General features: G+C 75.5%; 58 protein-coding genes and 1 riboswitch. Of the genes, 27 read left to right on the top strand and 31 right to left on the bottom strand.

Annotated features, from left to right (window positions below):
- The first annotated feature begins 169 nt into the window (after nt 1-169).
- The 5 genes from garA (at nt 170) to gcvP (ending at nt 6190) form a co-directional block, all read left to right on the top strand.
- Nucleotides 170-631 carry a glycogen accumulation regulator GarA gene (gene garA, locus C8D89_RS25210; protein ID WP_116710891.1) on the top strand — a complete coding sequence of 154 codons (462 nt, stop codon included), beginning with the start codon at nt 170-172 and terminating at the stop codon, nt 629-631.
- Entirely contained in the window at nt 628-1506 is an 879-nt protein-coding gene (locus C8D89_RS25205; protein WP_207787413.1) for a MerR family transcriptional regulator, read from the top strand. The genes garA and C8D89_RS25205 overlap by 4 nt, the downstream gene beginning before the upstream one ends.
- 169 nt (nt 1507-1675) lie before the next feature.
- Nucleotides 1676-2149: a bifunctional nuclease family protein gene (locus tag C8D89_RS25200; RefSeq protein WP_116710890.1), complete on the top strand. Its 474-nt coding sequence runs from the start codon at nt 1676-1678 to the stop codon at nt 2147-2149.
- 119 nt (nt 2150-2268) lie between these two features.
- Nucleotides 2269-2886, top strand: coding sequence for a MerR family transcriptional regulator (locus C8D89_RS25195; protein WP_116710889.1), 618 nt, complete (start codon nt 2269-2271; stop codon nt 2884-2886).
- Between the two features lie 73 nt (nt 2887-2959).
- A riboswitch (glycine riboswitch) is annotated at nt 2960-3063 on the top strand.
- A gap of 193 nt (nt 3064-3256) precedes the next feature.
- A complete protein-coding gene (gene gcvP / locus C8D89_RS25190) occupies nt 3257-6190 on the top strand; it encodes an aminomethyl-transferring glycine dehydrogenase (RefSeq protein WP_116710888.1) in 2934 nt (977 codons plus the stop codon).
- Nucleotides 6191-6265: 75 nt separating this feature from the next.
- Here the strand turns inward: gcvP and C8D89_RS25185 are convergent, their stop codons facing one another.
- The 9 genes from C8D89_RS25185 to C8D89_RS25145 all read right to left on the bottom strand — a co-directional run bounded on the left by C8D89_RS25185 (nt 6266) and on the right by C8D89_RS25145 (nt 14608).
- Nucleotides 6266-6820 carry a Clp protease N-terminal domain-containing protein gene (locus C8D89_RS25185; protein WP_116710887.1) on the bottom strand — a complete coding sequence of 185 codons (555 nt, stop codon included), beginning with the start codon at nt 6818-6820 and terminating at the stop codon, nt 6266-6268.
- Nucleotides 6821-6845: 25 nt separating this feature from the next.
- Entirely contained in the window at nt 6846-7061 is a 216-nt protein-coding gene (locus C8D89_RS25180; protein WP_116710886.1) for a helix-turn-helix domain-containing protein, read from the bottom strand.
- Nucleotides 7062-7109: 48 nt separating this feature from the next.
- Nucleotides 7110-7892 carry a universal stress protein gene (locus C8D89_RS25175; protein ID WP_116710885.1) on the bottom strand — a complete coding sequence of 261 codons (783 nt, stop codon included), beginning with the start codon at nt 7890-7892 and terminating at the stop codon, nt 7110-7112.
- Entirely contained in the window at nt 7889-9331 is a 1443-nt protein-coding gene (locus tag C8D89_RS25170; RefSeq protein WP_341477333.1) for an APC family permease, read from the bottom strand. Before C8D89_RS25170 ends, C8D89_RS25175 begins: the two co-directional genes overlap by 4 nt.
- Before the next feature lie 83 nt (nt 9332-9414).
- Nucleotides 9415-10284, bottom strand: a complete 870-nt coding sequence (locus C8D89_RS25165) for a VldE C-terminal domain-containing protein (RefSeq protein WP_133252067.1) — start codon at nt 10282-10284, stop codon at nt 9415-9417.
- Nucleotides 10285-10559: 275 nt separating this feature from the next.
- Nucleotides 10560-11549 (bottom strand): NAD(P)/FAD-dependent oxidoreductase, encoded by a 990-nt coding sequence (locus C8D89_RS25160; RefSeq protein ID WP_243418368.1) that lies wholly within the window; start codon nt 11547-11549, stop codon nt 10560-10562.
- Nucleotides 11546-12715 (bottom strand): hemolysin family protein, encoded by a 1170-nt coding sequence (locus tag C8D89_RS25155; protein WP_116710882.1) that lies wholly within the window; start codon nt 12713-12715, stop codon nt 11546-11548. The genes C8D89_RS25160 and C8D89_RS25155 overlap by 4 nt, the downstream gene beginning before the upstream one ends.
- Nucleotides 12712-14124, bottom strand: a complete 1413-nt coding sequence (locus C8D89_RS25150) for a hemolysin family protein (RefSeq protein WP_116710881.1) — start codon at nt 14122-14124, stop codon at nt 12712-12714. Before C8D89_RS25150 ends, C8D89_RS25155 begins: the two co-directional genes overlap by 4 nt.
- A 19-nt stretch (nt 14125-14143) precedes the next feature.
- Nucleotides 14144-14608, bottom strand: a complete 465-nt coding sequence (locus tag C8D89_RS25145; RefSeq protein WP_116710880.1) for a PPOX class F420-dependent oxidoreductase — start codon at nt 14606-14608, stop codon at nt 14144-14146.
- A 49-nt stretch (nt 14609-14657) separates the two neighbouring features.
- Here C8D89_RS25145 and C8D89_RS25140 point away from each other — a divergent pair, with 49 nt between their 5' ends.
- From C8D89_RS25140 to C8D89_RS25125, 4 genes are all read left to right on the top strand, one after another.
- Nucleotides 14658-15398, top strand: a complete 741-nt coding sequence (locus C8D89_RS25140) for an SDR family oxidoreductase (RefSeq protein WP_165825936.1) — start codon at nt 14658-14660, stop codon at nt 15396-15398.
- Nucleotides 15399-15502: 104 nt separating this feature from the next.
- A complete protein-coding gene (gene coaA, locus C8D89_RS25135; protein ID WP_116710878.1) occupies nt 15503-16468 on the top strand; it encodes a type I pantothenate kinase in 966 nt (321 codons plus the stop codon).
- Nucleotides 16469-16516: 48 nt separating this feature from the next.
- A complete protein-coding gene (locus C8D89_RS25130; RefSeq protein WP_116710877.1) occupies nt 16517-16996 on the top strand; it encodes a MarR family transcriptional regulator in 480 nt (159 codons plus the stop codon).
- Nucleotides 16997-17102: 106 nt separating this feature from the next.
- On the top strand, nt 17103-17639 hold the full coding sequence (locus C8D89_RS25125; RefSeq protein WP_165825935.1) for a mycothiol transferase: 537 nt from the start codon (nt 17103-17105) through the stop codon (nt 17637-17639).
- On the opposite strand, the gene C8D89_RS25120 is transcribed toward C8D89_RS25125, so the two are convergent.
- A complete protein-coding gene (locus tag C8D89_RS25120; protein WP_116710875.1) occupies nt 17626-18426 on the bottom strand; it encodes a DUF427 domain-containing protein in 801 nt (266 codons plus the stop codon). The genes C8D89_RS25125 and C8D89_RS25120 overlap by 14 nt on opposite strands.
- A gap of 168 nt (nt 18427-18594) precedes the next feature.
- A complete protein-coding gene (locus C8D89_RS25115; RefSeq protein WP_165825934.1) occupies nt 18595-19257 on the bottom strand; it encodes a GOLPH3/VPS74 family protein in 663 nt (220 codons plus the stop codon).
- 91 nt (nt 19258-19348) lie between these two features.
- On the opposite strand from C8D89_RS25115, the gene C8D89_RS25110 reads away from it, so the two are divergent.
- Complete coding sequence (locus C8D89_RS25110) at nt 19349-20098, top strand: YqjF family protein (protein WP_243418367.1); 750 nt, start codon at nt 19349-19351, stop codon at nt 20096-20098.
- A 10-nt stretch (nt 20099-20108) separates the two neighbouring features.
- On the opposite strand, the gene C8D89_RS25105 is transcribed toward C8D89_RS25110, so the two are convergent.
- Entirely contained in the window at nt 20109-20525 is a 417-nt protein-coding gene (locus C8D89_RS25105; protein ID WP_116710873.1) for a hypothetical protein, read from the bottom strand.
- A gap of 120 nt (nt 20526-20645) precedes the next feature.
- Here C8D89_RS25105 and C8D89_RS25100 point away from each other — a divergent pair, with 120 nt between their 5' ends.
- The 4 genes from C8D89_RS25100 to C8D89_RS25085 all read left to right on the top strand — a co-directional run bounded on the left by C8D89_RS25100 (nt 20646) and on the right by C8D89_RS25085 (nt 24557).
- The gene (locus C8D89_RS25100; RefSeq protein ID WP_243418366.1) at nt 20646-21443 is read left to right on the top strand and encodes an MmyB family transcriptional regulator; all 798 of its coding nucleotides are present in this window, start codon (nt 20646-20648) and stop codon (nt 21441-21443) included.
- Between the two features lie 99 nt (nt 21444-21542).
- Nucleotides 21543-22409, top strand: coding sequence for an acyl-CoA thioesterase (locus tag C8D89_RS25095; protein WP_165825933.1), 867 nt, complete (start codon nt 21543-21545; stop codon nt 22407-22409).
- 52 nt (nt 22410-22461) lie between these two features.
- A complete protein-coding gene (locus C8D89_RS30560) occupies nt 22462-23154 on the top strand; it encodes a DUF998 domain-containing protein (protein ID WP_116710870.1) in 693 nt (230 codons plus the stop codon).
- Nucleotides 23155-23192: 38 nt separating this feature from the next.
- A complete protein-coding gene (locus C8D89_RS25085) occupies nt 23193-24557 on the top strand; it encodes a pyridoxal phosphate-dependent decarboxylase family protein (RefSeq protein WP_243418365.1) in 1365 nt (454 codons plus the stop codon).
- Here C8D89_RS25085 and C8D89_RS25080 read toward each other — a convergent pair whose 3' ends face one another.
- On the bottom strand, nt 24558-25274 hold the full coding sequence (locus tag C8D89_RS25080; RefSeq protein WP_116710868.1) for a class I SAM-dependent methyltransferase: 717 nt from the start codon (nt 25272-25274) through the stop codon (nt 24558-24560).
- 89 nt (nt 25275-25363) lie between these two features.
- Between C8D89_RS25080 and C8D89_RS25075 the strand changes: the two genes are divergently transcribed.
- The 4 genes from C8D89_RS25075 to C8D89_RS25060 all read left to right on the top strand — a co-directional run bounded on the left by C8D89_RS25075 (nt 25364) and on the right by C8D89_RS25060 (nt 28343).
- Nucleotides 25364-26257, top strand: a complete 894-nt coding sequence (locus tag C8D89_RS25075) for an AraC family transcriptional regulator (RefSeq protein WP_116710867.1) — start codon at nt 25364-25366, stop codon at nt 26255-26257.
- A gap of 62 nt (nt 26258-26319) precedes the next feature.
- Nucleotides 26320-27111, top strand: a complete 792-nt coding sequence (locus C8D89_RS25070) for a 5-formyltetrahydrofolate cyclo-ligase (protein WP_116710911.1) — start codon at nt 26320-26322, stop codon at nt 27109-27111.
- A gap of 84 nt (nt 27112-27195) precedes the next feature.
- Nucleotides 27196-27975, top strand: a complete 780-nt coding sequence (locus C8D89_RS25065) for a hypothetical protein (protein ID WP_133252066.1) — start codon at nt 27196-27198, stop codon at nt 27973-27975.
- A 122-nt stretch (nt 27976-28097) separates the two neighbouring features.
- Nucleotides 28098-28343 carry a Uma2 family endonuclease gene (locus C8D89_RS25060; protein WP_116710865.1) on the top strand — a complete coding sequence of 82 codons (246 nt, stop codon included), beginning with the start codon at nt 28098-28100 and terminating at the stop codon, nt 28341-28343.
- A gap of 79 nt (nt 28344-28422) precedes the next feature.
- Here the strand turns inward: C8D89_RS25060 and C8D89_RS25055 are convergent, their stop codons facing one another.
- Nucleotides 28423-28938 carry a hypothetical protein gene (locus C8D89_RS25055; RefSeq protein WP_116710864.1) on the bottom strand — a complete coding sequence of 172 codons (516 nt, stop codon included), beginning with the start codon at nt 28936-28938 and terminating at the stop codon, nt 28423-28425.
- Between the two features lie 71 nt (nt 28939-29009).
- Here C8D89_RS25055 and C8D89_RS25050 point away from each other — a divergent pair, with 71 nt between their 5' ends.
- Entirely contained in the window at nt 29010-29681 is a 672-nt protein-coding gene (locus tag C8D89_RS25050; protein WP_116710863.1) for a TetR/AcrR family transcriptional regulator, read from the top strand.
- Between the two features lie 352 nt (nt 29682-30033).
- Nucleotides 30034-30717, top strand: a complete 684-nt coding sequence (locus C8D89_RS25045; RefSeq protein ID WP_116710862.1) for a sigma-70 family RNA polymerase sigma factor — start codon at nt 30034-30036, stop codon at nt 30715-30717.
- Here the strand turns inward: C8D89_RS25045 and C8D89_RS25040 are convergent.
- From C8D89_RS25040 to C8D89_RS25020, 4 genes are all read right to left on the bottom strand, one after another.
- On the bottom strand, nt 30665-31903 hold the full coding sequence (locus tag C8D89_RS25040; RefSeq protein ID WP_116710861.1) for an SAM-dependent methyltransferase: 1239 nt from the start codon (nt 31901-31903) through the stop codon (nt 30665-30667). The two genes, C8D89_RS25045 and C8D89_RS25040, sit on opposite strands and share 53 nt — an antisense overlap.
- A gap of 11 nt (nt 31904-31914) precedes the next feature.
- On the bottom strand, nt 31915-33291 hold the full coding sequence (locus tag C8D89_RS25035; RefSeq protein WP_116710860.1) for an FAD-binding oxidoreductase: 1377 nt from the start codon (nt 33289-33291) through the stop codon (nt 31915-31917).
- Nucleotides 33292-33386: 95 nt separating this feature from the next.
- On the bottom strand, nt 33387-33917 hold the full coding sequence (locus tag C8D89_RS30885) for a UGSC family (seleno)protein (RefSeq protein WP_279323405.1): 531 nt from the start codon (nt 33915-33917) through the stop codon (nt 33387-33389).
- A 1-nt stretch (nt 33918) separates the two neighbouring features.
- Complete coding sequence (locus tag C8D89_RS25020) at nt 33919-35379, bottom strand: thioredoxin family protein (protein WP_116710910.1); 1461 nt, start codon at nt 35377-35379, stop codon at nt 33919-33921.
- A 66-nt stretch (nt 35380-35445) separates the two neighbouring features.
- Between C8D89_RS25020 and C8D89_RS25015 the strand changes: the two genes are divergently transcribed.
- Genes C8D89_RS25015 through ligD form a run of 3 tightly spaced genes read left to right on the top strand, consistent with a single transcriptional unit; the run spans nt 35446 to nt 38374 of the window.
- Nucleotides 35446-35862, top strand: coding sequence for a CopG family transcriptional regulator (locus C8D89_RS25015; protein ID WP_243418364.1), 417 nt, complete (start codon nt 35446-35448; stop codon nt 35860-35862).
- 15 nt (nt 35863-35877) lie between these two features.
- Complete coding sequence (locus tag C8D89_RS25010; RefSeq protein WP_207787411.1) at nt 35878-36945, top strand: extracellular catalytic domain type 1 short-chain-length polyhydroxyalkanoate depolymerase; 1068 nt, start codon at nt 35878-35880, stop codon at nt 36943-36945.
- Between the two features lie 10 nt (nt 36946-36955).
- Complete coding sequence (ligD, locus tag C8D89_RS29545; protein WP_116710856.1) at nt 36956-38374, top strand: non-homologous end-joining DNA ligase; 1419 nt, start codon at nt 36956-36958, stop codon at nt 38372-38374.
- A 5-nt stretch (nt 38375-38379) separates the two neighbouring features.
- Here the strand turns inward: ligD and C8D89_RS25000 are convergent, their stop codons facing one another.
- A complete protein-coding gene (locus C8D89_RS25000; protein WP_116710855.1) occupies nt 38380-39216 on the bottom strand; it encodes a hypothetical protein in 837 nt (278 codons plus the stop codon).
- Between the two features lie 165 nt (nt 39217-39381).
- Between C8D89_RS25000 and C8D89_RS24995 the strand changes: the two genes are divergently transcribed.
- Nucleotides 39382-40197, top strand: coding sequence for a glycerophosphodiester phosphodiesterase family protein (locus C8D89_RS24995; protein ID WP_116710854.1), 816 nt, complete (start codon nt 39382-39384; stop codon nt 40195-40197).
- Nucleotides 40198-40409: 212 nt separating this feature from the next.
- A complete protein-coding gene (locus C8D89_RS24990) occupies nt 40410-40754 on the top strand; it encodes an RNA polymerase-binding protein RbpA (RefSeq protein ID WP_116710853.1) in 345 nt (114 codons plus the stop codon).
- Nucleotides 40755-40862: 108 nt separating this feature from the next.
- On the opposite strand, the gene C8D89_RS24985 is transcribed toward C8D89_RS24990, so the two are convergent.
- From C8D89_RS24985 to C8D89_RS24975, 3 genes are read right to left on the bottom strand one after another with little or no spacing between them, the layout of a single operon-like run.
- On the bottom strand, nt 40863-41636 hold the full coding sequence (locus C8D89_RS24985) for a polyprenol monophosphomannose synthase (RefSeq protein ID WP_116710852.1): 774 nt from the start codon (nt 41634-41636) through the stop codon (nt 40863-40865).
- Nucleotides 41633-43216 (bottom strand): apolipoprotein N-acyltransferase, encoded by a 1584-nt coding sequence (lnt, locus tag C8D89_RS24980; protein WP_243418363.1) that lies wholly within the window; start codon nt 43214-43216, stop codon nt 41633-41635. Before lnt ends, C8D89_RS24985 begins: the two co-directional genes overlap by 4 nt.
- Nucleotides 43210-44325 (bottom strand): M24 family metallopeptidase, encoded by a 1116-nt coding sequence (locus tag C8D89_RS24975; RefSeq protein WP_116710851.1) that lies wholly within the window; start codon nt 44323-44325, stop codon nt 43210-43212. Before C8D89_RS24975 ends, lnt begins: the two co-directional genes overlap by 7 nt.
- Before the next feature lie 132 nt (nt 44326-44457).
- Between C8D89_RS24975 and C8D89_RS24970 the strand changes: the two genes are divergently transcribed.
- Complete coding sequence (locus C8D89_RS24970; protein ID WP_116710850.1) at nt 44458-46401, top strand: DUF2339 domain-containing protein; 1944 nt, start codon at nt 44458-44460, stop codon at nt 46399-46401.
- Here C8D89_RS24970 and C8D89_RS24965 read toward each other — a convergent pair.
- The gene (locus C8D89_RS24965; RefSeq protein ID WP_116710849.1) at nt 46296-47666 is read right to left on the bottom strand and encodes an FAD-dependent oxidoreductase; all 1371 of its coding nucleotides are present in this window, start codon (nt 47664-47666) and stop codon (nt 46296-46298) included. The genes C8D89_RS24970 and C8D89_RS24965 overlap by 106 nt on opposite strands.
- 138 nt (nt 47667-47804) lie before the next feature.
- Between C8D89_RS24965 and C8D89_RS24960 the strand changes: the two genes are divergently transcribed.
- Entirely contained in the window at nt 47805-48776 is a 972-nt protein-coding gene (locus C8D89_RS24960; protein WP_243418362.1) for a 5'-3' exonuclease, read from the top strand.
- Here C8D89_RS24960 and C8D89_RS24955 read toward each other — a convergent pair whose 3' ends face one another.
- From C8D89_RS24955 to C8D89_RS24925, 8 genes are all read right to left on the bottom strand, one after another.
- Nucleotides 48777-49178, bottom strand: coding sequence for an MmcQ/YjbR family DNA-binding protein (locus C8D89_RS24955; protein WP_116710848.1), 402 nt, complete (start codon nt 49176-49178; stop codon nt 48777-48779). It abuts the gene before it with no gap.
- The gene (locus C8D89_RS28860) at nt 49178-49786 is read right to left on the bottom strand and encodes a DUF4333 domain-containing protein (protein WP_133252065.1); all 609 of its coding nucleotides are present in this window, start codon (nt 49784-49786) and stop codon (nt 49178-49180) included. The genes C8D89_RS24955 and C8D89_RS28860 overlap by 1 nt, the downstream gene beginning before the upstream one ends.
- A gap of 2 nt (nt 49787-49788) precedes the next feature.
- Nucleotides 49789-52653 (bottom strand): DEAD/DEAH box helicase, encoded by a 2865-nt coding sequence (locus tag C8D89_RS24945; protein ID WP_116710846.1) that lies wholly within the window; start codon nt 52651-52653, stop codon nt 49789-49791.
- 78 nt (nt 52654-52731) lie between these two features.
- Complete coding sequence (gene tatC / locus C8D89_RS24940; RefSeq protein WP_116710845.1) at nt 52732-53679, bottom strand: twin-arginine translocase subunit TatC; 948 nt, start codon at nt 53677-53679, stop codon at nt 52732-52734.
- Nucleotides 53680-53794: 115 nt separating this feature from the next.
- Nucleotides 53795-54082 carry a Sec-independent protein translocase subunit TatA gene (gene tatA / locus C8D89_RS24935; RefSeq protein WP_116710844.1) on the bottom strand — a complete coding sequence of 96 codons (288 nt, stop codon included), beginning with the start codon at nt 54080-54082 and terminating at the stop codon, nt 53795-53797.
- A gap of 30 nt (nt 54083-54112) precedes the next feature.
- Nucleotides 54113-54310 (bottom strand): bacteriophage holin, encoded by a 198-nt coding sequence (locus C8D89_RS28855; RefSeq protein ID WP_133252064.1) that lies wholly within the window; start codon nt 54308-54310, stop codon nt 54113-54115.
- A 153-nt stretch (nt 54311-54463) separates the two neighbouring features.
- Nucleotides 54464-54943, bottom strand: a complete 480-nt coding sequence (locus C8D89_RS24930) for a hypothetical protein (protein WP_116710843.1) — start codon at nt 54941-54943, stop codon at nt 54464-54466.
- A gap of 119 nt (nt 54944-55062) precedes the next feature.
- On the bottom strand, nt 55063-55986 hold a 924-nt coding region (locus C8D89_RS24925; protein ID WP_133252063.1), incomplete at its 5' end, for a DUF222 domain-containing protein.

Here is a 55986-nt window from a genome sequence, read left to right as displayed (position 1 = left end):
GGGAGGGCCTCGACCCCGTGACGGGGACCGGTACCGTGACGGCCACCTCGCGACGATCCGTCACCGCGGTCGGCGAGCGGGGCCCGGGACCGGGCCCCGCGGGTCCGACGGGGCGGACGGGACGCCTCGACCGAGCACGAGACCGAGCACGACACGACGGAGGAGCACGGTGAGCACAGGCGGTCCCCCGGTCCCCCCCGAGCGTCAGGGCGAGACGACGTCGGTCTTCCGGGCCGACTTCCTGGCCGAGTCCGAGACGGAGTCGCGCGGCGCCCCGGTCTCCGGTGTCGACTCGCTGCCCGCCGGCTCGGCGCTGCTGGTGGTCAAGCGCGGCCCGAACGCGGGATCGCGCTTCCTGCTCGACCGCGACACCACGAGCGCCGGCCGGCACCCCGACTCGGACATCTTCCTCGACGACGTCACCGTCTCCCGCCGGCACGCGGAGTTCCGCCGTGACGGTGCGGAGTTCGTGGTCGTCGACGTCGGCAGCCTCAACGGCACCTACGTCAACCGCGAGCCCGTCGACACCGCGGTGCTCGCCAACGGCGACGAGGTGCAGATCGGCAAGTTCCGTCTCGTCTTCCTCACCGGCCCGCGCGAAGGCGGGTCCGCGGGGGCGGGGCTGGAGTGACCGCGGCCGGGCTGTCGGAGCCGGGGGGATCCCCCCTCTCGATCGGCTCGGTGCTCGACGCGCTGCGGGCCGACTTCCCGGAGATCACGATCTCCAAGATCCGGTTCCTCGAGTCCGAGGGCCTGATCCGGCCGGCCCGTACCCCGGCGGGCTACCGCCAGTTCTCCCACGCCGACGTCGCACGCCTGCGCTTCGTGCTCTCCGCGCAGCGCGACCACTACCTGCCGCTCAAGGTCATCCGGGCCAAGCTCGAGGAGTTCGACCGCGACCCCTCGGGCTCCGCGGGCGGTGCGCCGGCGCTGCCGGGGGAGGGGGCGGACGCCGTCCTCCCCGGCGGGCCCGCGGCCGACACCGGTGGCCCCGGGGGTCCGGGCGGGCCGTCGGGTCCCCGTCCGGGGGCCGGCGGGCCGTCGGCGGCGGCGACCGCGCGGGTGCGCAGCCTGGCCTCGGTGGCCGATCGCGTCGAGCCCGACGACGACCCCGACGGGGCGCGGGGCGACCGCGCCGACACGGTCGGGCGCGACGTGCTGCTCGCCGAGGACGGTGTGGACGCCGCGCTGCTCGACGGCCTCGAGCACCACGGCATCCTGCGCCCCGACGCCGACGGGCGCTTCGAGCCCGAGGACGTGCTCGTCGCCCGCACCGCGGCGTCCCTGGCGCGCCTCGGTGTCGAGCCGCGGCTGCTGCGCTCGGCCCGGGCCAGCGCGGACCGCGAGGTCGGGCTGCTCGCCCAGCTCGTCACCCCCGTCGCCCGCAGCCGCGGGCCGGAGGCGGCGCGCCGGGCCGAGGAGCTGTCCGCCGAGCTCGCCGCGCTCTCGGGGCGACTGCACGCCCTGCTCGTCGGCGCCGGGCTGCGCCACGGCCTGCGCCGCTGACGCGCCCGGAACACCGCCGACCCGGCCGCGTCACGCACCCTTCACGCACGCCCGCGGCCGCTGGGCGACGCGCCCGCGGGAGCCCTTTCGGCCGCGCGCACGGGGGGTGCCGAGCGTGTAGCGTCTCGATCCGTCGGCCGAGCTCGACCACACGAGGAGGGCGAGTCGCATGAGCGAGATGCGTGTCGTGGGTGTTCGGGTCGAGCTCCCCGCGAACCAGCCGATCCTCCTCCTGCGGGAGGCCGAGGGAGACCGCTACCTGCCGATCTGGATCGGCTCGGTCGAGGCCACCGCCATCGCCCTCGAGCAGCAGGGCGTCAAGCCGGCCCGTCCCCTGACGCACGACCTGCTCAAGGACGTGCTCGGCGCGCTCGACCGCCGTCTCGAGCAGGTCCGGATCATCGACCTGCAGGAGGGCACCTTCTACGCCGAGCTGGTGTTCGACGGCGACGTGCGCGTCTCCGCCCGCCCCAGCGACTCGGTGGCCCTCGCCCTGCGCGTCGGCGTGCCCATCCACGCCGAGGAGGGCGTGCTCTCCGAGGCCGGGCTCGTCATCCCCGACGAGCAGGAGGACGAGGTCGAGAAGTTCCGCGAGTTCCTCGACAGCGTCTCTCCCGAGGACTTCCGGGGTGCCGACACCTAGTCACGCAGCGTTCGCTAGTCTCAGCCTCAAGTTGAGGTCGAGAGTCGCCGCGCGTCGCGTTGACCCCCATCTCCGCCGCTCGTACCGTCGGCGTCACAACGGCACGAGGGAGGCAATCGGTGAGCGGTGGTCAGGACGGCGGTCCCCCCGGCCCCGAGCTCGACCCCCTCGGCCCCGAGGGTGAGCAGGGATCGCTGTTCGACGACCAGGTCTTCGGTGACGCGGTCCCGGGCATGGACGAGGTCGTCGGCTACCGCGGCCCGGCCGCCTGCCAGATCGTCGGCATCACCTACCGGCAGCTCGACTACTGGGCGCGCACGAAGCTCGTCGTCCCCAGCATCCGCACCGCCACCGGATCGGGCTCCCAGCGGCTGTACTCCTTCAAGGACCTCGCGGTGCTCAAGGTGGTCAAGAACCTCCTCGACACCGGCGTCTCGCTGAACAACATCCGCGTCGCCGTCGAGCAGCTGCGTCGCCACGGCGTGCGCGACCTCGCGCGCATCACCTTGTTCTCCGACGGCGTCACGGTCTACGAGTGCACCTCGCCCGAGGAGGTCGTCGACCTGCTCCAGGGCGGCCAGGGTGTGTTCGGCATCGCGGTCGGCGGCGCCATGCGCGAGATCTCCGGCACCATCTCCCGGTTCCCGGCCGAGCGGGCCGACGCCGCCGTGGTCGACCACGCGCCGGAGGACGAGCTCGCGTCCCGCCGTGCCCGGGGAGCCCGGTCCGCCGGCTGACGCGGGCGTGACCGGGGCCACTCAGGTCCTGGGGCCGGGCCGGTCGCTGCGCTATCCTCAGCGCGTCGTTCTTGGACACCGCGCGGGAGAGACCTGCACACAGAAGCCTCTGGGCGCAGGCGCCGAAGGAGCAACTCCTCCCCGGAACCTCTCAGGCAACCCGACCGCGCGGAGGAGACGACCTCTGGAAAGTGGTGGCCGCTCCCCGGAGTGACCACCCGCCGATGGTGCAAGCCGGTGGCGAGCCCGCCCAGCCGGCGAAGCTCTCAGGCGCTCGCACGGGCGGGCAGTGGCAGAGGGGGAGGCCGCGCGACGGACGGTGACGTCCGCAGCGCGTGAGGCCCCTGATCGCCCTGCTGCCGGAGGCGTCATGACCACACCGCACGGATCCCCGTCGTCGCGTTCCCCCTGGGATGCTGCCCCGCTCGCCGCGCTCGAGCACGGCGTGCCCTTCGCCGACCGTCACATCGGCCCCGACGCGCGCGGTCTCGCGCGTATGCTCTCCACGATCGGCGTCGGGTCGCTCGAGGAGCTCGCCGACACCGCGATGCCCTCGTCGATCCGCAGCGACCCGGCCGACTGGTCGGACGACGCCACCGGCGCCGCGCCGCCCCCGCCGGCCACCGAGGCGCAGGTCCTCGACGAGCTCCGCGCCCTGGCCGCCCGCAACACCACCCTCGAGCCGATGCTCGGCCTCGGCTACCACGGCACGATCACCCCGGCGGTCATCCGCCGCAACGTGCTGGAGGACCCGGCCTGGTACACGGCGTACACGCCCTACCAGCCCGAGATCAGCCAGGGTCGGCTCGAGGCGCTGCTGAACTTCCAGACGATGGTCTGCGACCTCACCGGCCTCGACGTCGCCGGCGCCTCGATGCTCGACGAGTCGACCGCGGCGGCCGAGGCCATGCTGTTGCTGCGCCGCGCCGACAGGACGAAGTCTTCGCGGTTCCTCGTCGACGCCGACACGTTGCCCCAGACGATCGCCGTGCTGCGCACACGCGCCGACGCGCTGGGCATCGAGCTGGCGATCGTCGACGCGAGCGCCGACCTGCCCACGGATGACTTCTTCGGCCTCCTGCTCGCCGCCCCCGGCGCCTCCGGGGCGCTGCGCGACCACCGCGCCGTCGTCGAGGCCGCGCACGCTCGCGGCGCCGCGGTCGTCGTGGCCTGCGACCTGCTCGCCGCCGCCCTGGTCACCCCGCCCGGCGAGATCGGCGCGGACGTCGCGGTCGGCTCCACCCAGCGCTTCGGGGTGCCGCTGGGCTTCGGCGGCCCGCACGCCGGGTTCCTCGCGGTGCGCCAGGGGCTCGCCCGCCAGCTGCCCGGACGGCTCGTCGGCACGTCGATCGACGCCGACGGCGACCCGGCCCACCGGCTGGCCCTGCAGACACGCGAGCAGCACATCCGCCGCGACAAGGCCACGAGCAACATCTGCACCGCGCAGGTCCTGCTCGCCGTGATGGCCGCGATGTACGCCGTGCACCACGGTCCGTCGGGGATCCACGCGATCGCGCGCCGCACCCACCGGATGGCCGCGGTGCTCGCCGCCGGGCTGGTCAAGGGCGGCGTCGAGGTCGTGCACCGCGAGTTCTTCGACACCGTGCTCGTACGCGTGCCCGGCGGCGCGGCCGGGGCGGTCGCGGCGTGTCGCGGCGAGGGCATCCTCGTGCGCGAGGTCGACGCGGACCACGTCGGCATCTCGTGCTCGGAGCGCACCACCCGCGAGCATCTGCGGGCGCTGTGGCGCGCGCTCGGCGCGGGGGAGGTGGACGCCGAGGACCTCGACGCCGGCACCGCCGACGCCGTGCCCGCGGCGCTCGGGCGCACGTCGGCGTACCTGACCCACCCGGTGTTCCACCGGTACCGCAGCGAGACCTCGCTGCTGCGGTACCTGCGGGAGCTGTCCGACAAGGACGTGGCGCTGGACCGCAGCATGATCCCGCTGGGCTCCTGCACGATGAAGCTCAACGCCACGGCGGAGATGGAGCCGATCACCGATCCCGGCTTCGGGAACCTGCACCCCTTCGCCCCGGAGTCCGACGCGCCGGGGATGCTGCAGGTGATCCGGGACCTCGAGGACTGGCTGGTGCACCTCACCGGCTACCACGCCGTCTCGCTGCAGCCCAACGCCGGCTCGCAGGGCGAGCTCGCGGGCCTGCTCGCGATCCGCGCCTACCACCGCAGCCGGGGCGACGAGCACCGCGACGTGTGCATCATCCCGTCCTCGGCGCACGGCACCAACGCGGCGTCGGCGATCTCGGCGGGCATGCGGGTCAAGGTCGTCAAGACCACGGAGCGCGGCGACGTGGACCTCGAGGACCTGGAGAAGGTGATCGGCGAGGTCGGCGAGGCGCTGTCCGCGATCATGATCACCTACCCGTCGACCCACGGGGTGTACGAGCCGCGGGTGCGCAAGGTCTGCCGGCTGGTGCACGAGGCCGGCGGGCAGGTCTACGTCGACGGTGCCAACCTCAACGCGCTGGTCGGGCTCGCCCGGCCCGGCCGGTTCGGCGCCGACGTCAGCCACCTGAACCTGCACAAGACCTTCTGCATCCCGCACGGCGGCGGCGGGCCGGGCGTCGGCCCGATCGGCGTCGCCGAGCACCTCGCGCCGTTCCTGCCCAACCACCCCGCCCAGCCGTCGGCCGGCCCGGACGCCGGCGTCGGGCCGGTCGCCGGGGCGCCGTGGGGGTCGGCGTCGATCCTGCCGATCTCCTGGGCCTACGTGCGGCTCATGGGCGTCGACGGGCTCCGTCGAGCGACCCTGACCGCGGTCGCGGCGGCCAACTACGTGGCGAAGCGGCTCGACGAGCACTTCCCGGTGCTCTACACCGGGCCGGGCGGCTACGTCGCCCACGAGTGCATCCTCGACCTGCGTCCGCTCACCAAGGCCTCGGGCATCACCGTCGACGACGTCGCCAAGCGTCTCTCCGACTACGGCTTCCACGCCCCGACGATGTCGTTCCCGGTCGCCGGGACGCTCATGGTCGAGCCCACGGAGTCCGAGGACCTCGACGAGATCGACCGCTTCTGCGACGCGATGATCGCCATCCGGCGCGAGGTGGCCCGCGTGGAGTCGGGGGAGTGGCCGGCGGACGACAACCCGCTGGTGCACGCGCCCTTCACCGCGAAGTCGGTGCTCACCGACGCGTGGGAGCACGCCTACACCCGCGAGGAGGCGGCGTTCCCCGCCGGCGGCCGCCCGGTGAAGATCTGGCCGCCGGTGCGGCGCATCGACGCCGCCCACGGCGATCGCCACCTCGTCTGCTCCTGCCCCCCGCTGGAGGAGCTCGCCGACTGAGGTGCGCTTCGCGCACGTGAGCGGTTCGGAGTGCTCTGACACTCCGCACTGCTCACGTGGCCGGAGACCACACGGTCACCCGCTCGCGGCCCCCGGCGCGCCGTCGTCGAGGGCGGCGCGCAGGTCGCGCAGCGCGAGGCCGCGGGCGTGCAGGATCGTCGCCGCGCGCCCGGTCTCGCGGTGCAGCATGCCGAGCAGGACGTGCTCGGTCCCGAGTGCCCGGTCGCCGCGGTGGATCGCCTCGCGCAGCGCGAGCTCGAGCACCTTCTTCGCGCCTCGGTCGAAGGGGATGTGCCCGAAGCGCCGACGACGCCGCATCCCCGCCGCGCGTGTGTTCTCCAGCGCGCCGGGACCGAAGGCGTCCTCGACGCGGCCACGGACCTCGTCGAGGTCGATGCCGACGCTGGCGAGGGCGTCGCGGTCGGGGACCGTGGGGGTGCGGAGATCGTCCTCGACGACCTGCCGGGTCACCCCGCGCTCCGCCAGCAGCGCCGCGCCGCGGGTGTCCCCGGCCCGGCACATCGCAAGCAGCAGGTGCTCGCTGCGGATCCGGTCGTCCGCGCGCTCGCGCGCGTCCTCCTGGGCCATCACCACGACCCGGCGCGCCGGGTCGGTGAACCGTTCGAACACGTCGGCCTCCCGCCGTCGGTGGAGATCAGGACACGTGGCGGCGGTACTTCTTGTGCACCGCCTGCCGGCTGACCGACAGCCCGTCGGCGATCTGCTGCCAGGACCAGCCCTGGTCCCGCGCGTTGCGCACCTGCAGTTCCTCGAGGGACTCGAGCAGGTTGCGCAGCGACGCCACCGCCGCGAGCCCCGTCGCCGGGTCGCGCGAGGACGCCGCTGCCGCCACCGCCGTCGCATCAGCCATGTGTCAACTTACGTTGACGCACGGGCCCGTGTCAACGAGCGTTGACGGTCACGAGTGGTGGCTCGGCGCCAGGATCACCGGCACCGGAGCGGCGCGCAGCACCGCGGCGCCCGGGTCGCCCAGCAGCAGCCGCGCGGCGGCGCTGGCCGCGGCGGTGCCGACGACGAGGACGTCACCGTCGTCCCACCCGATGCTCGCCACGGCGTCCTCGACCGTCGTGTCGGCCGCGGCGAGGGTCTCGGCCTCCAGCTCCTGCGCGGCGAGTACCTCGCGCTGGGCGGCGAGTACCTGCTCCCGCCACTGCTCGACCACCACGCGCTCGGCGTGCAGCCCCGCTTCGGGCGGGACGGTCGGCCCGCGCTGGGGGCCGAAGGACGCGACGCGCAGGGACGCCCCGGTGCGCCGGGCCAGTGAGGCGGCGGCCGCCAACACACCCCCGGCGTCCCGGCCGGCACCGAAAGCACAGGTCACGCGGGTGATCGGGCCGTCGGCCCCCGAGGTGCCGGCCAGGGCGACCGCGACGTCCGCGGCCCGGGCCAGGCGGGCGCCGACCGTGCCGGCGACGGGCGGGCCGTCACCGAGGACGATCACCTCGGCCTGGTGGGTGTGCGCGGCGCGGGCGAGGCCGCCGGGCACCGAACGGTCGACGACGTGCACGACCTCCACCGGCACGCCGTCGATCACGGGGGGCAGCTCGACGGGGGCGTCCTCGCCCGGCGGCGAGACGGTGCAGAGCACCACCCGGGCACCCAGCGCGCGGGCCAGGCGCGTTCCGAACCGCTCGGCGCCGTCGGCGACCTCGCGGGGTCGGCGGCCGACCACGACCGTCACGACACCTCCCCGGCGGTGCGCGCGAGGCGCGAGTGCCGGGCGCCGTAGAACGCCCAGAACAGCAGGACCACGGCCACCCACGCCACGAAGACGATCCAGGTGATCCAGGACAGGCCCGACACGAGGTAGAGGCACGCCACGATCGAGAGGATCGGCGTCACGGGATAGCCGGGGACGCGGAAGCCGCGCGGGAGGTCGGGAGCGGTCCGGCGCAGGACGATCACGCCGATCGAGACGACCGTGAACGCCACGAGCGTGCCGATGCTGACCAGGTCGGCGAGCACGTCGAGCGGCACGAGGCCGGCGAGCACCGCGACCCCCGTCCCGACGATGAGCGTCGTGGGCACCGGCGTCAGTGTCCGGGGACTCACCCGGGACAGCACCGGGGGCAGCATCCCGTCACGGCTCATCGAGAACAGGATGCGGGTCTGCGCGTACATCGTCACCAGCGTGACGCTGAAGATCGAGATCACGGCGCCGGCGGCGATGACGATCGCGGGCCAGGCCGAGCCCGTCACCTCGGTCATGATCGCCGCCAGGCCCGCCTCCTGGCCCTCGAACTCCGGCCACGGCTGCGCGCCGAGCGCGGACACGGCCACCAGCAGGTAGACCGCGGTCACGACGACGAGCGCGAGCACGAGGGCCCGGGGCAGCGTGCGGCGCGGGTCGTACACCTCCTCGCCCGCGGTGGACACGGCGTCGAGACCGATGAACGAGAAGAACACCGTGCCCGCGGCGGCACCGACGCCCCCGACGCCCAGCGGGGCGAAATCCGCGAAGTTGTCGACCGAGAACGCCGTGAAGGCGAGGCCGACGAACAGCAGCAGCACCGCGAGCTTGATCACGACCATGATCGCGTTGGCGGTCGCGGACTCGCGGACCCCGCGCACCAGCAGCACCGTGCACAGCAGCACCAGGACGACGGCCGGGAGGTTGAACACCCCACCCGCGCCCGGCGCGCCGGACAGCGCCTCGGGGAACCGGATTCCGACGGTGCTCTCGAGCAGGGCGTTGAGGTACTCCGACCAGCCCACCGACACCGCCGCCGAGGACACGAGGTATTCGAGGATGAGGCACGCGGCCACGCCCATGGCCGCGGCCTCGCCGAGGGTCGCGTAGGCGTAGGAGTACGACGAGCCGGAGACCGGCACCGCCGACGCGAGCTCGGCGTAGCACAGAGCCGTGAGCCCTGCCGTGATCGCGGCGAGCACGAACGACACGACGACGGCCGGGCCGGCCTCGGGCGTCGCCTCGGAGAGCACGAAGAAGATGCCGGTGCCCACCGTGGCGCCGATGCCGATCGCCGCGAGCTGGCCGAGGCCGATCGACCGCTGGAGCTCGCCCCCCTCGTGGCCGGGTGTGGCGTCGGCGCCGGTCTCCGCGGCCATCGCGGTCACGGGCTTGCGCCGCAGCCATGCGGCGGGTCCGGGTGCGCCCACTCGTGCCTCTCCTCGCTCGCCGGGGCTGGCCCCTCGTCGTCGAGCGGGTGACGGGGGAGCCTAGCCCGCGGCGGCGGAAGACGTCAGCCGCAGCTCCGCAGCGCCGAGACGTCGGGGGAGCCGCTGCGCTCGAAGGAGATGTGGACGTGGTCCTCGTGGTTGGCCGTGGCGCCGCCGCGGTCCTCCATGCCCTCCCAGCCGGAGCCGGTGTTGATGCGCTGGTCCCAGATGACGTACGAGACCCCGAGGGCGTCCTTGTTCTCGACCACGCAGTCGGCGATGGCGTCGCCGCTGGTCGTCATGAAGTCCAGTGCGTAGCCGTCGGGGTGGTCGGACTGCCCGCCGCGGCTGCCGACGCCGAGCACGTCGTGGCCGGGGAAGACGCACTCCATCGCGTTGCCGACCTCCTGCACCGCGTCGGCGACGCCGCCGTAGGAGCCCGAGGCGCCGCAGTCGAGGGACGAGGACCGTTCCTCCTCCTCGGCGGCCTGCTCCGAACGCCGCTGCTCGGCGGCCTCCTCCTCGGCCTGGCGCGTCGCCGCGGCAGCGGCCGCGTCGGCGGCGCGGTCGCGCTCGGCGGCCTTGATCAGGTCGGCCGAGGCGGCGCCGCCACCGGCGCTGGCCACCGGGCTGACCGCGCCGGCGGAGCCCACGGCGTTGCCCGAGGGCGCGGCGGCGGTGTCGGCCAGGGCGGCACCCTGGGCCGAGAGCTCGAGGGTGGTCGCGGCGTCCTGCTCGGGCAGGGCGATGACCGCCGGTCCCACGAGCGCCAGGGCGCTGCCGGTCAGCCCGGCGGCCACCGCGCCGTGCCGCGCCGCGGCGCGACCGGGGGAGCGGTGCCGCGCGGCGCCGCGTGGGGCGCCCTCGGGCAGGACGAAGGGGACGGTGCGGGGCTCGCGTCGGCGCGTTCCTGCGTGCGCGTCACGGCCCCAGGGGGAGCGTTGCCGTGTCACGTTCTGCCTTCCACTCACGTGGAACGGCCTGGCGACGCCGTCGGGGTCGGTCGTCGCCGGTCGGGGTGAGCAAGGTCGGAGGTGGGGAGCCGTGACCTGCTCGTGACCGTTCCGTGAGCGACAGTAGACGAGCCGGACGCCGGGACCAGGCCGGGTTGCTCCCGTGACGGCGGGCGGGAGGCCGGACGCGGTCGACGGTCACCGGCCGCGACGACCCGCCGGCGGACCGCAGCGGCGGTGGGACGAGCGGTGGGGAGGAGCCGCCGGGCAGACGCTCAGCAGCTGACGCGCGCGGCGATCGCCCGGCCGAGCAGGGTGCCCGAGCGCCATGCCGTCTCGACCTTCGGGCTGCCCCAGCCGTCGCCGCACAGCCCGATCAGGTCGTCGTCGAGCCGGAACTCCTCGTCGCGGGGCTGCGCGGGGCTCGCGTACGACCACCGGTGGGCGTGCGTCCACGCCGGCGCGTCGGGCAGGCCCAGCAGCTCGCCGACCGCGGCGGCCACCGGCGCGATCGCCCCGTCGGGGTCGTCGAGGTGTTTCCGCGCCCGCTCCGCGGTGGTGTGCGCGACCAGCACGGGGGCGAGGTCGCCGCGGCGATCGCCGTCGTCGGCGACGAGGTCGACGTCGGGGTGGCCGTTGACGAAGGCCGCCGACAGGGGCCCCCAGCTCCTGTGCGCGTAGGCCAGCACCACCGTGATCACCGGGTGCCACTCCCGATCGGCGACGACCGGCCCGGCGCGCAGCGCGGGGTGCAGCAGGCGCGCGGCCTGCGGGTCGGGCATCGCGAGCGCGACCGCGCACGCCGGCAGCCCGTCGACCGCGGGGCCGGGCTCGACGGCCGACACCGCGTGCCCGAACCGGATCGGCAGACCCACGGCGAGGTCGGCCACGAGCGAGCGCAGGCCCGAGGGCGCGCACCACCGGTCCGGGCCCTGCGTGGACCTCCACGAGCCGTCGGGCTCGCGGCTGGCCAGCGTGTCGGTCCACGGCATGGCCAGACCCCGCTCCAGCCAGCCCTGCGCCACGGCGGCGAACTCCTCGTCGCGCACCGTGAAGTAGGCCGCGCCGAGGTCGACGACGTGGGCCTGGTTCCCTGCGCCCTCGGGCATCGGGCGGCTGGCCATCCGCCCGCCGACGTGCCGCGAGCGCTCGAGCACCCTCACCGGCGTGCCGGCGTCGGCCAGGGCACGGGCGCAGGCGATGCCGCTCATGCCGCCGCCGACGACCAGCACCTCCCGGCGCAGGGCGGGCCCTCGCGAGCTCACGTGCGCGCTACCGGCCGCGTCACGTGGGTGCTGTCCCGCACGGTGCCGACGTACTCCTCCACGAGGTCCTCCATGGCCACCAGGCCGACGGTCGCGCCCTGGTCGTCGACGGCGCGGGCCAGGTGCGAGCCCTCGCGGCGCAGGGCGGCCAGCGCCTCGTCCACCGGCGCGGTGAGCGCCAGCTCGGGCAGCGCGCGCACCCGGTCGGCGGGCACCGCGTGGTCCCCGTCGTCGCCGTCGTCCCCGTCGTCGCCCAGGTCCAGGACGTCCTTGACGTGCAGGTACCCGTCGAGCGCGACCACCGGCGCGTGGTCGGGGGCGTCGTCCGACGGCGTGATCGGGGTGGTGCCCGGCTCCGTGGCGTGGGTGTCGAGGCGCGGGTGGGCGTCGGGCGCCTCGGGGGCCTGCACCGGGAACCGCGAGAACCCCGTGCGGGCGACGGCTTCCTCCACCGCGCCGACCGTGGGGTTCGGCGGCAGCACCGTGACCCGCTCGAGCGGGATCATCACGTCGGCCACGGTGTGCTCCGCCGAGCTGAGCGCCTGGGTCAGCCGCCGGGTCTGCGACGCGTCGAGCAGCCCCTCGCGGCGCGACTCCGAGAGCATCTCGGCGATCTCCTGCGGGGTGTAGGCCGACTCGCGCTCGTCGACCGGCGTCACGCCGAACAGGCGCAGGAAGTGGTTGGCGACCCAGTTCAGGACCGTGATGACCGGCCGCGTCACCTTGAGGAACGCGACGAGCGGCGGCACCAGCCACAGCGACGTGCGCTCGGGCCCGGCGATCGCGATGTTCTTGGGCACCATCTCGCCGATGACGATGTGCAGGATGGTCACGATGATCAGCGCGATGACGAAGGAGATCGTGCGTGTCAGCACCGTCGGCACGCCGAGGGGCTCGAGGACGGCCTCGAGCTGGTGCGCGACGGCCGGCTCGCCGAGCGAGCCGAGTGCCAGCGAGCAGATCGTGATCCCGAGCTGGGCGGCGGCGAGCATCATCGACAGGTGCTCGGAGGCCCGCAGCACGGTGCCCGCCCCGGCGGTGCCCTCGGCCAGCAGCGCCTCGAGACGGTCGCGGCGCGCGGAGATCAGGGAGAACTCGGCGCCGACGAAGAACGCGTTGGCCAGCAGCAGCGCGATCATCAACAGCAGGGCGACGTAGTCGTTCACGAGCCCACCCCCGTCCGCTGCTCACGGCGGGCGTCCCTGTCGCGCACGGTGAGGTCCCGCCCGGCGGCGTCGTGGTCCGCCTCGTCCGGACCGGAGCCCGCGGGCCGGTCGATGCGCACGTCGGCGACACGGCGGCGCACCATGCGGGTGACCACCAGCGTGGTGCCGTCGTCGGTGGTGACCGTGTCACCGACCGAGGGGATGCGGCCGAGCTCGGCGAGCAGGAAGCCGGCCAACGTCTCGTAGACCTCGCTCTCCGGGAACGACCAGCCCACGACCTCCTCGAGCTCGTCGGGGCGCAGCATCCCCGACACGATCCAGGTGTTCTCCCCGGCGCCGCGCACGCGGGCGGCCTCGCCGCGGTCGTGCTCGTCGCGGACGTCGCCGACGATCTCCTCGACGAGGTCCTCGAGCGTGACGATGCCCGCGGTGCCGCCGTACTCGTCGACCACCAGCGCCATCTGCAGCCCGGCGCCGCGCAGGCGGTCGAGCAGCTCGTCGCCGTCGAGGGAGTCGGGCACGGTGGTGGCGGTGCGCATGAGGTTGCGCAGCTTGGTGGTCGCGCGACGGGCCCGCGGCTCGGAGAACGCCTGCTTGACGTGCACGACGCCGCGGATGTCGTCGAGGTCGCGGTCGACGACGGGGAAGCGCGAGAAGCCGGTGCGCACCGTGGCGGCCAGCAGGTCGTCGATGGTGTCGTCCTGGGAGAGCGACTCGACCCGCACCCGCGGGGTCATCAGCTCGTCGGCGCGGCGCTCGGCGACCCGCAGCGAGCGCGCCATCACCTCGGCGGTGCCCTCGTCCAGGGTGCCCTGCTGGGCGCTGGTGGTGACCAGCGAACCGAGCTCCTGGGGCGAGCGCGCCGAACGCAGCTCCTCGGCGGGCTCGACGCCGAGGCGGCGCACGATCCAGTTGGCCGAGCCGTTGAGCCCGGTGATGAAGAACGACAGGACCCGCGAGAACCCGGCCTGGAGGCCGGCCACCATCCGGGCGGTGCCCAGGGGCCGGGCGATGGCCAGGTTCTTCGGCACCAGCTCGCCGAAGGTCATGGACAACGCGGTGGCGACGACCAGGGCGATGATCGCCGCGGTGCCGCCCGCGGCGCCCGCGGGCAGGCCCAGGTCCTCGAGCAGCGGCGAGATCAGCGTCGCGATCGCCGGCTCGGAGAGGTAACCGGTGATCAGCGTGGTGATCGTGATGCCCAGCTGCGCGCCCGACAGCTCGAACGACAGGTTCCGGTGGGCGCGCTGCACGATCTTCGAGCGCCGGTCGTCGGCCTCGGCGACGTGGTTCTCGATCTGGCTGCGCTCGAGGCTGGTCAGGGAGAACTCCGCGGCCACGAAGATGGCCGTGGTGCAGGTGACGGCCACGAACCCCACGAGGCCGAGCACCGACAGGAGGACGTCCACGATCGTTCGAGTCCCCGCCTCAGCTGCCGGCCAACCGGGCCGGGAACCCGCCCGTGGCGATCGGTCCCCAGCGCTGCACCTCCAGGCGGATCAGGCACTTGCCCTGGCGGCCCATCGCCTCGCGGTACTCCTCCCAGTTGGGGTGCTCCCCGGAGATCGAGCGGAAGTACTCGCACAGCGGCTCGAGCGCGTCGGGCAGGTCGAGCACCTCGGCGTCGCCCTCGACGTGCACCCAGGGGCCGTCGAAGTCGTCGGAGAGCACGCACATCGCGACCCGGGGATCGCGGCGCACGTTGGTCACCTTCGCCCGCTCGGGGTAGGTCGAGACGAGCAGCCGGCCCTCCGCGTCGATGCCCAGGGTGACCGGTGAGGTCTGATCACCCCCGTCGGAGCGCCGCGTCACCACGACCGCCCTGTGCCTGGTCCGCAGGAACGCGTCGAGCTCCTCGCGTCCCACCCGGTCGTTCGTCGCCACGGTCGCCACGCGGACGAGCGTAGCGACGCGCCACGACGCCGCCCCTACGGTGATCGTCGTGGGAACACGGGACGGGCTGGACGGACGGCGGGTCGTGGTCACCGGGGCGTCCTCGGGGATCGGGGAGGCGGTGGCCCGGGCCGCCGCGGCGGAGGGTGCCCGGGTGGGCGTGCTGGCGCGGCGGGCCGACCGTCTGGACGCATTGGCCGGCGAGATCGGCGGGCACGCGGCGGCCGCCGACGTCACCGACGTGGCGGCGGTCGGTGACGCCGTCGACCGGCTGGCCGGAGCACTCGGCGGCCTCGACGCCGTGGTCGCCGCGGCGGGCACGATGCACCTCGGCGCGGTGGGGGAGACCGACCCGCAGCGGTGGCGCGAGGTGTTCGACGTCAACGTCCACGGGCTGCTCGCCACCGCCCGGGCGGCGCTGCCCCACCTCGGGGAGGGCGGCAGCTGGGTGACGATCTCCTCGATGTCCGGACGCCGGGTGCCCTCGGCCGCCGGCGGGGTCTACGCCGCGAGCAAGCACGCCGCGCACGCCGTCGACGAGACGCTGCGTCGCGAGGCCGGCTCCCGCGGGGTGCGGGTCACCACGGTCGCGCCGGGGTTCGTGGCCACCGACCTCATGGCCGCCGACGTCGCCGAGGACGACGTCGCGGCGTTCCGCGAGCGCATGCACGCCCAGGGCCTCGCCCCCGAGCACGTCGCCGCCGCCGTGGTGCACGTGCTCGCCCTGCCGCCCGAGGTGTGCGTGGTGGAGTACGCGCTGACGTCGGTCGCGCAGCTACGCGGCAGCTGAATCGCTCCCGGTGACGTGCGCCCCACGCGGTGGCGCTGTGCGCGCGGAGCGCGAGAATGGCCCGCCATGAGCGCAGGGCCGGTGCGGGCCGGGCGGATCGTGTCGTGAGCGGTGCGACGCGCAACGGAGCCGGAGCAGTCAACGGCAGCCCGTTCGTCGACTTCGACCGGGAGTCCTGGGCGCAGCTCAGCGACACCAGCGCGGTGCCGCTGACCGCCGAGGAGCTCGAGGAGCTGCGCTCGCTGGGCGATCCCGTCGACCTCGACGAGGTCCGCGACGTCTATCTGCCGGTGTCCCGGCTGCTCGACCTGCACGTGCGGGCGAACGCGGGCCTCCTCGAGGCCTACCGCACCTTCCTGCGCCAGGACGAGCAGGCGACGCCGTTCGTCGTCGGGATCGCGGGCTCGGTGTCGGTGGGCAAGTCGACCACCGCCCGCCTGCTGCGGCTGCTGCTCGCGCGCTGGTCCGACCACCCGAACGTCGCCCTGGTGACGACCGACGGGTTCCTGTACCCCAACGCCGAGCTGGAGCGGCGGGGGATCATGACGCGCAAGGGCTTCCCGGAGTCCTACGACCGGCGCGCGCTGCTGCGGTTCGTCGCCGACATCAAGGCCGGCAAGCCCGAGGTGCCGGTGCCGGTGTACTCGCACCTGGTCTACGACGTCCTCGACGAGCAGCGTGTGGTGTCGCGTCCCGACATCCTCGTCCTCGAGGGCCTCAACGTGCTCCAGCCGGCGCCGCAGACCGGCGAGCGGGCCAGCGCGCTGGCGGTGTCCGACCTCATCGACTTCTCGATCTACGTGGACGCGCACCCCACCGACGTCCGCCGCTGGTACGTCGAGCGCTTCCTCTCCCTGCGCGAGACGGCGTTCCGCGATCCGGCGTCGTACTTCCGGCGCTACGCGGAGATGGACGAGGCGGCGGCCCGGGAGCGGGCCGCGCAGATCTGGGACGAGATCAACGGGCCGAACCTGCGGGAGAACATCGCACCCACCCGCTCGCGCGCCGGGCTCGTGCTGACCAAGGGCGGCGACCACTCGGTGCGCCGCATCCGCCTGCGCCGGTTGTAGGGACCACACCCCGACCTGCGCGGTGCCCCCGGGTGGGACCATGGCGGTATGTCCAGTTCCGCCACCGGGACCGCCGGCGGGTCCGGGGCCGGCGCCGCCGGGTCGGCCGGCTGGTCCGGCGCCGACCTCCCGTCCCGCCTGCGGCTGGCCGTCGGCCGGCTCAACCGGCGCATCCGGGTCGACTCGGCCGCGCACCTGCCGCCACTGCAGACGTCGGTGCTCGCGACCCTGGAGGACCAGGCGCCGCTGCGCCTCTCCGAGCTCGCGCGGCGCGAGGCGGTGACGCCGCCGACGATGAGCCGCGTGCTCGCAGCGCTCGACGACGCCGGCCTGCTCGTGCGCACACCCGACCCGCAGGACGCGCGGTCGGCGCTGATCGAACTGTCGGACGCCGGACACGAGGCCATCCGGCGCATCCGCACCGAGCGCACGGCCTCGATCGCCCAGCGACTGGACCGTCTCGACCCCGAGCAGCGGGCGGCGCTGGAGGCCGCCCTGCCGGCGTTGGAGCGTCTGGTGGAGGAGTAGCGGCGCCGCGGGCGTACGTCACCCAGAGACAGAGGGTGTAACGTTGTGCGTCCGCGCGACGACGCACGGTGTGTCAGGTGTGAGCGAAGCGACCCCGGGAGCGCTGGTGGTTTTCCAGGCACCCCTGCGACGTCGTCCCGCGCCGCCCGAGGTGGCCGACGAGCGCGAGGCGCTCGAGGGGTGGCTCGACTACTTCCGCGCGCTGGTGGTGCTGGCCCTCGACGGGCTGGACGAGTCGGTGCTGCGCCGCCGCGTGCCCGCCGGCACCGGGCCGAGCCTGCTGGGGATCGTCAAGCACCTCACCGAGCTGGAGCGCACGTGGCTCGTGGAGCGCTGGGGGGAGCGGGGCGGGCGGCACGCGCCGAGCTACGTCGACGATCCCGACGCCGGGATCCGGCTGGCCGGTGTCGAGCTCCCCGAGGAGGTCGTCGGCGCCTACCTCGAGGTGTGCGAGCGCGGCCGGGACGCGCTGGCCGGCGCCGAGTCGCTGGACGACGCCGTGCGCGACGACCGCCGCGGGCACATCGAGCTGCGCTGGATCCTGCTGCACCTCGTCACGGAGACGGCGCGCTACGCCGGGCAGGCCGAGGTGCTGCGCGGCGCCGCGGCCCTGCCGGAGCCGGAGGACCTCAGCTCGCCGTGACCTCCGCGCGCACGGCGAGCTCGTCGTGGGCGAAGCACACGAGCCCGGCGATGGCGCGTGACTCGTCGGTGGGCTCCTCGTAGGACCACGCCGCGTCGGTGAGCACGCGCCCGCCGTCGAGGCGCACCGAGAACCACGACGCCACGCCCTTGTAGGGGCAGACGGTGCGGGTGTCGGTGCGCTCGAGCGTGGCCGAGACGGCGTCGCGGGCGACGTAGAAGCGGTCGACCAGGCCGGTCTCGCCCAGCAGGACCCCGCCCGCCGCGTCGGCCACGGGCACCCCGTCGGTGGTGGTGACGGTGATCCGCCGGCTGGTCTGCCGCAGGTCGACCCGGTGGTAGGGGTCGGGCAGGTGGCCGATGACCTCGTCGTCCTCGTCCAGCCAGCGGTCGGCGGCCGCGGGGACCAGCACCGCGCGGCCGGCCAGCCACGACGTCTCCGGCTTCGGGTCGATGTAGGCCCACACGGCGTCGGGCACGACGCGGTCGCCCACGCGCAGCGAGCGGTAGGTCGCGTCGCCCTTGAACGGGCAGTGCGTGGTGGTGTCGCTGGGCTCGAGCAGGTCGGCCCGGAAGTCCTCCTCGGGGACGTAGAGCTGCGGGGGCAGGCCGGTCTCGTAGAGCAGGGCGCCCCGGGTGGTGTCGAGCACGGTCACCCCGTCGACCTCGGCGCGCACGCGCCGCGTGAAGGGTTCGAGCAGCAGCGAGTGCGCCGGCCCCTCGACGGTGAACGTGCGGGTCTCCGGCACCCGCCGCGACAGCGGGCCCCCGAACATGGTCAACGCCACGACGACCTCCTCGGCTCTCCATTCGCTGCAACTCCCGCGATCGACGTCGTTGTTCCCGAGCGGCGTTGTGCCCGAGCAGCGAAGGCACCCCTCGCTGCACCCCACGCAGCGAGGGCGCCCCTCGCTCCACCCCACGCAGCGCAGGCGCCCCTCGCTGCCATCACGGCCTCACCCCGAGCCCGTCGTGGCCCCCACCGCGGCGGTGGCGGCGACCGCGGCGTGGATGTCCGCGACGGCCTTGCGCACCGCCTCGCCCGCCCACGCGCCCTCGGCGATCTCCCGGCTGCGGGCACGCAGCTGCCGGCGTGGGGCGTCGAGCAGTCTGTGCTCGGCCTTGACCGCCCGCACGAGCGCCACCAGCGACGCGTCCTCCGGCGTGGGCGTCGCGCCGTCCACCAGGACCGCCCGCAGCCGGGCGAGGGCCGCGTCGCGGCGGGTGGTGTCCCCGGCCGGCCAGCGCGGGGTGAGCGGGAGGCCGAGGAACGAGCGCTCCTGCACGCGCACCACGCCGTCGTGGACCAGCCCGGCCATGAGGGGGTCGCGGACACGGCGGTGCAGCTTCTCGACCGCCGACTTCGGCGTGGCCTCGTCGGGCAGGCGGTCCAGGGCGAGGTCGAGGACGGGGTCGATGACACGGTCGCCGCCGGAGCGACGGTCGTCGACCACGAGGCGCGTCCGCCAGCGGCCCTCGACGAGGTGGGCGCGCCCGGTGAGCACGAGCTCGAGCACGACGGCGCCGGCCAGCGCCCGGGGCAGCGAGGTCGAGTCCACCAGCCCCTTCCCGGTCGCGGGGTCGTGCAGCAGCAGGGCCAGGTCCTCGGCGGTGCGCATGCGGTCCATCGTGACGTGGGCGCCGCGAGCGGCGCCCTCCCCGAGGCGGAGATCGCGCGTGACCCGCCCGCGCACGGGGGATGACCGTCCCGTGAGCGAGCGAGCCGAGCCCGTGCGTCGCGAGGCCCCGGACTACACGGGCCCGACGATGATGACCCAGTCGTGGTGCGACATCGCGTTCCTGCACTGGGCGGTCCCCCCCGAACGCGTGGCCCCGCTGCTCCCGCCGGGGGTGCGGCCCGACGTGCACGAGGGCGTGACGTGGGTGGGGCTGGTGCCGTTCCGGATGGTGGGCGCCGGCGTCCTGCGGGCGCCGTCGATCCCGTGGCTGGGCACGTTCCCCGAGACCAACGTCCGGCTCTACACCGTCGACGAGCGCGGTGTGCGCGGCATCGTCTTCCGCAGCCTCGACGCCTCCCGCCTCGCGGTGGTGGCCGGGGCCCGCGCGGCGTTCGGGCTGCCGTACCGGTGGGCGCGGATGGAGATCGACGACGGCGACGGATCCAGGACCTACGTCACCCGGCGCCCCCATCGGAGCCGGGTCCGCGTGCGGGTGGGGGAGCCGATGGCCTCCGGCCCGCTCGAGGAGTTCCTCACCGCCCGCTGGGGCCTCCACGAGCGGCACCTCGGTGTCGACTGGTACGTGCCCAACGTCCACGAGCCCTGGCCGCTGCACGCCGCCGAGGTGCTCGAGCTGGACGACACCCTCGTCGCCGCGGCCGGGTTCCCCGAGCTCACCGGGCGCCCGCCCGACCACGTGGTCGCCTCGCCCGGGGCGTCCGTGCGCTTCGGCTTCCCACGACCCTGGCGCCGGCCCGCGGTGGGCCGGCGCCGGGGTTGACCGCGGGGGGTCAGCGGCGCCGCAGGCCCGCGTACTGCAGGTCGGCGAACACCGCGACGGCCGCGGCCTGGGCGAGCACGACCACGACGCCCAGGACGGTCAGCCGTTCCCAGGCGCCGGCGACCAGGCCGAGGCTCATCAGCACCCAGGCGCTGTTGCCGAGCACGACGATCCAGGTCGCCGGCCGGGGGATCGCCGGGCGGGCCGCGAGCACGACCAGCCCGGTCGCGTAGACGACGAGGAAGATCCCGACGCCGACGAGCAGGGCGGCGGGCAGCCCGAGCAGGGTGTCGAGGACGCCGGCGCCGGCCGCGGCGGCGACGCCCAGGGCACCGGACGCGACGGCGTCGAGCCGCAGGACGGCGCGCAGGCCGCGCTGGGTGTCGGCGGAGGTGGTGGTGGCGGTCGTGCGGGCGGTCGTGGTCATCAGGGCCTCCTGGGGTCGGGGCTGGTGCGGTCTGCCGAGAACCCTGCGACCCACCGGGTAACGGCGTCGATGACCTCGTAGGTCATGGTCGGCGCGCCGTCGGCGCCCTACGGTCGGTTCGTGACCAGCACGCTCGACGCCCGCCCCACCCCCGGGGAGCTGCTGCGCGGGTGGCGGACCCGCCGGCGGCGCAGCCAGATGGACCTCGCCCTCGACGTGGGCGTGTCGACCCGCCACCTGAGCTTCGTCGAGACCGGGCGGGCCCGGGCGAGCCGCGAGCTCCTGGTCGACCTGTGCGAGCACCTCGACGTCCCGCTGCGCGAGCGCAACACGCTGCTGCTCGCCGCGGGCTTCGCGCCGACGTACAGCGAGTCACGGCTCGACGCGGACGCACTCGAGGCGGTGCGCGGCGCGCTGGAGCACCTGCTCGCCGGCCACGAGCCGTTCCCCGCGCTGGTCGTCGACCGCTGCGGCGACGTCGTCATGGCCAACCGCGCGGTCGGGGCGTTGATCGCGGCCATCGACCCGGCCCTGCTCACGCCGCCGGTGAACATCTACCGCCTCAGCCTGCACCCCGACGGGATCGCGCCCCACGTGCGCAACCTCGCCGAGTGGGCCGGACACCTGCTGCACCGCCTCGAGCGCCTCGCCGACCTCACCGGCGACCCGCGCCTCGCGGCCCTGCGCGGCGAGCTCGCCGGGTACGCGCCGCCCGCGCCCGGGGGACCGGCGGCCCGCGTCGCGCACGTCATGCTGCCGCTGCACCTCGACCACCCGGCGGGGGAGCTGCGGCTGTACTCGACGATCACCCACTTCGGCGCGGCCTGGGACGTCACGCTCGACGAGCTGTCGCTGGAGTCGTTCGTGCCCGCCGACCCCGCCACCCGCGCGGTGCTCGACGGGCTGGCGGTGCGCTAGGGAGCGGGTCGCCGCGGATCGCCCGCACGGCGGCCGTCACATGTGATCCGTCCGGCGGAGCGCGGTCCGGGCGCCGGGTGGTCCCCGACGATGGCGGGCATGACCCACGACGCCCCGGTCCTGGCCGCCGGCCCGACCCTCACGGGCCTCACCGACCCGGGAGCGTTCCCCTCCGCACGGCCGCTGACCCCGCGCTACGCCGACCTCGGCGGTGACGGCCGGGTGACGACCGTGTCGCTCGGACGCTGGTTCGAGGAGGCGCGGGTGCACGCCGCGCTGCCACGGTTCCGCCGCCGCGCCGAGGACGGCGGCGGCGCGTTCCGCATCCTGCTGGCGGCGCAGCGGATCCGGGTGCTGGCCCCGATCACGCTCGGGACCGAGTACCGGGTCGCCACGGGCGCGCGGCGCGTCGGCCGGTCGTCGTTCTCCTACGGCCACGCAGTGTTCGCCGGCGACCGGTGCGTCGCCGTCGCCGACTCGGTGACGGTGCTGGCCACCGGGTCCGGGCCGAGCGAGCTGCCCGACGCGCTGCGCGCGGACCTGGCGGCGTTGGCGCTCGACGAGCCCGCCGACGGCCCACCGCGTCCGGAGTCCACGCGCCGCGAGCGCGCCCGCTACCCGCTGGCCCACCGGATCACCACGCGCATCGGCGACGTCGACACCAACCGGCACGTCAACAACGTCGCCGTCCTGTCCTGGTACGCCGACGCGGTGGCGGCGTGGCAGGCGGCGCGGCTCGGCGACCCGGACGGCGGGCCGCCCGAGGAGCTGGCGCCGAGCGCCTGGGAGGTCCAGTACGTCGACGAGGTCGCGCACCCGCGCACCTACGACGTCGCCCTCGCCGTCGATCCCGTGCCCGACGGGCTGCACTACCGGGCCGGCCTGTTCGCGGGGGAGCGGTGCGTGGGCCTCGCCGACGGGTTCGGCGCCGCAGGCCCCCTCGAGCCCACCGACGGGCTGCGGTGATCCCCGGAACGATCCCCGGAACGCCGCGCGCGTGATCGACGTTGAGCCGGGCGTGACGACCTCGGCGGCGCCCGTCCCGGCGCGTCTCGTGGCGACCGGCGCGCGGGCGGGCACCGCCGCGGTGACGCTCGCGCTGGTGATCATCGGCGCGATGCACCTCGTCGGGCCCTCGTCGCGCATCGACCCGGTGCGCCGCACGATCAGCGAGTACGCGGTGGTCGAGGGCGGGTGGCTGTTCGACGTGGCCGTCGTGGGGCTCGCGGTCGGGTCGGCGGGCGTGCTCGCGGCCCTGGTCGCGGCCCGGCTCACCCCGTTGCGGTCGCTGTCCGCGGTCATGCTCGGCACGTGGTGCGGGGGCCTGCTGCTCGTCGTGGCCTTCGAGAAGACGAACTGGTCCATCGGCCCGAGCGTCTCGGGCTACATCCACCGCTACGCGAGCCTCGTCGCGTTCCTCGCGCTGCCGGTGGCGGCGCTGCTGCTCGCCCGGCGTCACCGCGACGACCCGGCCGCCCGGCCCTACCGGGTCGGGGTGCGGTGGGGGTCGTGGCTGGCGCTGGCGTCGTTCCTGCCGATCGTCGCGGCGATCGCGCTGCGGAGCGTGACCGGCGTGCCATGGTGGCGGGCGGTCCCGCTGGGCCTGCTCGAACGCGGGCTCGCGCTGGCCGAGGTGCTGGTCGTGGCCCTGCTCGGCGCGTGGGCGCTGGCGCACGCCCGCCGCTCGGCGGCGGCCGTCCCCGTCGCCTGACTGCGCCACCGGGGGACGGGCCACTAGCGTCGGCAGCCGTGTGGGACGAGGCGCTCGACCGGGCGCGGCGGTTCGCCGACGGCTGGCTCGCGTCGCTGCCCGAGCGCCCCGTGGGCGTCCCGGTCGCGGACGCCGAGATGCGGGCCCGGCTCGACGACCGCCTGCCCGAGGAGGGCCGGCCGGCCGCCCGGGTCCTCGACGAGCTGGCGTCGGCCCTCGAGCCCGGGCTCGTGGCGAGCGGGGGACCGCGGTACTTCGGCTTCGTCACCGGCGGCGCCCTGCCGGTCGCGCTCGGCGCGGACTGGATGGTCGCGGCGGCCGACCAGAACGCCGCCGCCCGCGTCATGTCGCCGGCCGCGGCCGCGGTCGAGGAGGTCACGGGCGGCTGGGTGCTCGACCTGCTCGGGCTCCCGGCCGAGGCCGCGGTCGGGTTCGTCACCGGCGCCCAGATGGCGAACGTGTCCTGCCTGGCCGCCGCACGCCATGCCCTGCTGGCCGCCGAGGGCTGGGACGTCGAGGGCGACGGGCTGGCCGGGGCGCCGGTGCCCACCGTCGTCGTCGGCGAGGCCGTGCACTCCACGGTACTGCGGGCCCTGCGCCTGCTCGGGCTCGGGTCCGGCCGGGCGGTGCGCGTCGGCGCCGACGACCAGGGGCGGATGCGGCCCGAGCGGCTGCGCGAGGCCCTCGCCGCGATCGACGGTCCGGTGCTCGTCTGCGCCCAGGCGGGGCAGGTCGACACCGGGGCCGGCGACCCGTTCGACGCCGTCGCCGACCTGGTGGCCGCCCGGCCGCGGGCGTGGCTGCACGTCGACGGGGCGTTCGGGCTGTGGGCGGCCGCCGCCCCGGCGCGACGCCACCTCGTCGCGGGTGTGGAGCGCGCGGACTCGTGGGCCGTCGACGCCCACAAGTGGCTCAACGTGCCCTACGACTGCGCCATGGCGATCGTCCGCGACCCCGAGGCGCTCGTCGCCGCGCACTCGACGACCGCGGCCTACCTGACGCTCGGCGGCTCCGACCCCTCCGGCCGCACCCCGGAGAGCTCGCGGCGGGCCCGCGCGCTCCCGGTGCACGCGGCGCTGCGCCACCTCGGGCGTCAGGGGGTCGCCGACCTCGTCGAGCGCTGCTGCACCCTCGCGCGCCAGGCCGCCGACGAGCTCGCGCGCCACCCCGGCATCGAGGTCCTCAACGAGGTGGTGCTCAACCAGGTCCTCTTCGCCCCGCGCGGCGTCGACCCCGGCGAACTGTCGCAGGCGATCGCCCGTGACGGCACCTGCTGGGTCGGCACGTCGGCGTGGCACGGCCGCCCGGCCCTGCGGCTCTCGGTGTCCAACTGGTCGACGACGCCCGCCGACGTCACCCGGTCGACGGCGGCGATCACCGCGCTGGTCGATCGGTTGGCGTGATCACGCCGGCGCCGTGGCCCGGAGGTAGCTGAGCGTCCCCATCACCCACCGGTGCCGGCGCACGACCGTCGCGTCGACGAGCCCGGCATCGGTGATCGAGGCGAGGAGGTCGTCCGCGCCCTGCAGGTGGGGCCGCGGGGGCTCCTGCCCGTGACCGTGACCGTGACCGTGCCCGTGACCGTGGCCCCGGCCCAGCCGGCGCAGGAGCGCTCCCAGGCCACGGGCGACCGGTCCGTGCGGCCCGCCGCTCTCCAGGTCGACCAGGTGCAGCGACCCGCCCGGCGCGAGGACGCGGCGGACCTCCCGCAGCGCTCCCGGCTGCTCGTCGGGCGGCAGGTGGTGGAACATGAACGCCGAGAGGACGCGGTCGACGGAGGCGTCGGGCAGCGGCAGGTCGTCGGCGTAGCCCTGCTCCAGGCGCACGCCCTCGGGCAGCTTCCTGCGCGCGCGCTCCAGGGCGGCGGCGTCGGGGTCCAGCCCGATCAGGGTGACGTCCGGGCGGGTCCGCGTCATCGCGGCGAGGACGCTCCCGGTACCGCAGCCGATCTCGAGCACCCGCCCGCCCCGGGGCGGATCGGCCTGCGCGACGAGGCGACCGTGGGCCGGCCCCGCGCCGAGGAGCCGGCTCGTGAGGTCGTAGAAGGGCAGCAGCGAGTCCCGGGCCATCGCGGGCAGGAACGCCCGCTCACCGCTGCTGGCGGGCTCGGGTCCGGTCATGGTGTGCTCTCCTCGTGGGACGGGATGCGGGGACGAGGTCCACGTTCCGTTCCACGCGAGCTGCGGACAAGGGACCGGACACGGTCACGATGGGACGTTCTTCGGTCCCGCTCGTCGCCTACGCCCGCGCCGCCGACGGGGTCGACGTCACCGTGGACCAGTGGGTGGGCCCGGCCTCGTTCGACCGGCTCCCCGTCCACGGGCCCCACGCGCACGACTTCCTCGTCCTCGTGCTGGTGGCGGACGGCCACGGCGGGTTGCGCGTGGACGACCGCGACGTCCCGCTCACCCCGGGCGACGTCCTCGTCGTGGCGCCGGGAGCCGTCGTCGCGCCGTCGCCGGACGCCCTGTCCCCGGCGACCGACGTGTGGATGGTCTCCTTCCCCGTCGACGTCGTCGATCCACGGACCACGGGCTCGCTGGTGTCGTGGCGCTCGCACCCGCTGCTCGCGCCGCTCCTCGGGCGCGGCCGGGCCGGCGGGCAGCGGTTCACGGTGCCGCCGGGGGAGCGGGGCTGGTGGCTCGAGCACGTCCGCGCCCTCGACGACGAGATCCGGGCGCGCCGTGACGGCGCCGCGGCCGCGGTCCGGGCGTACCTGACCCTGCTGCTGATCGCGCTCACCCGCCTCGAGTCGGCGGTCACCGAGGAGCTCCGCGACCGCGACGAGCCCCTGCTCGCGGCCGTCTTCGACGTGGTCGAGCAGCGTTTCCGCGAGCCGCTCTCCCTGCGCGACGTCGCCGCCGCCGTCGGCCGGACGCCCGGCCACGTCACGACCGTGGTCGGCCGGCGCACCGGGCGCACCGTCCAGCAGTGGATCACCGAGCGGCGCCTGCGCGAGGCCCGGCGGCTCCTGCACGACACGGACCTGACCGTGGCCGGCGTGGCGGCCCGGGTCGGCTTCCGCGACGCCGGGTACTTCGTGCGCCGCTTCCGCGCCGAGCACGGGGTCCCGCCCGGGCGGTGGCGGGCCGCCGGCATCTGAGTCGCGCACACCCGCGCGGCGGCGAAGCGTGCTCGTCAACGGCGGCTCGTACGGTGTCGGCCGTGGCACGGGCACCGAGGGCACCGAGAGCACCGCGGCACGACGCCGACGCCGGGGGACCGGCGGAGCTGGTCGAGGCCAAGGCGGCCGTGCGGCAGCGCGTGTGGGACGCGCTGCGCGAGCAGAAGCTGGCGCGGTTCCCGGGCGCCCACGGGCGCATCCCGAACGTCGTGGGCGCCGAGGCGGCGGCCGAGCGCCTGCGGGGGACCGAGGTCTGGCAGCGGGCCCGCACGCTGAAGTGCAATCCGGACGCGGCCCAGTGGCCGGTGCGCCAGCGCGCGCTCTCCGACGGCAAGACGGTCTACATGGCCGTGCCGCGCCTCGCCGAGGAGCACCCGTTCTTCCTGCTCGACCCCGAGCACCTCGCCGACACGCCACGGAAGGCCTCGTCGATCAAGGGTGCCTCGCGCTCGGCGCATCCGGTCCCCGTCGAGGACCTCGAGCCCGTCGACCTCGTCGTCACCGGCTGCGTCGCCGTCGCCGAGGACGGGGCCCGTCTGGGCAAGGGCGGCGGCTTCAGCGACCTCGAGTTCGCGGTGGCCAGCCGGGCCGGCCTCGTCGCCGCGGACACGCCCGTGGTGACGACGGTGCACGAGCAGCAGATCGTGGCGCCGGGCGAGATCCCGGTGACCGACCACGACGTGCGCCTCGATCTCCTCGTCACCCCCGACCGCGTCGTCACCTGCACGCGCGAGCCCCGCCACCCCGGCCGGATCGACTGGGACGAGCTCACCGAGGAGAAGATCGCGACGATCCCGTTGCTGCGCCGTCTGCGAGCGGCCGACGCGGAGTGACGACTGCGGCGGTAGAGCGACGATGTTGGGCCAAACGGGCGCTCTCCGTGTCACGGTCGGTGACGAGCAGGCACGATGGTGCGCATGTCGACGATTCCGCGCGCCGCCCCCTCGCGGCCCGTGTGGGCGCCGGTGCCGTTCCTCCGGAGGGCGCGCAGCGCCTTCGCCTGGGCGGCGGTGTCCGGTGTGCTCGGTGCGCTCGCGATCGTCGCCGGACGGTGGGCGGGGGAGAACGACACGAACGGCGTCGTCCTGGCGCTGCTCGCGGTGGTCCTGCTGGCGACGGCGGCGGCGTGCGTCGCGCTCTTCCTTCTCGCCGCGGCGGCCGGACAGGGCCCGGGCGACGGCATGTCGGGCTACGGGGCGGGCCGTCGCGTCGAGGTGGCGTGGGCGTCGCGCGGCCACGAGCGGGGCACGGTCGAGGTCGAGGACGTGGGTCGGGGAGAGGTCGTGGCGCTGCCCCGAGAGGGCCAGGCGCCGCACGTGACCGTGCGCCTGGGCGGGCACGACCTGCTGGTCCAGAGCACCCCGGGCCCTGCGGCGCCCGACTGGTACACGCTCGTCGACGACGCCGGGTACACCGTCGCCCGCGCCGACGCCGCGCGGTGTCCCGGTGCCGCGTCCGTCCGGGCGCCCGTCGACTGGACGGTGCGGCCCGCCCGGGGTCCCGTCCTGCGGCTGCGGCACCGGCCGGCCGCACCGGTGCCGGTGCAGGTCACCCTGCTCGACGAGCTCGGCGCGGCGTGGTGGGTGCGGGAGCGCAGCCGGGCGGAGCTGCCCGACGACCTCGACCCGGCCTCGGCGGTGTTCGTCGTCCTGCTGGTCGACCAGCTCGCCCGGGCTCGGACCGGCCAGCACTCCTGACGCTGCCCCGTTCGCCGTGACCACCAGCACCGTCGACGAGGTCCAGCCCATTGTGATCGTCGCGCGCTACGCCGACCTCACGCGCGCGAACCTCCCGGTCGCTCCGGTCCTCGGGGGCCGAGGTGGCCTCGCGCACCACACGGCTGCACGACCGCAACACCAAGAAGGCGCACTACGAACGCCTCGGCGTCCCGGCCTACTGGTTGCTGGACCCGGAGGGGGAGGGCGCCCTGGAGGTGCTCGAGCTCGACGCCGACGGTCGGTACGTCATCGCCGCCGCGGCCGCCGGCGACGAGACCGTCCAGCGGGAGCGCCCGTTCCCGGTCGCCGTCTCGCCGGCGCGATTGCTGGACGGGCTGCGCCGGTGAGCCGGCGCGCCGATCTCGATCGCTCGACGAGGGAGAACGGGCAGGCGCACCGCCTCCTCCCGTAATGACATAATGTCGATTATCGGATCGCGCCGGACGTGGGCGAGCGGCTGGAGTGCGCCGTCGCGACGACGAGCGCGACCGTCGCGGCGCTGAGCACGAGCGAACGCACGAGATTCGCCTGGAGCAGGCTGTCGATGGTCGCCGCGTCCCGTCCGATGCGGTCCAGCCGGTCGTGCCTCGGGATCGCCCACGCGAGCGTCGACACCAGCGCACCCAGCCCGCCGGCGGCGACCACGGCGGCCAGGCCGCGCGGGACGTCGGGCGGCCGCGTCCACGGGAACGCGGCGCACGCGAGGAAGCTCGCGAACCCCGGCACGATCACCACGGTCGGGATCGCCGCGTTGTACGCCGCGTGGTACGCGAGGAAGTCGGCCGCCGGCACGGCGCGGTACAGCGGGTACGACACGGCCTGCGCCTGCCAGCCGATGCCCGTCGACCAGGCCGTCAGCGCGGTCAGGCCCACCAGGTGCCAGCGCCGCCAGCCGGGTCGGGTCGGGCGCGGGCGGTCGATGATCGAGGTCCGGGTGGTCACGTGCCGCTCCCCTGCGTCGAACGAATCGGATAGAGTGATACTAAATCTGTTTGAGTAGGAGTCAAGTCGATATGGCCGAACGGCGCCGCTACGACACCTCGAGCCGTGAGCACCAGGCGGCCCTCACCCGCCGGCAGATCGCGCGGGTGGCCGTCGCGCAGTTCGTGGAGCGCGGGTACGCGACGACGTCGGTGGCCTCGATCGCCAGGGCGGCGGGGGTGTCCGCCCAGACGGTCTACAACGGGTTCGGGACCAAGGCCGCGCTGCTCAAGGAGGGTTACGACCTCGCGCTCGCGGGCGACGACGCCGACGTCCCGCTGGCTGAGCGCCCCGAGGTGCGCGCGCTGTACGCCGAGCCGGAGCCCGCGGCGTTCCTGCACGGCTATGCGCGGTTGGGGCGCGCGCTGCTCGATCGCATGGGCGCGCTCGCGGTGCAGATCGGCGCGGGCGCCCTGGCCGGCGACCCGGACCTCGTGGAGCTCCGGGCGACCACGGACCAGGAGCGGCTGGTCGGCACCGGGATGGTCGTGCGGCGCCTGGTCGAGCTCGGCGCCCTCTCCCCCGGGCTCGACCAGGACGTCGCCCGTGACCGGCTCTGGGCCCTCAACAGCACCGAGCTGTGGCACCTGCTGACCGTGACGCGGGGCTGGTCGGGCGAGCAGTACGAGCAGTGGGTCGGGCAGGCCATGTGTGACGCCGTGCTCCCCGTCGAGCGCCGCGAGCCGCCTGCTCCACCCGTGTGAACGAGATCCGTTCGTCCACACGGGCCGACCGGTGACGGCAGTCGGTCGTTGAATCGCACACGACCGTTTGCGCCGCTGAGCGGACAGTCCGGCCGCCGACCGCGCGCCTCTTTCCCGGGCGACGACGGATCGAGCACGGTGGGGTCACGGCCGGGTCGCGCCACCCCATCGGTATCTCCGTGGTGTGACGACCCGGGCACGCACAGTGGATGACCTGGGTGGCGCCGGCCCGGACGAGGTCGGCCCCGGTCACGCGCAGGGGGACGGTAGTGGGCGGACGCGACGGGGCGGGGGCGCCCCAGCGCCGGGGAGGACCGCGCCGGGGACGGCGCCGCAGGACTCGGGGCGGCCCGTGACCGACGAGTCCGACGAGATCGACCGGCTCGTCGCCGCCGTCGTGGCGGGCGACCGGGACGCGCTCAACCAGCTGCTCGTGATCCTGCGTCCCCTCGTGGTGCGCTACTGCCGGTCCCGGTTGGGCACCGAACGCGCCGGCGTCGCCGCCGACGACGTGGCCCAGGAGGTCTGCCTGGCCGTGCTCAAGGCCCTGCCGAGCTACACCGACCAGGGCAAGCCCTTTCTCGCGTTCGTCTACGGCATCGCGGCGCACAAGGTCGTCGACGCGCACCGGCACGCCGGACGGGACCGCTCCGACCCCACCGACGAGGTGCCGGAGGGCTTCACCGACGTCGCGGGCCCCGAGCAGCACGCCCTGGAGTCCTCGGCGAGCGCCGAGATGCGCGCCCTGCTCGCGCAGCTGCCCGCCAAGCAGCGCGAGATCCTGGTGCTGCGGGTCGTGGTGGGGCTGTCGGCCGAGGAGACCGCGCTGGCCGTGGGGTCGACTCCCGGCGCGGTGCGGGTCGCGCAGCACCGCGCCGTGGCGAAGCTGCGCGGCGTGCTGGGCGATCCCGCCGAGCCACCGGGACCCGACGACACGCCGCCGCGCGGGCTGCTGCGCGGTGACTCGCGCTGGGACCCCGCGGTCAGTACGCGGGGCGCAGCGGGAACCCGGAGCGGGCGTCGGGGCCGAGCTTGACCCCCAGCACCTGGTGGAGCTGGATGTTGTTCAGGTCGAACCCGACCTGGCACGCGGGCATGTAGAGCCGCCACACCCGCGCCCGGCCCTCGCCCGCCTCGGCCACGCAGGCGTCCCAGTTCGCCTCGAGGTTGGCCGACCAGCCCGCGAGCGTCCTCGCGTAGTGCTCGCGCAGGTTCTCCTCGTGCCGGATCTCGAAGCCCGCCGCGTTCATCTGCGAGATCAGCCAGCCGATGGGCAGCAGCTCGCCGTCCGGGAAGACGTAGCGGTCGATGAACGGGTCGGCCGCGGCGCGGTGGTGGTGGTCGGGCCGGGTGATGCAGTGGTTGAGCAGCCGCCCGCCGGGGCGCAGCCTGCCGTGGAGGAAGCGGAAGTACGACGGGATGTTGCGCCGCCCGATGTGCTCGGTGAGCCCGATCGAGCTGACCGCGTCGAAGTCGGTCTCGGGGACGTCGCGGTAGTCGCCGTGGCGGATCTCCACGCGGTCGCCGAGGCCGCGGCGGGCGACCTCCTTCTGCGCCCACGTCGCCTGGTCGCGCGAGAGGGTCACACCGAGGGCGTGCACGTCGTGGTGCTCGGCGGCGTGCATCGCCATCTGGCCCCAGCCGCACCCGACGTCGAGCAGGCGCATCCCCGGCTCCAGGGCCAGCTTCTCGGCCACCAGGGCGTGCTTGGTGAACTGCGCGTCCTCCAGCGTGGCGTCCGCCGAGGGGTAGACCGCGCAGGTGTAGGCCATCGACGGGCCGAGGACCATCTCGTAGAAGCGGTTCGACACGTCGTAGTGGTGCTCGATCGCCGACGAGTCCCGCTCCTTGGAGTGCCGCCGGCCGTGCTGGCGGTGCTCCTCGGGCGGCGGGGCGACGCGGTGGCGCAGGCGCACCGGGGCCAGGCGCGCGGCCACCTTGAGCAGCGTCGACGGCGGCACGTCGGAGATGGTCAGCTCGCTCATCGCCGTCAGCGCCTCGTAGATGTCGCCGTCGACGTCGAGGTGCCCGGACACGTAGGCGCGGGCGAGCCCGAGGGTGTTGGGCGAGCCCGCGAGGTAGGCCAGTGCGACCTCGCTGCGCACGTCGACGGTGGCGACGGGCGCCGCGCCCGCGGGGGCGGACTCGCTGCCGTCGTAGGCGCGGATGGCGACGGGGGCCTCGTCCCCCACCACCGGCCGGAACATCTCGGCGACCTGCATGACGATCCTCCCTAACCCGTCACGGTCTTGGTGTAGAGGTCGGGGAGGCGGCCGTCGGGGTCGTAGCGGGCCTTGAGCTCGCGGTAGGCCTCTCCCCCGTACAACGCGTCGAACTCCTCCCGCGGGTAGCTCGCCGTGGAGTACAGCGACTTGTGTCCGTCCATCGTGAGCAGCACCTGCTCGATGCGGCGGTTGTGGTGGTCCGGCGCCTGGCCCGGGGCGAGCTCGGCGTCCGACCAGAACCCGACGTTGACGTAGGTGGTGTCGGGGTCGAGCGGGTAGAGCGGCCACGAGCGTCGGTCGCGCTGGCGCAGCGGGCACAGCCACACCGGGCTGATCCCGATCTCGTCGTGGAAGAACGCGAGGAACTCCGGCAGCCGGTCCACCGGCACCTCGACGTCCTGGATGATCGGCTCGACGCCGGCCGCTCCGCCGCGCCGAGCGAGGGCCTGCGAGAGCCCGAGGCGCCGGTCGAGCGCGACCAGCCGACGGTAGACGTCGGAGCGGCGGTAGCGCGACGGCCACAGCCGCCGCACCACCGGGTGCTGCACGCCGAGCGCGCGCGAGCACCAGAACCAGTCGGTGTCCCAGCGCCACAGGTAGTCGTGGATGGTCAGGAAGTCGACTCCCACCCCGGAGACCTCGGCCAGTTCCTGGATCGACCGGTAGTAGATCCGCTGGCCGGTGTAGTCGGAGAGGTACGGCGCGGTGTCGACCATCTCGCCGAGCGTCACGTAGTGCTCGTCGGCGGAGAACACGACGCCGTCGCAGAAGTCGACCCGCTCCCCCGCCCACTCCCGCGTCGCCGTGACCTCGGCCAGGGCCTTCGCGGTCTCCTCCGCGGTGTCGAAGCGCAGGTGCCGCAGCCGGACGAAGGGCTTCACCGGTGCCAGCTCGATGCGCAGGCGCAGCGCGTAGCCGAGCGTGCCGTAGGAGTTGGGGAGCCCGGAGAGCAGATCGGGGTGGTCCCGGGTGGAGAGGATGTCGCCGGTGCCGGTGAGGACGTCGGCCTCGAGCACCGACTCGTGCGGCAGCCCGTCGCGGAACGACGTCGACTCGATCCCGAGCCCGACGACCGCGCCTCCGAGCGTGATCGTCTTGAGCTGCGGCACCACCAGCGGCATCAGCCCGTGGGGCAGGGTGGCCGCGACGAGGTCGGAGTACGTGGTCATCCCCGCGACGTCGGCCGTGCGGGCGTCCGCGTCGACCGCCAGCACCCGGTCGAGGCCCTCGACGGACAGGCCGCCCGTCCCGTCGCGGAAGCGGAAGAGGTTCGACGTCCTCTTGCGCAGTCGCACGGGAGCGTCGGGCGGCAGCTCGGCGAGCCCGCGGCGCACCGCGTCCACCGCCTGCCGGTGCGCGAGCCCGGCGTCGGCGCCGACGGTCATCTGGGGGCCTCCTCCCGCTTGTGACGTGAGGGTATGCCCGCGGTGCGTCTCGGTCACCGCCGTTCGCCCGTGCGTTGGGCCACCCGGGGCGCTGGTCAGCTCTCGGAGGAACCCCTCGTGACGGCCGCCAGGACCCGTGGCAGCGCCTCGTCGGCGAGCGCCGCCATCTCGGCGTCGGTGCGGTCCTGGATCGGGTGGGCGACGTAGACGGCGGGCACCGCGGCGAAGCCGAGCGCGCGGGCCTGGGCGTCGGTGGCCGCGACGAACTCGGTGGACGCGACGAAGGTGGCCGTCACGCCGTCGGCCTCGAGGGCGGCGAGGTCGTGCACACTGCACGACGTGCACGAGCCTCAATCGGCGAGCGCGGAGATCACCACGTCGCACTCGGCCGCGATCTCGGCCCGCAGGTCGGCGGGCATCGGCCGCGTGAACGTCGGCTTGGCGTAGCGGCGCACCGTCACCCCGCGCTCGGCGAGCAGAGCGGCCAGCCGGTCGAGGAACACCTCGCCGCGGGGCTTGGCGATGTCGAGCAGGCCGACGGTGCGCCCGGTGAGGTCCTCGGGGCGGGAGCCGACCGTGCGGGCGGCGGGGCGGGACTCGTCGGTGGGGTCCAGGACGGTGGTCACGTCAGGCCTCCTCGATGACGCGGGTGACGGGGCTGCTGCCGCCGCGGCCGCCGACCCAGCCGCCGAGCACGGCGGAGAACTTGCCCGCTCCCCCGCCGGCGACGGCCACCAGCAGCCCGCCGGGACGGAACTTCGGCTGCGGCTGCGTCGGCCCGGCCAGGCCCTCGTCGATGCCGTCGGCTCCGCGGGCGAGCTCCTCGGGCGGTCGGAGCAGCAGCGCGTCGAGCTCGGCGCCGAACCGCGCCCGGTCCCACCCGGCCTCGGCGAACACCGCGACGTGCTCGGGCGCGAGCACCAGCATCGCGTCGAAGCCGGGGGCGAGCTTCGGATGGCCGACGCCCAGCAGCGCGCGGGCCAGCGACCGCGCCAGCGACTCGGGGCTGCGTGAGATCTGGTCGACCACGCCGCGCGGGCCCTCGGCGGCGAAGACCGTGACCGCCGACGCCCCGGGCGGCACGCCCCGCGAGGCCGACAGGGGCTCCCAGGGCGAGCCCTCCTCGTCCTCGGCGAAGCAGAGCCCCACCTTGCCGGGCTGGCCGAGGGTCGCGCGGTCGACCTCGCCGGGCCGCCCGCCGCCGACGTTGCGGATCACCAGCTGCAGCGCGCGCCCGATCGTGGCGTTGGCGCGGGTGCCCTGCCCGAGCGCATTGCCGCCGGCGTTGACCCCGATCCGTCGCGCGATCGGCCCGTGGACCAGCACCGCCGGGCCGGCGCCCCACGTCGTGGCGGTCAGGCCGTGGGCGTTGAACTCCGGCGTGCACGCCGCCTCCATCGCGGCCAGGACGACCGGGAGGTACTCGGGCCGGCAGCCCGCCAGGACGGCGTTGATCGCGACCTTCTCGACGGTCGCCGGCACGAGGTTGGGCGGCACCACGGCGACGATCTCGTCGGGGGCGCGAGTGGTGCCGGCCAGCATCCGCAGCACCCGCGGCGGGGTCGGCGCGACGACGGGCAGGCCGTCGGTCCAGCCGCGGTCGTACAGCGCCTCGGCCTCGTCCTCCAGGCCGGCGAGCTCGACGCGGCGGGCGGCGAGCAGGTGCCCGCGGGCGCGCACGAGCAGCTCGTCGGCCACCGCGGGGTCGTGGGTGCGCGAGCCGCAGCCCGGGCGCCATTCCGGCAGCTCCGCGCCGAGGTCGGCGACGCCCGAGAGCTCCCGCCACCGGTCGCGGTCCCAGCCCTCGACGCGCGCCGTCTCCGCGCCGCCCGCGCGGTGCAGCAGGGTCGGGACGACGTCGATGCCCAGCGCGGTGCTCGCGTCCAGGGCGGTGTCGTCGCGCACCGCGACGCCGTCCGGGAAGGCCGGGTCGTCCTGGCTGTAGACCACGGCGTCGACGGCGTCCAGGGCGCCCAGCACCGGGGCGACCAGCCGGCACGTGGGGCAGTCCTGCTTGACCACCACGACGAGCCCGTCGGCCGGGAGGTCCTGCGCGGCCGCGGACGGGGAGGACGCCGTCGTGGTCACGGACTGCACGGTAGCCGACGCGCTGCGGTTGCGGAACGGCTCACCTTCTGTGCACCATCCAGGTGGATGGCGTCGGGAGGGCAGATGGTGGCGGAGCCGGAGCGGACCGAGAAGATCACCGTGAACCTCGGTCCGGTCGACCTCGGCCGGATCGACCTCCTCGTGCAGGAGGGCTTCTTCACCACGCGCACCGACTTCATCCGCACCGCCGTGCGCAACCAGCTCGCGACCAGCGAGCGCGCGATCGAGCAGACGGTCGCACGTCGCACGCTCGTCCTCGGCACCCAGCACTTCTCGCGGCACGACCTCGAGGCGCTGCGGGACCGGGGCGAGCAGGTGCACATCCGCGTGCTCGGGCTGGCCACCGTCGCCGACGACGTCCCGCCCGAGCTCGCGACGGCCACGATCGCCTCGGTCGAGGTGCTCGGGGCGTTCCGCGCGAGCCGGGCCGTCAAGGCCGCACTCGGCCCGCGCATCGTCTGACCCCAGGAGGTCACCGTGTTCCGGACCGGCAGGATGCTGCGCGAGACGCTGCGCGCAGGAGCGGCAGGACCGTCCGAGGCCACGCGGCTGGTCCGCGAAGGCCGGCTGATGGAGGCCACGGCGAAGATCCAGGAGCGGCTGGGTGGGCTGCCCGGAGGTCCCGCGGGCGGGGTGACCGGCGCGCCGGACATGCCGGGGGTGCCGGGCATGCCGGGGTCCCACGGCGCCGCGGGCGGCTCGGACCGGGCGCCCGGCACCGTCACCCGCGGCTCGGCCGGCGGCCTGGCCTACCGGCTCTACGTGCCCACGACGGTGCGGGACGGCGCGCCCCTGCTGCTCATGCTGCACGGCGGCACCCAGGACGCCGACGGGTTCGCCGCCTCGACGGGCACGGACGAGGCGGCCGAGCGGGCCGGGGTGATCGTCGCCTACCCCGAGCAGTCACGGTCGGCGAACCCGATGGGCTACTGGAACTGGTTCCGCCCCGGCGACCAGCGCCGCGACGCCGGCGAGCCCGCGATGATCGCCGCCGTGGCCCGCGAGGTCACCGCCCGCCACGAGGCCGACCCGGGCCGGGTCGCCGTCGCCGGCTTCTCCGCGGGCGGGGCGATGGCGGCGGTGATGGCCGCGACGTACCCCGACCTGTTCTGCGGCGCGGGCGTGCACTCGGGGCTCGCGTACGGGGCCGCGCGCGACGTGGGCTCGGCGTTCGCGGCGATGTCGAACCCGCCCGCGACGGTGACCGGCGCCGGCCCGGTCCCGCTGGTCGTCGTGCACGGCGACGCCGACCGCACCGTGGCGGTCGGCAACGGCGAGGCGGTCGTGCGCTCGGCGCTGACCGGGGCCGGCGGGGTGGCGCACGAGCGCGCGCCCGGGCGGGTCGAGGGCGGGCGCGCCTGGACCCGCGAGCGCTGGGCGGAGCCCGGCGGGCGGGTGCTCGCCGAGTCGTGGACGGTGCACGGCCTGGGCCACGCCTGGTCCGGCGGCCGCGCCGGCGCCTCCTACGCCGACCCGAGCGGCCCCGACGCCGGCGCCGCCATGCTCGCGTTCTTCGGCTTCACCGACGACGGGCGGGTGCGGTAGACCTCGGGCCATGCCCGACCTGTCGGAGTACCGCGCCAAGCGCGACCCGGCGCGCACGCCCGAGCCGTTCGGGGAGGGGGCCCCGGACGTCTCGGGCAACCGCTTCGTCGTGCAGGAGCACCACGCGCGGCGGCTGCACTACGACGTGCGCCTGGAGCGCGACGGCGTGCTCGTCTCGTGGGCGGTGCCGCGGGGGCTGCCCGAGGAGCCGGGCGCGCCCCGGCTGGCCGTGCACACCGAGGACCACCCGCTGTCCTACCTCGACTTCCACGGGGAGATCCCGGCCGGCGAGTACGGCGGCGGGTCGATGTCCATCTGGGACCACGGCCGCTACGAGACCGAGAAGTGGTCCGACGACGAGGTCGCGGTGACCCTGCACGGCGAGCGGGTCCAGGGCCGGTTCGTCTTCTTCCGGCCCGACCGGGACGACCAGGACGCGAAGGACTGGCTGGTCCAGCGTCGCAGGACCGACACCCCACCGGCCCCGAGGGACGCCCAGGCACCGCGGGTGAACGTCGGCGGGCGGGCACTGCGGCTGTCGAACCTCGACAAGGAGCTCTACCCCGGCGTGCCCAAGGCCGCCGTCGTCGACTACTACGCCCGCGTCGCCGACACGCTGCTCCCCCACCTCGCGGGTCGGCCCCTCACCTTGCGCCGGTTCCCCGACGGCATCGCGGCGCCCTCGTTCTACGAGAAGAACGCGGGCGCCAAGGCCCCGGACTGGCTGCGGACGGTCAGGGTGCCGACCCCTGGCAGCAGCCGTGGGTCCGCGACCGCGACGTTCGTGGTGGTCGAGGAGCTCGCCACGCTCGTGTATCTGGCGAACCTCGCGGTGCTCGAGCTGCACGTGCCCCAGTGGAGGGTCGACGACGAGGGCCGCGTGCAGCCACCCGACGAGCTGGTGTTCGACCTCGACCCGGGCGAGGGCAGCACCGTCCTCGACTGTGCGCGCGTCGCCGAGCGCGTGCGCGACCTCGTGGCGGCCGACGGCCTCGTGCTCTGCCCCAAGACCAGCGGCAGCAAGGGCATGCAGGTCAGCGCGGCGATCCGGGTGGACGACCCGGCGCGGACCTCGGCCTACGCCAGGTCCGTCGCCGAGCACCTCGCCCGCGAGACCCCGCGGGGGGTGACCGCGGTCATGGCCAAGGAGCGCCGGCGGGGCAAGGTGTTCGTCGACTGGAGCCAGAACAACCCGTCGAAGACCACGGTCGCGCCGTACTCGCTGCGCGCGCGGGCCGCGCACGGCGCGCCGACGGTGTCGACCCCGCTGACCTGGGACGAGGTGGCCGCGGCCGGCACCGTGCGGGAGCTGACGTTCTCGCCGGCCGACGTGCTGGCCCGCATCGGGGACCGGGGTGACCTGTACGCCGCGGCCCTCGGCGAGGGGGTCGACCGTCCGGAGCTGCCGGAGCGGCCGTCGGGGACCTGAGGCCGTCAGCCCAGGAGCGAGTCGGTGACGCCGCCGACCGTCCGGCCGAGGCCGCCGACGACACCGCCGACCAGACCTTCGTCCGACCCACGACCGGACGCCGAGTCACGGGACCCGCCCGACTCACCGGACCCGCCCGAGCCACCGGACCCGCCCGAGCCACCGGACCCGGCCGAGCCACCGGACCCGCCCGCGGAGTCACCGGAGCCACCCGACCCGCCCGAGCCGCGCCCCGAGCCCCCGGAACCCGACCCGCCGCGCTCGTCGTCGTCGCCGTCCCGCGTCGTGTCGGTCTCGTCGTCGTCGCGGGTCGAGGTGGTGGTCGTGGGGCGGGGGGTGGTGGTCGAGATCTCGTCGTCGTCCGCCCGCGGAACGGTGCGGGGGGCGAGGGTGATGGTGCGCGGGGGCGGGGCGATCGCGACCGTCGGGTCCTCCAGCGGCGGCAGCACGTTCGCGTCGGGCGCAGCGGCGGGGGCGCGCGACGCGGCGCCGGGGGCCGTGCCGTCGGGCAGCGTGCCGGGCGCGACGACGGGGAAGGTGCCGACGCGTGGCAGGGCCGTGGCGTCGTCGTCGTTCGCGATCGTCGACACCGCGACCGGGACGACGGCCGCCGCCGCCGCGACCGAGGCCGCGGCGAGACCCCATCCGCGCAGCCCGTGCCCGCCGCCGGCTGCCGCGCCGATGCGTCGCCGCCGCCGGTGGCGTCCCGTGTCGGGTGCGGGCGCCGAGGGCGCGAGCTCGGTCGGGGACTCGTCGAGACCGCGACGGGCCCAGCCGGGGAGGCCGTCGGGAACCGAGCCCGACGACCACCATGAGGGCTCACCCCCTCGCCCCTGTGACATCCCTGCGCTCCCCTCAGCCCAGTGTGATCGTGGAGACTACGGCACGTGCATGCGGACCCCCAAGGTGGTCCTGCGTTCCCCGAAACGTGCCATCGCTCACCGCTCAGTGCAGCAACGCGCACGGCCCCGCGCGGCTCACTCGCGGACCGGGCACACTCGGGGCCCGTGACCCGGGAACCGCACCCGTTCCTCACCGGACGGCGGCCCCGTGCGTTCGCGCACCGCGGGTGGCACATCGGCGACCTCGCGGGCCTCGAGAACTCCCTGGCCGCCTTCCGCCGGGCCGTCGACGAGGGCTACACCCACCTCGAGACGGACGTCCACGCCACGGCCGACGGCGTGCTCGTCGTCCACCACGACGCCACCCTGCGCCGGGTCGCCGGCCACCCCGGGGTGCTGCGGAGCATGCCCTGGGCCGACCTCGCGGGGGTGCGGCTGCGCGGGCGCGAGCCGCTCCCCCGCCTCGAGGAGGTGCTCGAGGCGCTGCCCACGACGCGCTTCAACGTCGACCTCAAGGCTCCGGGCACGGTGGCGCCGATGCTGCGCCTGCTCGAGCGCGACGACGTCGCCGCGCGCGTGGCCGTCGCCAGCATGGACGAGCGGCGCGTCGACGCCGTGCGCGCCCGCTTCGGCGACCGCGTCGTCACCGGCATCGCCTCGCGCTCGGCGTTGCGCCTGCGCGCCCGGGCGGTGTCGCCGTCGCTGCTGCGCCGCCCGCTGGGGCGCGCGCTGCCGGTGCGCGGCGACCTCGCGCAGCTGCCGGTACGCCTCGGCGCGCTGACCGTCATCGACGACGCGATGCTCGCCGCGGCACGTGAGCTGGGCGTCGAGGTGCACGTGTGGACCGTCGACCGCACGTCGGAGATGCACCGCCTGCTCGACCTCGGGGTCGACGGCCTGATGACCGACCGCCCCGACCTGCTGCGCGACGTCCTCGTGGGCCGCGGCACCTGGACCGCTCCGGCGGACGGCACCGGCTGAGGAATCCGGAACGGACGGGCACAACCAGGCCGGCATGGACGTTGCACCGCAGGGGTAGCCACACCCCGTGACCCGGGCCGGGTGAGTCCGGTCACGGAGTGGGTGAACACCGGGCGCCGCGGGAACGAACACCGACGGTCCGGCGTTGACCCACCCGTGCCCGGCGGCCGTGTGCCCTCGGGTGCACTCGCAGTCGAGGAAAGGACACCATCATGGCCGACCGCGTCCTCCGTGGTAGCCGGCTCGGAGCCGTGAGCTACGAGACCGATCGCGACCACGACCTCGCCCCCCGCCGTTCCTTCGCCTACCGCTGCCCCAAGGGCCACGACTTCGAGGTGCCGTTCTCGGACGACGCCGAGGCGCCCGTGACCTGGGAGTGCCGTCTGCACGGCGACGAGGGCAAGCGCATCGACGGCACCGAGCCCGAGCAGAAGAAGTCGAAGCCGCCGCGCACCCACTGGGACATGCTGCTCGAGCGGCGTTCGGTGCCCGAGCTGGAGGAGCTGCTCGACGAGCGCCTGGGCCTGCTCAAGCAGCGCCGCTCCGAGAGCGCCTGAGCCAGACCGACGAGGAGGCCGTCCCGGCCCGGCCGGGGCGGCCTTTCGTGTGCCCGGGATGTCAGCGGTGGGCCATCGCAGACACTGAGTGTCCGTATCGCCACACGCTCACCGGCGTCGCGGGCGGGCGCGCCGCCGGCGGACCTGGTCGCGCACGCCCCACGACGTGATCCGCCACAGAGCCTCGCGCACCACCGCGCCGCTCATCTTCGACTCGCCGTGCTCCCGCTCGACGAAGGTGATCGGCACCTCGCGCACCCGTAGCCCGGCCCGCTGCACACGGAACGCGACGTCGACCTGGAAGCAGTAGCCCTGCGACGCGACCGTCGCCATGCCCAGCTCCGCGAGAGCGGCGCGGCGGAAGCAGCGGAAGCCGCCGGTGACGTCGTGCAGCGAGAGACCCAGCAACCGCCGCGAGTAGACGTTGCCCGCCCGCGAGAGCAGCCGCCGGTGCGCCGGCCAGCCCTCGGTGGCGCCACCGCGCACGTACCGCGAGCCGATCACCACGTCGGCCTCGTCCGCGGCCGCGAGCAGGCGGGGCAGCTCCTCGGGGGCGTGCGAGCCGTCGGCGTCCATCTGCACGATCCACCCGATTCCGTCGGCGTCGAGCCCGCCGTCGAGCACCCGGCAGAACGCGTCGACGTACGCCGCGCCGAGCCCGGCACGCGGGGCGTGGTGGTGCACGCCGACCCGCGGGTCGACCGCCGCCATCGTCTCCGCCAGCGCGCCCGTGCCGTCCGGGCTGCCGTCGTCGACGACGAGGATCCGCAGGCCGGGCAGGGTGTCCAGCAGGCGCCGCACGAGCCCGGGCAGGCTCTCACGCTCGTCGTAGGTGGGGACCACCACGAGGACGTCGGACCCGTCGGGGGCCGGCCCGCTCACCCCGTCCCCCGTCGCCGCCGGACGAGCCCCATCACCACGGCCGCGAGCCCGAGCCCCGCCAGCACGAGCTCCGGCGCGGGCCCGAGCCGTGTCGCGAGCGTCGTCGTCGTGCGCAGCGGCACGGTCTCGACGAGCAGGCCCGGCGTGTACAGCGCACCGGTCCGCGCGACCACCGACCCGTCGGGGGCGACGATCGCGCTCTGGCCGCTGGTGGCCGCGATGACGACGGCGCGGTCGTGCTCGATCGCGCGCAGCCGCGACATCCCCTGCTGCTGGTAGGTCATGTCGCTGTACCCGAAGGTGGCGTTGTTCGTGGGCACGGTCAGCAGGTCCGCGCCGCCGCGCACGGCGTCGCGGACGGCGTCGTCGAAGACGACCTCGTAGCAGGTCACGACGCCCAACCGAGCGGGCCCCGCGGGCAGGACGCCCGTGCCGGTGCCCGGCTCGAAGTCGGTGACGCGGTCGACCAGCGGCGACACCTGGCGGGCGACCGGGCGCAGCGGGATGTACTCGCCGAACGGGAGGATGTGGCGCTTCACGTACGTCGCGTCCGGCCCGGTCCCGGGCAGCCAGACCACCGCCGCGTTGCGCGGCCCCTGCACCAGGGTGCCGTCCGCGGCGCGGCTCCCGGACAGCACGGCGCCGACGACGACAGGCACGCCGAGCTCGTCGGTCACCGCCTGGATCTCCGCGCCCGCGTCGGCGTTGCGCAGCGGGTCGATGTCCGAGGCGTTCTCCGGCCAGATCACGAGGTCGGGCGGCGGGACGCGCCCGGCCCGCACGTCCTGCACGAGCCGGCGGCTCTGCGTCACGTGGTTGTCGAGCACCGCGCGGCGCTGGGCGTTGAAGTCCAGGCCCGCCCGGGGGACGTCGCCCTGCACCGCGGCCACCGTGATCGACGGGCCGGGCACCGGCGCGGCGACCGACGGCCACGTCGCGAGCCCCGTCACCGGCCCGACCAGCGCGGCGACGAGCGCACCGGCGACCGCCCGCGGCCGCCGGGCCCGCAGCGCCCGGACGAGCGCCCACAGCCCGGCGCCGGTGAGCACCACGGCGAAGCTCACCAGCGGCGCGCCGCCGAGCGAGGCCAGCGGGGCCCACGGTCCGCCCGGCTGACCGAACGCGAGCTTGGCCCAGGGGAAGCCGTGGAACGGCCACCGCTCGATCACCGCCTCGCCGGCGACCCACACGCACGCCACCCACACCGGGGCGCCGGGCAGGCGCGTGACCAGCGGCAACAACGCGACGGGCACCGCCAGGAGCACCGTCAGGGCCACGAGCAGCAGGAGCCACACCGCGCCGACGTACTCGCCGGTCCAGTGCAGCAGCGGCCACTGGTAGGCGACCCCGGCGACGAGGCCGAGCGCGAACGCGGACCGCGCCCGGCGCCCGTCGACGACGGCGACGAGCAGGGCGATGCCCAGCGGCGCCCCCCACCAGGCCCCCAGCGGCGGGAACGCGACGTAGAGCGCGAGGCCCGCGACGGCCGCGCCCGCCAGACGCAGCCAGGTCGCGCGCGAGGGCCGGCGCCGGCCGGGCGCGGTGGAGGTGTCGCCGGACGCGGTGTCGGCGATCAGCACGAGAGCAGGTCGTGGGGACGCCGGTTGACGGCCTCGCAGCCGGACTCGGTGACCACCACGATGTCCTCGATGCGAGCGCCCCAGCGGCCCGGGAAGTAGATGCCGGGCTCGACGCTGAAGGCCATCCCCGGCTCGAGCACGAGGTCGTTGCCGTCGACGATGTAGGGCTCCTCGTGCACCTCGAGCCCGATGCCGTGGCCCGTGCGGTGCACGAAGTACTCGCCGTGGCCGGCGTCCCGGATGATCGCGCGGGCCGCCTCGTCGACGCTCGCCGCGGTGACGCCCGGGCGCGCCGCCGCGACCGCGGCCTCCTGGGCCCGCTGGAGCACGGCGTAGACCTCGCGGACCTCGTCGGTGGGCTCGCCGACGACGTAGGTGCGCGTCGAGTCGGAGTGGTAGCCCTCGGGCAGCGGACCACCGATGTCGATGACGACGACGTCGCCGGCCTGGATGACGCGGTCGGACACCTCGTGGTGCGGGCTCGCCCCGTTCGGCCCGGAGCCGACGATGACGAACGCGGCCTCGGTGTGGCCGGCCTCGACGATGGCCGCGGTGATGTCGGCGCCGATCTCGGCCTCGGTCCGCCCGGGGATCAGCCAGCCCGGCACCTGGGCGTGCACCGCGTCGATGGCCGCGCCGGCGCGACGCAGGGCGTCGATCTCGGTGGCGTCCTTGCGCATCCGCAGCTCGCGCAGCACCGGCGTCGCCAGCTCGAGGTGGGCCGCGGGCAGGGCGTCGCGCAGGCCCAGGACGTGCAGGGCGGGCATGTCGGCGGCGACGGCGACGCGCCGTGCCCCGCCGAGCCGTGAGGCGGCGAGCGCGTGCGGGTCGATCCCGTCGGTCCAGGGCAGCACGTCCATGGCCTCGACCGCGGTCCCGGCGAGGCCGGGGCGCTCGAGCGTCGGGACGACGAACGCGGGCTCACCGTCGGTGGGCACGAGCAGGGCGGACAGCCGTTCGTGGGAGTGCTTGACCACCCCGGTGAGGTACTGCAGGTCCGGTCCCGGCGTCACCACCAGGGCGTCCACCCCGACCTGTCGCGCGGCGGCCCGGGCCCGCTCGAGCCGGGCCGTCACCTGGTCCGTGGCGCCGGCGAGGGTGCTGCTCATGGGTCCGAGCCTAAGTCAGCGGCACCCGGGACGGGCGCGCCCCGGGCAGGTCCCGGCGCCCCCCGCCACGCGGGACCGTCTGAGTAGATGTCCCCTGGGCGCGGCGTCCGTGCTGGGCCAGGCTCCGTCACCATGACCACCCCGCTCCCGCAGGACGTGCTCGTCGCCCGTCTCGGTGACGACCTCGCGGGCGTGACCCGCGAGATCGAGCGTATCCGCGCGTCCCTCATGACCCTGCGCACCGCACGCCCCACCGACGCGGCGCCGTCGCTTCCGTCGGCACCGGTGCCGGTGCCGCCCGCGCCGCCCCGTGGCGCCTGGCCGTCGCCCGGCCCCTGGGCGCCGCCGCCCGGACCCGTGCCGCCGTGGGCGGGCCCGGCACCCGCCGCCGCGCCGCCCGCGCCCCGACCCGAGCGCCGGCCCCGCGTGGCGTGGTCCCCGGCCCGGCTGCTGGCGGTGACCGGCGCGGCGACGACCGTGCTCGGCGTGGTCATGCTGCTGGTCCTGGCCGCCAACCGCGGGTGGTTCGGCCCGGAGGCCCGGGTGATCGGCGGCGCCGTGCTGGGCCTGGTCCTCGTGGCCGTCGGGGCCCGGGTCCGCCGCGGGGCGGGCGGGGAGGCCGCGCCGACCGCGGCGGTCGCGCTCGTCGCGACCGGCGTCGCGACCCTCTTCCTCGCCGTGGCCGCCGCCGTCTCGCTCTACGGCTTCCTCCCCCTCGCCGTCGCCGTGCCGCTCGCCCTGCTCGTGACCGCGGGCGGGCTGGCCCTGGCCGACCGCTGGCGGCACCGCGGCCTCGCGGTCGGCGTCCTCGTGGCGAGCGGGCTGGCCGCGCCCCTCGTGGTCGGCGGGTTCACCCCCACGCTCGTCGCCCTGCTGGCCGGCGCCCAGGTCGCCGCCGTCCCGGTGTCCCGGCGTCGCGACTGGCCCCTCGTCGCGGCCGTGGGTGCGGCCGCCGCGACCGTCGGCGCGCTCGGGGCGGCGATCCGGCTGCTGATCGGCGCACCGGCCGAGGACCTCGCCACCGCCGCTGCTGTCCTCGCCGTGCTGGTCCTCGGTGCGGTGGCGGCCGTGGTCGTCGGCGCCCCCGGTCGGGCGACGCCCGCCGCCCTGCTCGGCGCGCCCGTGCTGCCCGTCCTGGTCACCTGCCTCGGCCTCCCCCGCCTCGCCGGCGCCCTCGTCGCGGGCGTCGTCGCGGTCGCCCTGCTCCTCGCCGTCGTCGTGCTCGACCGCGCCGCCGCGCCGGCCGGCCACCGTGGCCTCGCCGTCGTGGCAGGCGCCGCCGGGACCGCCGCGTTGCTGGTGGCCACCGTCATCGCTGTGGGCGGCGGCCCGGTGGCGCTCCCGCTGCTGGCCGAAGCCGCGCTGCTCGGCCTGGTGGCCGTGGTGACGCGCCGTCCCGGCCCGCTGGTCGCCGGCGGGGCGCTCGCGCTGGTCGGCGGGGCGATCGCGCTGGGCCGGGACGCGCCGGTCGACCTCGTCGCCGACTTCCCCGCCCGCCCGTTCGTCGTCACCGCCCCGGGCGGGACGGCCACGGCCGGCGCGGTCGGCGAGCTCGCCGCCGCCGTGGCCACGTCGCTGGTGCTCACCGCCGTCGCCGCCGTCGGCCTCGTCGCGCTCGCCCGCCTCGGCGCGCTGCGCGACCGCACCCGAGCCGCGGTCCTGGTCAGCGCCCTCGGGGTCGTCGGGCTCTACGGGGCGACCGGAGCCGTCGTCGCCGCATCGCTGCTGGTCTCCCCCACCCGCGGCGCCTTCCTCGTCGGCCACGTCCTGGTCACCGTCTCCTGGACGGCCGTGGCCCTGGTGCTGCTGGCCCGCGGCCTGCAGGCCTCGCTGCCGCGCATCCTCGGCGGCGTCCTGGTGGTCGCCGCGGTGATCAAGCTGGTGACCTTCGACCTCACCGCCCTCGACGGCCTCGCCCGCGTCGCGGCGTTCCTGGGCGCAGGGCTGGTGCTGCTGGCCGCGGGCACGCGCTACGCGAAGGCCGTGACCGCCTCCGGGGAGGCCGACAGCACGAGCTCGACGAGCTCCTCGCGGGTCGGGCCCTCGGCGAACGGCGGGCGCCACCCCGAGGCGTAGATCTCCTGGACCCGCGGGTGCACCGCCGCGAGCGAGGACGGCAGCGCCGCCATGCCCAGGTAGGGCCCGACGACCTCCATCAGCGTCGGGTCGACCGCGGTGGCCGACACGACGAGGTCGGAGGGCGGCGGCCGGGTGGGATCGACGTCCCGCCCGGCCCACCGCTCGACCTGGGCGTCGTCGACCGCGACGTGGTCGAGGAACCAGGGGCGCAGCGCCGCGGTGCACCAGGCGTCGAGCGCGAGCGCCGTGGCGGCGTGGTCGTCGCCGTGCTCGGCCAGCAGGGCCAGGAACCGCTCGACCTGCATCAACGACGTCGCGACACCCCGGCCCGCGACGGGGTTGGTGGTGCAGACGCCGTCGCCGAGGAACATCAGGCCGGGCAGCGGCAGGCGCCCCGCGGCGTCGAGCTGGCCGCGCCAGGTGTTGCGCAGTCGCCCGCCCGGCAGGACGGGCGTCAGGGGGGCGGCGCGCGCGGGATCGGTCCACGTCGCGAGCAGCGGGATCGCGCCGGCCGCCGCCTCCCACGCCGGCTCGTGGCGCAGCGCCGTGAGCCGGCGCTCAGCGGTGGGGCGCGCGACGAGAGCGGTGAAGACCCCGGCGTCGTGCACGAACACGATCACCACGTAGCCGTCGTGCGCCTCCACCGCCCCGAGCGGCGAGTTGACCGGCCCCGGCTCGGCGCCGGGCCGCAGCCGGTACTGCCGCGAGACGTAGGCCATGCCGCAGTCGGAGGACTCCTCGGGGCCCCGGAGCTCGGCGGCGAGGCGCCCGGCGCGCCCGGTGGCGGCGACGACGAGGTCGGCGTCGAGGCGCCCGCCCGCCACCCGCACCCCGACGGCGCGGCCACGCTCGGCCAGGACGGCGGCGGCACGTCCCCGCACGAGGGTCACGCCCGGCTCGCGCTCGGCGACCCGGCGCAGCTCCCGCTCGACGACCATCCGCCGGCAGCGCAGTCCCGTGCCCGGCGGCAGGTCACCCGACGCGGTCCCCCCGGGCGGCCCCGGGACCATCGGCTGCGCCCCGAGGGTGAGCAGGGTGTCGAGCGCCTCCGGCACCTCGGCGCGCAGGACGTCGACGGCCTGGGGACGGAACGCGTGCGGGTGGTGGAACTGCATCACGCCCCGGCGGGCCCACCGACCGTCGTGCTCCGGACCGGGGTCGTCGTCGACGAGCCGGACGCGGTGGCCGCGCCGGGCCAGGCCGACGGCGCTGACCAGCCCCGTGGGTCCCGCGCCGACCACGACCGCGTCGAGGGTGTCCATGGCGACCTCCCGGCCCGCTGCTCCGCCCCAGGGGACGCCCGGCCCGACGGGCCGTCAAGGACCGTCACCCTCGGCGCCCGGTCGTGTCCGCAGCGTCCGGCGTCCCCGGTGTCGGGGTGGAGTGGGAAGCTCTCGCCCATGGACGCGCCGGTGATGCTGCTCGACTCGGCCAGCCTCTGGTTCCGCGCCTTCTACGGGGTGCCGGCCACGCTGACCGCCGAGGACGGGACACCGGTCAACGCGGCGCGCGGGTTCTGCGACATGGTCGCCCGCCTGGTCCGCGAGCGTCGTCCCGGTGCCGTCGTGGCGTGCCTCGACCGCGACTGGCGACCCGCGTTCCGTGTGCGCGCCCTGCCGTCCTACAAGGCCCACCGGGTGGATCCCACGGCCGGCGACCCCTCCTCGCCGGTCGGGGGCGCGCCCGACGCCGAGGCCGCGCCGCCCGAGCTGGGCCCCCAGGTGGAGATCATCCTCGACGTGCTCGACGCCGTCGGCATCCCCACCGCGGGCGCCGAGGGGTACGAGGCCGACGACGTCATCGGCACCCTGTGCGCCACCGAGCGCACCGACGCGATCGAGGTCGTCAGCGGCGACCGCGACCTGCTGCAGCTGGTGCGCGACGAGCCGGCGTCGGTGCGGGTCGTCTACATCGCCCGCGGCGTGTCCAAGTACGAGCTCTACGGCCCCGAGGACGTCGCCGCCCGCTACGGCGTCCCGGTCGCGCGAGCCGGCGAGGGCTACGCGGAGATGGCGATGCTGCGCGGCGACCCGTCCGACGGCCTGCCGGGTGTGGCGGGCATCGGCGAGAAGACCGCGGCGCAGGTGGTGTCGAAGTTCGGCTCGTGGGACGAGATGATCCAGGCGGTCCTGGATCGCTCGGACAGCCGCATGTCCTCGGCCGTGCGGGCCAAGCTGGCCCGTGCGGGCGAGTACCTGGTCGCCGCGCCCGAGGTGGTCCGCGTCGCCCCGGACGCCCCCGTCGACTGGACCGGCGAGCGCCGCGCCCTGCCCCACGAGCCCGTCGACCCCGACCGGCTGGCTGCTCTGGCCGAGCGGTGGAACCTCACCGGCTCGGTCGACCGCCTGGTGACGGCGCTGAAGGGCGAGTAGTCAGCGGCCCTGCTCGGCCAGCCAGGCGCGGGCGACGGTCTTCGGGGCGCGCTGCACCCAGGCGTCCTCCACGAGTTCGCGCAGCTCGTCGAGCGCGATCCGCTCGAGGCGCACGAGCACCGCGGGGTAGCCGTCGAAGTGCGGCGTCGTGAAGTAGACATCCGGGTCGTCGGTGACGAGCGCCTGCTTGACGCCCTCGTCCGCCACCCGCACACCGAGGACGTCGCCCTCGGGCAGCGGGATCCCCGCCGCGGTGAGCGCGGCCTCGTCGGCGCGGCGCAGCGGGCGCTCCCAGACGAAGCCCTTCCCCGACACCACCCAGCACGCCGACCCCCACGACACCTTCTCGTCGGTGCGCGGCAGGGCCAGCGCGAGCCGGCGGACGTCGTCGAGCGTGGCCATCAGCGCGGCTGGCCCACCGAGTAGGTGCCGTTCGCGTCCACCACCGCCACCGGCACCTGCGCGGGGCGCCCGTCCACCGTGGCCCCGCACGCGAACCGCACGCCCGCGCGGGCCTCCTGGTCGGCCGGGCAGGTGACGTCGGTGATCTGGCGCCGCCAGTCCTCGGTGACCACCCGTGTGACGCCCTGGGCCACGGCATCCGGGTCCAGCACGTCGACCCGGGCGAAGCGGGGGCCGACGACGAACGCCAGCAGGAGCACGACGACCGCGGCGATCACCGCGAGGATCCCGGCCACCAGGCCGAGCACCTTCCACGGGGACCTGCGCGGAGGTCGCGGCGGCGGGGCCCAGCCGGGGTGGCCGTGGGGCCGGCCGTAGCCGGGCTGGCCGTAGCCGGGCTGGCCGTGCCCCGGCTGACCCCACCCCGGCGCAGGACCGTGGCCCGGCGCAGGACCGTGGCCCGGCGGCGTGGCGCCGTACCCGGGCGGCGTCCCGTACCCGGGCGGCGTCCCGTACCCGGGCCGGCCGTACGCCGGCGGCGGGCCGCCGTACCCCGGCGGCGCCCAGGGCGAGCCGGGTCCGACGCTGGGTTGGCCCCGCCCGGTCACGACTAGGCCTCCCCGACGGCGACGACCCCGCGCCGGATCATGCGGACGGCGTCGGCGGCGGCGCGGCCCACGGTGTCGCCGGTGCCGGCGACGGCGCGGATCTGGTCGAGCAGGTCGACGACCTGCCGGCACCAGCGCACGAAGTCTCCCGCGGACAGCTCGAGGCCGTGCGCGCGGGCGCCGTCGAGGACGACGGCGAGCGTGTCGCCGCGCACCCAGCGGTGCACCGGCCAGGCGAAGCCCAGGTCGGGCTCGCGGGTGCGGTCGAGGTCGTGGCGACGCTCGTCGGCGACGAGGTCCTGCCACAGCGCCACGGTCTGCTCGACCGCCGTCGCCGCGTCGTCGGGCACCCTCGGCACGCCGCCGTCGTCGCGGCGGCTGTCGTAGACCAGCGACGAGGCGACCGCGGCGATCTCGGCCGGGCCCAGCCCGCGCCAGACGCCGTGGCGCAGGCACTCGGCCACGAGCAGGTCGGACTCACCCCACAGCCGGGAGAGCCTCCGCCCGTGCTCGGTGACGTCCTGCTGGGCGTCGGGCGCGTCGTCGAGGTAGCCCCGCTCCCCCAGCAGCCCGCGGATGCGGTCGAACGTGCGCGCCAGCGAGTGCGTCGTCGAGCGCACCCGCTGCTGGAGCTGCTCGGTCTCGCGCTCGAGGCGCTGGTAGCGCTCGTACCAGCGGGCTCGGTCGTCGCGGTCGGCGAGCCCGTGGCAGGGGTGGGCCCGCAGCGCGCGCCGCAGCGACGCGAGCTCGGCGTCCTCGTTCTCCGACCCCCGGCGCCGCCGGCTCGACCCCGTGCGCAGCGGCGGCTCGATGCCCGTCTCGCGCAGCGCGTTGGCCAGGTCGCGGCGCAGGCGCGGGACGCGGTGGTCGAGCTTGCGCGGCAGCTTCATCTGCCCCAGCGCGGCGACGGGCTCGGGGAAGTCGGACAGCGACAGCCGTCCCGCCCACCGGTCCTCGGTGAGCACGAGCGGACGCGGTTCCATCCCGCGCGGGCTGCGGTCGACGCCCGGGTCGAGCACGACGGCCAGTCCCGCCCGCTTGCCGCCGTGCACGGCGATGACGTCGCCGGGCCGCAGGGCCTCCAGCGACGCGGCGGCCTCGGCCTTCTGCGCCGAGCGGCCCTGGCGCGAGAGCATCTTCTCGCGCTCGGAGACCCGCCGGCGCAGGTCCATGTACTCCGCGAACGCGCGGAAGTCGGTCTCGCTGCCGGAGTCCGAGCCCTGACGCCCCCCGGCGGCCTCGGCGTACCCGGAGAGGGCCTCGCGGTTGCGTTCGAGGCGCTTCGCCAGCCCGACGACGCTGCGGTCGGCCTGGAACTGCGCGAACGACTGCTCCAGCAGCTCCCGCGCATCCTCCACCCCGAGCCGATCGACGAGGTTGACGGCCATGTTGTAGCCGGGCCGGAACGACGAGCGCAGCGGGTAGGTGCGCGTCGAGGCGAGGCCGGCGACCTGCTCGGGGTCGACGCCCGGCGACCAGATGACCACCGCGTGGCCCTCGACGTCGATGCCGCGGCGCCCCGCCCGCCCGGTGAGCTGCGTGTACTCCCCCGGGGTCAGCTCGACGTGGGCCTCGCCGTTGTACTTGACGAGCTTCTCGAGCACGACGGTGCGCGCGGGCATGTTGATGCCCAGCGCCAGGGTCTCGGTCGCGAACACGGCCCGCACGAGCCCGCGGACGAACAGCTCCTCGACGGTCTCCTTGAACGCGGGCAGCAGTCCGGCGTGGTGGGCCGCGACCCCGCGCTCCAGGCCCTCGCGCCACTCCCAGAAGCCCAGGACCTCGAGGTCGGCGTCGGGCAGCCCCGAGGTGCGCCGCTCGACGACCTCGCGGATCGCCGTCACGTCGTCGGGCCCGGTCAGACGTAGGCCGGAGCGCACGCACTGCGTCACGGCCGCGTCGCACCCGGCCCGGCTGAAGATGAACGTGATCGCCGGCAGGAGCCCGGCGGCGTCGAGCCGCTCGATGACGTCGACCCGCGAGGGCGGCCGGAACCCGGAGCGTCCCGGTGGGCCGGACCGTCCCGGCCCCCCGCGCCGGTCATACCCCCGGCCGTTGCGTCCGGGCGGGCCGGAGCGGGGTCCGCCGCGTGCACGGCCGCCGTGCACGGCCGGACCGCGGTCGACCTCGGCGACGGCCCGCACCAGCGTGGGGTCGACCTTCAGCGCCGTCGACCCGCCCCGGCGCTCCTCGGCGAAGAGGTCGAACATGCGGTGCCCGACCACCATGTGCTGCCACAACGGCACGGGCCGGGTCTCGTCGACGACGACGGTGGTGTCGCCGCGGACGGTCACGAGCCAGTCGCCGAACTCCTCGGCGTTGCTCACCGTCGCCGACAGGGAGGCGAGCTGGACGTGCTCGGGCAGGTGGAGGATGACCTCCTCCCACACGGCGCCGCGGAAGCGGTCGGCGAGGTAGTGCACCTCGTCCATCACGACGTACGCGAGGCCCTCGAGCGCCCCCGACTCGGCGTAGAGCATGTTGCGCAGCACCTCGGTGGTCATGACCACCACGGGCGCCGAGCCGTTGATCGCCGCGTCGCCAGTCAGCAGGCCGACGGCGTCGGCACCGTGGCGCTCGACGAGGTCGGCGTACTTCTGGTTCGACAGCGCCTTGATCGGGGTCGTGTAGAAGCACTTCTGGCCCCGGGCCAGCGCCAGGTGCACCGCGAACTCACCGACCACCGTCTTCCCCGCGCCCGTGGGCGCGCAGACCAGCACGCCGTGGCCCTCCTCGAGGGCGAGGCAGGACCGGCGCTGGAAGTCGTCGAGCTCGAAGGACAGCCCCGCGGCGAACCGGCCGAGCTGGGGATGTGCGGCACGGGTGCGAGCCTGCTCGTAGGCCTCGGCGGGAGAGCGAGTGGCCACCCCACCACAGTGTCACAAGACTCGGGGGGTCCGCCCCCGAGACCCCCCGGCGGACGTCACACCACTCCTCGGTAAGGGTCAGGTGGCGTCCCACCGGTCGGACGAGGTGTCGCTCGCCCGATCGGCGGCCGGTGGGCGCACCGGCTCGATGCGCGGTGCGGGGCCCGCGGCCGGGGTCGGGGCGCCGAGCCGGTCGTCGAGCGGCGACGGCCGGTCGGGGTCGAGGCCCCTCCAGTCCGTGTTCTGGCTCCAGCCTTCCTCCAGGCGCCGCCGGGCCACGCGCTTGTCGTGGACGCGCGCGACCTGGATGGCGAGCTCGAGCAGCAGCACCAGGGAGACACCGAGCGCGAGCATCGAGATCGGGTCCTGGCCGGGCGTGGCCACCGCGGCGAAGACGAACAGCCCGAAGATGAGCCCGCGGCGCCACCGCTTGAGCTGGTCGTACGACACGACCCCGACCCGGTTGAGCATGATGATCAGCAGGGGCAGCTCGAAGCTCACCCCGAAGATCACGAGCAGGGCCAGCAGCAGGCTGAAGTAGTCCGAGCCGCGCAGGACGGTTGTCTGGATGTCACCACCGATGGTGAACAGGAACTGCAGGGCCTGGGTCACGACGAAGTAGGCGAGGACCGCGCCGGCGGTGAAGAGCACGACCGCGAGGGACACGAAGGTGTACGCGAAGCGCTTCTCCTTCGTGTACAGCCCCGGCGTGATGAAGCCCCACAGCTGGGCGAACCAGACCGGGCTCGACAACAGGACACCCGCGGTCGCCGCGACCTTGAGGCGCAGGGTGAACTGCTCGAACACACCGAAGGCGACCAGGCGGCACTCGTCACCGCCGCCGAGCTGTACCCGGTTCTGAGGGGGAAGGGCGCAGTAGGGCTCGGTCAGGATCTGGCCCAGCGACGGCAGCCCGAACGGGTAGGCGGTGTACCAGAAGAACCCGAGCGCCGTGCCCAGAGCGACGGCGAGCAGCGCGATCGCGAGGCGCCGACGCAGCTCGTAGACGTGCTCGACGAGCGTCATCGTGCCGTCGGGGTTGGCGCGACGACGCGCCCCCGGTCGGCGCAGACCGCGCCACCACCGGGTGCGGGACGGGACGGCTCCGGTCGGCTGCGCGCTCCCCGACGTCACCGGCGGATCAGGACGCGGTGGGGCCCGGCCGCGTGGGCTGGGCGGTGTCCTGCTGGCCGTCCTGGTGGGGCTGCTGGCCGTTCACCGCGGAGCCCCCGTCGATCTGGCGTCCCGGTGCCTGCGGCTCGCCCGACGCCTGACCGCCCTTCGAGCTCTGCTCGTCCTCGCGGAGCCCGCGGGTCTCGGCCTTGAAGATGCGCATGGACTGGCCCAGCCCCCGCGCCATGTCAGGCAGCTTCTTGGCGCTGAACAACAGCACCACGCCGACGATCGCGATGATGACCCATTCGCTCACGGTGTGGCTCCTTCCACGGTGTGCTCGATGCTACGCGCGACGCTGCGCGAGCCGGACCCGCAGCGCGGCCACCCGGGCCTTCAGCATGCCGACCTCGTCACCGATCTGCTGGCGCGCGACCCCCGCGACGGTGCTGAACCGGCGCACGGGGCCCAGCAGCGCCGCGACCGTGAGCCCCAGCCCGACCAGGGCGGCCACTACGGCCACGACGCTCCAGAGGTACGGCACGCCCCGGACCCTAGCCCGCCGGGGTGACCGGGCGGTGAACGCCCGTGCGCGGGGCGGTGGTGCGACGCCCGGCCATGGCAGTGGGTGCCCGGCCCCGGCAGCGGGCGCTCACGGCCGCCCCGGCCGTGAGGTGGGCGTGGACGAGCGAGGCTCTCACGCGGCTGGTCCCTCGGCGCGGGGTCGGCGCCCCCAGGGTGTGCCGTCGCGGCGCCAGTCGAGGTCGCCGAGGTCGTCGGTGTCGTGGTGGTCGTTCTGCCGGTCGACGTGCTGGTCGGTGGGTTCGCGGTCGGCGGTGTCGCGCAGCTCGGCGAGCTGGGCGTCGGCCGCCTCGGGGTCGAGGTCGAGGTGGCGTTCCCAGGGTGGGGGCTCGAGTCGGGGTGCGGGGACCCACCAGCGGTGCCCGGACGGGGAGGTCCACACCACTACCTGGCTGTCGCCGCCGTTCGGGTCGCCGTCGGGGTCGGGGGCGGGGGCGGGGTGACAGGTCCAGCCGGTGAGGGTCTTGATCCGGTGGTGGCGCCGGCAGCCGGGCTTGAGGTTGTCCTTGCGGGTGCGCCCGGCCCGCCGCGGCGGTCGGGGTGACCGTGGTCGTAGGGGCACGACATGGTCGAGGTCGCAGCGCGCCGCGGGCACACGACACCCCGGCGCCACGCACGTCAGATCCCGCGAGCGCACCAACTCCTGCAACGCCACCGGCGGCCGGTAACGGTGACTCTCCAGCTGGGTGGCGACCCCGCTGACCGGATCCGTGATCAACCGCCGCCAGGTGGCGTCCGGGTCAGCGGCCAGCCGCCGGGCCAGCAACGCCGGGACCGGACCATGGCCCTCCAACTCCGCCGGACGCTGCGAGAGCCCCGCCAGCACATCCACCCGATCGTGATCCGCACATCCGCCCGCACCGGCGACCCCACCCCCACCCGCACCCCACGCAACGCGTCACGACCCGACGCCACGGCGTCCTCACCGCCGGCGTCCTCACCGCCGGCGTCCTCACCGCCGGCGTCCTCACCGCCGGCGTCCTCACCGCCGGCGTCCTCACCGCCGGCGTCCTCACCGCCGGCGTCCTCACCAGCGGCGTCCTCGGTGGCGGCGTCCTCACCAGCGGCGTCCTCGGTGGCGTGTTCTCCGGTGGTGTCGGCGGGTGTCGCGTCCTCGCCGAGGTCGTCCCGGGCGCTCCCGCCGCCGGTCACCGACACGTCGTGGCCGTCGTGGCCGTCGTGGCCCTGGGGTGCGCAGCAGCAGGCCCCGTCCTGGCCGGTGGTGGCGCCGTCGAGGATCAGGTCCCGGGCGGTGTCGACCCGCCTCTGGGCCAGGCTGCGCCGCTCCCCGCCCGGGGCGTCCCCCGCACCCCGGGCCAGCGCATCCACCACCGCGACCACCCCACGGGCCTGATCGGCGGGCATCCGCATCTGGATCACCCCGATCGCCCCGTCGTCCTCCGACCAGTACCGGAACTCCCGGGACCGCCGCGCCCGCTCCACACGCCGCCGCACCGCCTCCGGATCCACCCGCGCCACCAGCCGACGCACCGTCTCCCGCAACTGCGCCGGCGTACGCTCCCGCCCCGGCCGCGACCACAACGCCGCATCCACCTCCCGCGCCGAGCCCGGCGAGCACTGCTCGGTCTGCTCGATCACCACCCGCACATGCGACAACGACACCCGCCCCGCCTCCAA

The sequence above is a fragment of the Actinomycetospora cinnamomea genome, assembly GCF_003096675.1.
GTDB classification, from domain to species: Bacteria; Actinomycetota; Actinomycetes; order Mycobacteriales; family Pseudonocardiaceae; genus Actinomycetospora; species Actinomycetospora cinnamomea.
Note: the sequence above shows the minus strand (reverse complement) of the source record. Positions and strands in the feature narration are given on the sequence as shown.

Coding starts and splice junctions, on each gene's coding strand:
- gcvP (WP_116710888.1), top strand. CDS start 3,257: ATGACCACACCGCACGGATCCCCGTCGTCGCGTTCCCCCTGGGATGCT.
- C8D89_RS24960 (WP_243418362.1), top strand. CDS start 47,805: ATGGACGCGCCGGTGATGCTGCTCGACTCGGCCAGCCTCTGGTTCCGC.
- C8D89_RS25115 (WP_165825934.1), bottom strand. CDS start 19,257: ATGCGCACCGCCGAGGACCTGGCCCTGCTGCTGCACGACCCCGCGACC.
- C8D89_RS25075 (WP_116710867.1), top strand. CDS start 25,364: ATGGGACGTTCTTCGGTCCCGCTCGTCGCCTACGCCCGCGCCGCCGAC.
- C8D89_RS25040 (WP_116710861.1), bottom strand. CDS start 31,903: ATGCAGGTCGCCGAGATGTTCCGGCCGGTGGTGGGGGACGAGGCCCCC.
- C8D89_RS25035 (WP_116710860.1), bottom strand. CDS start 33,291: ATGACCGTCGGCGCCGACGCCGGGCTCGCGCACCGGCAGGCGGTGGAC.
- C8D89_RS25065 (WP_133252066.1), top strand. CDS start 27,196: ATGTCGACGATTCCGCGCGCCGCCCCCTCGCGGCCCGTGTGGGCGCCG.
- C8D89_RS24975 (WP_116710851.1), bottom strand. CDS start 44,325: ATGAGCAGCACCCTCGCCGGCGCCACGGACCAGGTGACGGCCCGGCTC.
- C8D89_RS24990 (WP_116710853.1), top strand. CDS start 40,410: ATGGCCGACCGCGTCCTCCGTGGTAGCCGGCTCGGAGCCGTGAGCTAC.
- C8D89_RS25080 (WP_116710868.1), bottom strand. CDS start 25,274: ATGACCGGACCCGAGCCCGCCAGCAGCGGTGAGCGGGCGTTCCTGCCC.
- C8D89_RS24970 (WP_116710850.1), top strand. CDS start 44,458: ATGACCACCCCGCTCCCGCAGGACGTGCTCGTCGCCCGTCTCGGTGAC.
- C8D89_RS25105 (WP_116710873.1), bottom strand. CDS start 20,525: ATGACCACGACCGCCCGCACGACCGCCACCACCACCTCCGCCGACACC.
- C8D89_RS25095 (WP_165825933.1), top strand. CDS start 21,543: ATGACCCACGACGCCCCGGTCCTGGCCGCCGGCCCGACCCTCACGGGC.
- C8D89_RS24965 (WP_116710849.1), bottom strand. CDS start 47,666: ATGGACACCCTCGACGCGGTCGTGGTCGGCGCGGGACCCACGGGGCTG.
- C8D89_RS25015 (WP_243418364.1), top strand. CDS start 35,446: ATGGCGTCGGGAGGGCAGATGGTGGCGGAGCCGGAGCGGACCGAGAAG.
- C8D89_RS25130 (WP_116710877.1), top strand. CDS start 16,517: ATGTCCAGTTCCGCCACCGGGACCGCCGGCGGGTCCGGGGCCGGCGCC.
- C8D89_RS25000 (WP_116710855.1), bottom strand. CDS start 39,216: ATGTCACAGGGGCGAGGGGGTGAGCCCTCATGGTGGTCGTCGGGCTCG.
- C8D89_RS25200 (WP_116710890.1), top strand. CDS start 1,676: ATGAGCGAGATGCGTGTCGTGGGTGTTCGGGTCGAGCTCCCCGCGAAC.
- ligD (WP_116710856.1), top strand. CDS start 36,956: ATGCCCGACCTGTCGGAGTACCGCGCCAAGCGCGACCCGGCGCGCACG.
- tatC (WP_116710845.1), bottom strand. CDS start 53,679: ATGACGCTCGTCGAGCACGTCTACGAGCTGCGTCGGCGCCTCGCGATC.
- C8D89_RS25180 (WP_116710886.1), bottom strand. CDS start 7,061: ATGGCTGATGCGACGGCGGTGGCGGCAGCGGCGTCCTCGCGCGACCCG.
- C8D89_RS25050 (WP_116710863.1), top strand. CDS start 29,010: ATGGCCGAACGGCGCCGCTACGACACCTCGAGCCGTGAGCACCAGGCG.
- C8D89_RS24955 (WP_116710848.1), bottom strand. CDS start 49,178: ATGGCCACGCTCGACGACGTCCGCCGGCTCGCGCTGGCCCTGCCGCGC.